The organism is Novosphingobium rhizosphaerae, from assembly GCF_050920675.1.
Taxonomy (GTDB): Bacteria; Pseudomonadota; Alphaproteobacteria; order Sphingomonadales; family Sphingomonadaceae; genus Novosphingobium; species Novosphingobium rhizosphaerae.
In genome coordinates, this window is record NZ_CP137861.1 from 3,831,131 (window position 1) to 3,888,801 (window position 57,671).

The following is a 57,671-nucleotide window of genomic DNA, read 5'->3' on the forward strand; positions in this document are numbered from 1 at the left end:
CGGCGAAGGCAAGCGCGTTGAAGGCGTGATCTTCGGCCGCGTGAAGGGTGGCTTCACCGTCGATCTCGACGGCGCCGTGGCCTTCCTGCCCGGTTCGCAGGTCGATATCCGCCCGGTGCGCGACGTGACCCCGCTGATGGACATGCCGCAGCCGTTCCAGATCCTCAAGATGGATCGCCGCCGTGGCAACATCGTGGTTTCGCGCCGCGCCGTTCTGGAAGAAACCCGCGCCGAACAGCGTTCGGGCCTGATCCAGAACCTCAAGGAAGGCCAGATCATCGACGGCGTCGTCAAGAACATCACCGATTACGGTGCGTTCGTTGACCTGGGCGGCATCGACGGCCTGCTCCATGTCACCGACATGAGCTACAAGCGCGTCAACCACCCGAGCGAAGTGATCGCCATCGGCGACACCGTGCGCGTCCAGATCATCCGCATCAACCAGGACACGCAGCGCATCTCGCTGGGCATGAAGCAGCTGGAAAGCGATCCGTGGGATGGCGTTGCCGCCAAGTACCCGGTTGGCGCCAAGCTGCGCGGCACCGTCACCAACATCACCGAATACGGCGCCTTCGTGGAGCTGGAACCGGGCATCGAAGGCCTGGTCCACGTTTCGGAAATGTCCTGGACCAAGAAGAACGTCCACCCCGGCAAGATCGTTTCGACGAGCCAGGAAGTCGACGTCATGGTTCTGGAAGTCGACAGCGACAAGCGCCGCATCAGCCTGGGCCTCAAGCAGGCGCAGCAGAACCCCTGGGAAGCTTTCGCCGAAAAGCACCCGGTCGGCTCGATCGTGGAAGGCGAAGTCAAGAACGCCACCGAATTCGGTCTGTTCATCGGCCTGGATGGCGACGTGGACGGCATGGTCCACATGTCCGACATCGCGTGGGGCATCTCGGGTGAAGACGCCCTCGCCCTTCACCGCAAGGGTGAGCAGGTCAAGGCCGTGGTCCTCGACGTGGACGTCGACAAGGAGCGCATCTCGCTCGGCATGAAGCAGCTCGAAAAGGGCGCTCCGGCCGCTGGCGGCGTTGCCACCTCGGGCTCGCTGCGTCGTGGCGAAGTCGTCACCGTCACTGTCCTCGAAGTCCGCGATGGCGGCCTCGAAGTGCAGGCTGGCGAAGACGGCGCGACCGGCTTCATCAAGCGTTCGGACCTGGGCCGCGATCGTGACGAACAGCGTCCCGACCGCTTCCAGGTGGGCCAGAAGATCGACGCCATGGTCACCGGCTTCGATCGTTCCAAGAAGCCCAACTTCTCGATCAAGGCCCGTCAGCTGGCCGAAGAAAAGGAAGCCGTGGAACAGTACGGTTCGTCGGACTCGGGCGCTTCGCTCGGCGACATCCTGGGCGAAGCTCTCAAGGCGCGCGGCTGATCCCGCAAGCCTCAGGGGTTTTGAGCGGGGGCCTGGCGCCCTCGCCGCCTGAGACAACACGAAAAGGCCCGCTCGGCATCTGCCGGGCGGGCTTTTTCGTGGCCGTCGCAATCGCTCCAGAACGGCGAAAACTTTTGAAACATGGGATTTGACGGTCTTCCGGCGCGCTCTATCCTGCCGCCGTCACGCAAGAATTCCCAGGGGCAGGACTTGATCACCACCTACGGCACCGCCGGCAACGATACCATCACCGGCACCAATCCCGCGCCCAAGGATTTCTATGACGGGTCGGACGACATTGATGCCGGCGCTGGCGATGACATCTTGCGCGGCCTCGGCGGCAATGACTATCTGCACCCGGGGACCGGCAACGACCTGGTCGATGGCGGCAGCGGCGACGACTGGCTGTTTGCCACCTGGGAATCCGGTTTTGCCTATGCCGGCACGGTCCAGACCTGGATCGGCGGAACGGGATCGGATCTGCTCTGGGCAAACCTGGGCACAGCAACCCAGCCCTTTTCGCTCGATCTCTCGCTTACCACGGCGCAAGCCACTGGGGTGTTCGGAAACTTCATCGTGTCCGAGGTGGAAGGGGTAGCCGTTTCCGGCACGGTCGGCACTTTGCGCGGCTCTGCGGGCAACGACTGGCTCCAGGCGACAGCGATCATGACGGGTGGATTGATTGCCGGAGGCGCCGGCAACGATATCATCGTACTCAGTTCCAGCACGCCTGCCGTGCCCGTCGGCCCTTTCACGCTCGATGGCGGCACCGGCTCAGACTGGCTGGTCGTGGGCATCCAGGGATGGACCACCGGCAAGAACGGCACCACGTTCTCGCTCGTTCCCTCCACCGCAGCCAACGCGATGACGCTTACCAGCATCGAAAATCTGGCAGGCGGCTATGGCGACGACGTGCTGACCGGCAACGCGGGCGCCAATATCCTGGCGGGGGGTTATCGCAACGACGTTTTGCGCGGCGGCGATGGCAACGACACGCTCTATGGCGATGGCGCCTGGACCACCACGGGCAAGCGCACCTGGGTCGACACCGTCACGCTGAATTACGGCAATGACACGCTGGAAGGCGGCCTGGGCAACGATCGCCTGAACGGCGGCCTGGGGCTGGATACGGCCACCTATGTCCATGCCAGCGGTGCGGTCACGGTCGATCTTGGCCTTGGCACGGCAACCGGCGCCGATGGTAACGATACGCTGACGGCCATCGAAAACATCAATGGTTCCGCCTATGCGGATACGCTGATCGGCGATGCAGGGGATAACCTTATCAACGGCATGGGCGGCGCCGATCGCATGATCGGTGGCGCGGGCAACGATACGTTCGTCATCGACAACAAGGGCGACCAGGTGACCGAGAACACCGGCGGCGGGATCGACACGATCAAGTCCAGCCTTTCGTGGACCGCCGGGGCCGACATCGAAAACGTGACGCTGACCGGCAGCGCCGCGATCAACGCCACCGGCAACGATCTGGACAACGTGCTGACCGGCAATGCCGCCACCAATGTGCTCACCGGGGGCCTGGGCAACGATACCTATGTGATCCAGGGGCTGGATGACGTGATCGTGGAAACCGCCGATGCCGGCGTGGACACGGTGCGCGTCACCTTCGACTATACCCTGGGCGACACCCTCGAGAACCTGACGATGGATGCCGGCGGCCACCGCGCCACCGGCAATGCCCTGGCCAATGTGCTGACCGGCAGCAGCGGCGCCGACTTGCTCGATGGCGCAGGCGGGGCCGATACGATGATCGGCGGGCAAGGCAACGATATCTACTATATCGACAACGTGGGGGACACGGTTGTCGAAGAGTACACCTACAACAGTGGCACGGACACGGTCTACAGCACCGCGTCATTGGGCAAGATTGCCAATGTCGAAATCATCTACCTGCTGGGGGATGCAATTACCGCCACCGCGACATTCGACACGACCATCTACGGCAACGACAAGAACAACGTGATTACCTATTTCAACGCCAGCAGGATCTATGGCGGAAAGGGTGACGACGTCTATTACAATGTCAACGGGGTGAACGATGGTACCAAGTATGGCATCTTCGAAAACGCCGATGAAGGCACCGACACGGTCTATACCACCGCCTATACCTATATCCTGCCCGACAATATCGAAAACGGCGTGATCTCTGCGCCCACGCATGGCGGCGCGTTGACCGGCAATGCGCTCGACAACGTGCTGACCGGGGGCGATTTCTACGATACGCTGATCGCCAAGGGCGGGCACGATACGCTGATCGGCGGCCTGGGTGACGATTTCTATGTCATCGAGACGACCGGCCAGGTGATCATCGAAAAGGCTGGCGAGGGCAACGACCGCGTCTATGCCTCGCTGTCGTACACCCTGGGCGAAAACCTGGAAAATCTCTATCTGCGGGGAGACGCGGCCGAAGGCTATGGCAACAGCTTGGACAACCGCATCGAGGGGACAGCCAAGAACAACATCCTCGACGGCAAGAGCGGGGCCGACGTGATGGTCGGCTATGCCGGTGACGATACCTATTACGTTGATAACCTGGGCGATCAGGTGATCGAAGAGGCAGGTTCGGGCACCGACACGATCGTGACGTCGATCGACTACACGTTCGCGCGTGCCTCCAATGTCGAGAAGCTCATTCTGGCCGAAGGCTCTGCGGCGCGGCGCGCCATCGGCAGCGATGCCAACGAGACCATCACCGGCAACAGCGCGGACAATGACATCGACGGCCGCGGCGGGATCGACCGCATGGTCGGCGGCCTGGGCAACGACACCTATCACGTCAACACCGCGAACGACACGGTGGTTGAACTGGCGGACCAAGGCATCGACACGGTCCTCACGACGATCGACTACACGCTGGGCGCAACGCTGGAAAACCTGGCCGCCGACATCGGCGCCGGGACGCTGCGCCTCACCGGCAACGGGCTGGACAACATCGTGACGGGAGCCAGCGGGGACGACCTGCTGCGGGGCCTTGCCGGCAATGACCGGCTGGAAGGCGGCAATGGCAACGACTATCTGGACGGCGGCACGGGCAACGACACGCTGCTGGGCGGCGCCAATGCCGACACCCTAGTGGGCGGCGACGGCGCCGATACGCTCGATGGTGGCGCAGCCGCGGACAAGCTGGTGGGCGGCAATGGCGATGATAGCCTTGTCGGGGGCGATGGCGACGATAGCCTCGACGGTGGTGCGGACAACGATACGCTGGACGGTGGCATCGGCAACGACGTGTTGAGCGGCGGCGATGGAAGCGATCGCCTGCTGGGCGGCGACGGTGACGACAAGCTCGACGGCGGCACCGGTGCCGACACCATGATCGGCGGCAGCGGCTTCAACACGTTCATCGTCGACAATGCCGGCGATACGGTATCGGGCTCTGGCACGGTGCAGGCTTCCGTCAGCTTCGCACTGGCCGATAGCGACAATCTCACCCTCACCGGTTCGGCCGCGATCGACGGCACCGGCAACAGCCTGGCCAACGTGCTGACCGGAAACGGCGCCAACAACGTGCTGAACGGCATGGGTGGCGATGACACGCTGGACGGCGGGCGCGGGTTAGACACGCTGAACGGCGGCGAGGGCAACGATACCCTGCTGGGCGGCGCTGGCAATGACAGCCTGGATGGCGGCATCGGCAACGACCGGCTGGACGGCGGCACCGGCAGCGACGTCATGACCGGCGGGGCAGGCAACGACACGTTCATTTTCGATGGCAGCGGCGACAGCGCGATCGAACTGGCCAGTGGCGGCACCGATCGGGTGTTTTCCTCGGCCACGATCACCCTTGCCGCCAATATCGAAGTGGGCGCGCTTACCGGTGAAGCCGCCACCTCGCTTACCGGCAATGTCCTCAACAATGTCATGGGCGGCAATGCAGCGGCCAACACCCTGTCGGGCGGGGACGGCAACGATGTGCTGCTGGGCCGCGATGGCAACGACACCTTGCTGGGCGGCAATGGCGCCGACCAGCTGATCGGCGGATCGGGCAACGATACGCTGACTGGCGGCGCGGGCAGCGACAGGTTCGTGATCAGCCCGTTTCCAGAAGCAGGCATCGACCGGATCACCGATTTCGTCTCTGGCACCGACAAGATCGTGCTGCTCAATCCCGCACTGTCCGGCATGTTGACGGCCGATGCCTTCCGCCTCGGCACCGCCGCGCTCGATAGCAACGACGTGCTGATCTACGACCGGGGAAGCGGCAATCTCTATTTCGATGCCGACGCCAACGGCGCGGACGCTCCCATCCTGCTGGCCACGCTGGCACCCAACGCCGCCCTTGCCGTGACAGACATTGTCCTGCAGTCGTTCAGCGATTTTGCAGCCGAGAATGCCGCGACACAGGCGCTGTTGGTACTGTAACCTTGGCAGCGGCGCCATAACCTGCCTAAAGCGCGGGGATGAGCGTCACCCCTGCCCCGCATTTGCCGACGCACCAGCCGATTCCCGCGCGCGCGTTGCGACTGCGGGAAGCGACGCGCGATGTGCATGCCGCGCTCGATGCAGCGTTGATGGCACGGGAAAGCTTTGCCAGCCGCGAAGGCTATGCGCAGTTCCTGGCGATGCAGCTGGCGTTCCATCGCGCGGTTGCACCGCTTCATGCCGATCTGGCGTTGCAGGCCTTGTTGCCAGGCCTTGCCGCACGCGCGCGCCTGGCGCTGGTCGAGCAGGACATGGGCGACCTTGGCCTTGCCCTGCCCGCGCCTGACCCGCTGCCCGCCATTTCCGGCATGCCGCCTGCGCTGGGCTGGCTCTATGTGGCCGAAGGATCGAACCTGGGCGCGGCGGTGCTGCGCAAGCTGGTGGCGCGGATCGGCCTGTCCGACACGTTTGGCGCGCGGCACCTGGCGCCTGCCGCCGGAGGGCCGGCAGCACAGTGGCGCGCGTTTACCGATGCGCTCGATGCCATACCGCTGGATGCAGCGCAGGAAGCAAGCGCGGTGGCCGGCGCGCGCGATGCCTTTGCCCACGTGGCCCGGCTGGCGCGAATCGCCTGATCTGCCGCGTTGCCAGCGCAGGCAAGGCGGTTAACTGCCGTTTGCCGTCTTTTGCTTTGCAGCATTTGCGCTATGAGGGGCGCTGAGCGTGGGCCAGGAGCGAGGGCGATGATCGAGATACACCAGTTTCCCTGCCTGGCGGACAACTATGGCTATCTCGTGCACGATGGCGCCAGCGGCGAAACCGTGTGCATCGATACGCCCGATGCGACACGCTATCTGGGCGAGGCCGCCGCGCGCGGATGGCGCATCACGCAGATCTGGAACACGCACTGGCATGCCGATCATGCCGGCGGCAATGCGGCGATCAAGGACGCCACCGGCTGCACGATTACCGCCCCGGCTGGCGACGCAGCCAAGATTGCCGGCGTCGATCGCACCGTCGATCAAGGCGACACCGTGACCCTGGGCGAGCATGTGGCACAGGTTCTGGCCGTGGGCGGGCACACGCTGGGCCATGTGGCCTATCATCTGCCCGATGCCGGCGCCGCCTTTGTGGGCGATGCGCTGTTTGCGCTGGGCTGCGGCCGCATGTTCGAAGGCACCCCGGTGCAGTTCTGGACCAGCCTTTCCCGGCTGAAAGCGCTGCCGCCCGAAACGCTGGTCTATTGTGCGCACGAATATACCGCCAGCAACGCGCGCTTTGCCCTGCATGCCGATCCGGACAACGCCGCGCTGGCTGCCTATGCCGGCGAAGTGACGGCGCGCCGCGCCCAGGATCTACCCACCGTGCCCAGCCCGCTGGTGCGCGAACTGGCAACCAACCCTTTCCTGCGCGCCGATGATCCGGCGCTGCAATCCCGCTGGGGCGGCGGCGATGCCGTGGCCACCTTTGCCGCCCTGCGCGCGGCCAAGGACAGCTTCCGCTGACGGCTTCTGCGCGAAAGAGACCCTGATCCATGGCCGAAAAGCGCCTTTCCCGCGTAACCAGTTTCGACGTTGCCGAGGCAGCGGGGGTGAGCCAGTCCACCGTCAGCCGTGCCCTGGCCGGCGACCCGTCGATCAGCGCGCCCACGCGCCAGCGCGTGATGGAAGCCGCACGCAAGCTGAACTACCAAGTAGACGAGAACGCCGCGCGCCTGCGCCGGGGCAAGACCGGCACGCTGGCTGTGGTCATGGTCTGCCGGCCGGGGCAGGATCGCAAGGACCTGAACCCGTTCTACTATGCCCTGCTTGGCAGCACCTGCGCCGCCGCCTCGGCGCGCGGCTTTGAAGTCCTGGTGGCATTCCAGGACAGCCCGGAGAACTTCTGGGGCCATTACCAGGAACGCCGCAAGGCCGACGGCATGATCGTGATCGGCACCAGCGAGAACACCGCCGCCTGGGACTATTTCGGCAGCCTGCCCCAAGGCAGCCACTGGGTGTGCTGGGGCGCGACGCAGGATGATTTCCCCTGGGTGCGCAGCGACAACCACGCCGGCGCCACGCTCGCCACACGGCACATGCTGGTGCGCGGCTATCGCAACATCGTGTGCCTGGGATCGGAAACCTCGCCCCAGCGGCAGTTCAAGGAACGCTATGACGGCTATGCCGCCGCGATGGAAAGCGCGGGACTTGAACCCGTGCTCCAGCGCATCGAGCGCGGCCTGCCGCGCGAGGAACAGGGCCGCCGCGCCGCCGTGGCGCTGATCGACAGCGGCCGCCCGTTCGACGCGATCTTCGGCGTCAGCGACGAGATCGCGCTGGGCGCGCTCAAGGAATTCGGTGCGCGCGGGCTGGTGGTGCCCGACCAGATCGGCGTGGTCGGCTTTGACGGCGTGCGCGCCGGCGCCTGGTCCACCCCGCCGCTCACCACGGTGGAATCCGATTTCGAAGTGGCCGGGTCGTTGCTGGTCGATCGCCTGCTCGCGATGATCTCGGGCGAGGCAGCCACGGCGCGGCGCGTGCCTGTGCGCCTTGTCGTGCGCGGTTCCACCCGGCCCTGACGATGGACCAGGCGGCGCTGGACCGGATCGACCTCAAGATCGTCGAAGAACTGCGTGTCGACGGGCGGCTGAGTATCAACGAACTGGCCCGCCGCGTGGGATTGAGCAAGACGCCGTGCCAGGCGCGGCTCAAGCGCCTGATCGCCGATGGCGTGATCCGCGGCTTTCGCGCCGTGGTCGATCCGCAAAAACTCGGCCTGGCGCATATCGCGTTCACCCAGGTCAAGCTGTCGGACACGCGCGAAAAGGCGCTCGATGCATTCCGCCGCGCCGTCCTCCAGGTGGAGGAAGTGGAGGAATGCCACATGATCGCCAGCAATTTCGACTACCTGCTGAAAATCCGCACGGCCGATATCCTGGCCTATCGCCGGGTGCTGGGCGAGCGGATTTCCAGCCTGCCCAACGTGGCCAGCACATCGACCTATGTGGCGATGGAAACGATCATCGAGCACGGGGCCTGATCAGGCCAGCACAGCTTCTTCCTTGCTTTCGGCGCGCGTCACCGGACGCCGGGCCAGGGCCACCACCACAGCCACGGCCAGGCCGATGACCGCCTGGCCGGCAAAGTTGGGCACGAAGCTGCCCATGGTATCGTGCAGGTGCCCGCCGATGCTGGGGCCGATCGCGGCCGAAGTGGAAACCACGGTCATGATCGAATAGAGTTCCAGCGCCGCGCGCCCGCCGAACCAGCCGCGCAGCAGCAAGGCCGTGCCCACGGTGGAAACGCCGATGCCGATGCCGAACGTGACCGCGAAAAAGCCCAGTGCCATGGAGCCGAGCGGCAGGATCAGCGCCAGCGAGGAAAATGCCGATCCCACCAGTGCGACCACGGTCAGCGCGCGCGCATCCACCCGCTGTCCGGCAAAGCCGGCAAGCGCCGCCGCCACCGCCGCCACGAAGGCGGCGGCGGAAATGAAGCCCGTGGCGACGCCGGGCGCCACGGCATGTTCCAGCATGTGCTGATAGGCAAAACTGTGCACCGTGGTGTTGATCAACAGGCACGCGGTATAGGCCAGAACCACGATCCAGAACTGCCATGAGGCCAGCGCGGCGCGGGCGGTCCAGCCCTGGGGCGGTGGCGCGGCTTCGTCTGCCGGGCCATGCACCACGCCCACGCGGCGTTCGTAACCCCTGCACACCGCCGCCGCGAACAGGCCCAGCACCAGCGCGCCAGCGGCGCAGCACAGCCAATAGAGCCGCCAACTGCCGGTGGCTGAATGGATCGCAAAGAATGTCAGCGGCCCGGCCACGGCGCCGACGTTGCCGGCCGTGAAATAGAGGCCGATCGCGGTCGATCGCTTGCCGTCAAAGGCATTGCCGATGGCATCGACAGCGGCAATCGACCCGCAAAAACAGAAGCCCAGCCCCAGCAGCAGCGTGGCGAGCAGGTACATCGCCACGCCCTGCATCCAGGCCAGCGCGGCAAACCCCGCGATCAGTTGTGCCATGCCGATCAGCAGCGTCACCGCCACGCCATGGCGCCGGATCACCGCGGCGGGCAGCATCGAGGCTGCCCCGCAGGCGATGCCCAGCACGGTAAAGCCCATGCCGGCCTGGGCCCAGGTGAAATGGAGATCGGCCACGATCATCGGCAGGACCTGGCCCAGCGAATTGAACGTGGAGGCCATCAACAGGAAATAGAGCGCGGAAAACGCGCCCAGAATGACGATGCGCATCGGCTTGGTGCCCTTGCCCGGCTGGGATCTGTGCCCCGACATGGTCAAGCCACCGGCCAGACGCAAGGGATCGTCATGCCCGCCCGCGCGATAAGGGTTGGGGCAACCTGTTCCACCTGGGCATAGAGTGCCTCTTCATCCACGGTCGTCATCCGATAATTGTCCACCAGGCGCTGTCCATCCACCCACACGCTGTGCACGCCGCGCCCATCGGCCGACCAGACCAACTGGTTGATCACGTTGAGCAGCGGCGTCCATTCGGGGCGATTGCGATCGTGTGCCACGAAATCGGCCTTTATTCCCGGCACCAGCGCGCCCACCGTGCCGGCAAGGCCGGCAGCGGCCGCGCCGTTGAGCGTGGCGCATTCCAGCACTTCGTGCGCCGGGAACAGGTTGCCATCGCGCCGCGCATCCTTGAACAGGCCGGCGAGCAGGTACATCGCGCGCATCAGATCGGCGATGTTTCCGTTGTTGTTGCCATCGGTGCCCAGCTGGATCGGCACGCCGGCCGCGTGCATTTCCGGAAACTTGCCCTGGCTGGTCACGCCATAGCCGCCCTTCATCGCGGTGAGCGGGCAATGCGTCACGCGCATGCCGCTTTGCGCCACGGCGGCCACTTCGGCGTCATCAAGATGGATCATGTGGGTAAGCGACAGGTGATCGCCCAGCACGCCCAGGTCTGCCAGATGCAGCAGGGCCCGCTTGCCGGCGGTGGCGAGGTAATAATCGGGATCGGCCGGGTCTGCGCTCATGTGCGCGGTGATACCCAGCCCCTTGTCCCGCACCAGCGCGGTCGCGGCGCGCCACAGATCGTCCGTTGCGGTGTTGTGGCCCACCAGGCAGCCCCAGGCGGCCAGGCGCCCGCTGGCCGAAACCGGCCAGCGATCGAACTGCGCTTCCAGCTTGGCGATCGCTTCGCGCGTAAGCGCGGCCTGGTCGTCGCCAGGGGCAAAGGCACGGTCCTGGACCCACTGGCCCAGCCGGCCGCGAATGCCCACCGCGTCCACCGCTTCCATCACGGCCGGCAGATCGAGGATCGTGCCCGCTTCCACGAACGTGGTCACCCCGTTCTTGAGCATTTCGACGCTGCACAGCGTGGCGGCAAGCTGCTCCTCGGCCGGGGTCTGCGCCAGGTAGGTGGGGATCAGCCAATCGAACACATTGGTGCGCCAATCCGTGTCATCGGGCACATAGCCGCGCGTGATCGGCTCGCCGGTGATGTGCACGTGGCAATTGACCAGGCCCGGCGTCAGCACGAAACGGCTGCCGTCGATCACCTGCCGCGCGGCAACCTGCGCCATCACATCGGCCGTGGGGCCAACCGCCACGATGCGGTCCCCCGCCACGGCCAGCGCGCCATCGCGCCAGATCTGGCGGCTGGTGTCCATGGTGACGATCCACGCATTGCGGATCACGAAATCGGCGGCAATTGGGGCAGATGCGCTCATGCGGTCCCCCATGCGCTCCACGCCTCCACCACGGCGGCGCTGGTGGTCAGCAGCGAACAGTGCTGCATCAGCGCCTTGAGGGAATGAACATGCAGGTCCTGCTCGGCCGCGGCGCAGGCATCGGACACCACGAACGTGTGGTAGTTGTGATGAAACGCATCACGGGTGGTGGAATCGACGCAGCAATCGGTGGTCAGCCCGGTCATCACCAGCGTGTCGATGTTGCGGGCGCGCAATTGCATGTCGAGGTCGGTGCCGTGGAAGCTGGAATAGGCCAGCTTGGCAATCTCGATATCGCCCGGCTGCGGGGCCACGCGCCAATAGTCTTCGCCCCCGCTGCCGATGCGGCAGATCGCCTCACCGCCCGGGGAACCGCGCCGCACCATCCAGGTCTTCAGCGCCTGGCTGTCGCTTTGCGGCCGCGTCATCACCCGCATGAAAGCTACGGTCACCCCGGCGGCGCGCGCGGCGGCGATCAGATCCTCGATACGGTCCACGGCCTTGTCGGACTCTGTCATGTCCGCGCCATAGCCGGCAACCACACCATGGGGCGCGGCAAAGTCCACCTGCACGTCCACCACCACCAGCGCGGTGCGTTCAGGCGCAATCATCGGCCCCGGCTTGGCCACGTGGGGCAAGGCGGTGGCCGGATCGATCATGGTGTGCGCCGCGCCTTCAGACTTAGGCTCAGACATGGGCCGCCTCCTTGATCTTGCCGGGAAAGCGCGCACGCAGCACGGGCAGGATTTTTTCGGCAAAAACCGGCAGCATGGTAAGGTAATCGGGGAAGATCACCATCAGCCCGTCGAGCGCGGTCTTTTCAAAGATCTCGGTCAACTGTGCCAGCACGGTTTCGGGCGAACCGGCCACGTGCGGCGCCATCAGCGCCGATCGCGCCTTGCGGGTGAAATCGTTCTCCTTGCCGATCTCGCCGTCCAGCATGCCATAGGCGCGCATCATGCCCCACAGCGTTTCCTCGTCCAGCCCGTCGCGATAGCTCTGCACCATCGCCTCGGCTTCCGCGTCCGTTTCGCCGATAACCAGGATCATCATCGAATAGGTGCGAATGGCGTGGCCCAGTTCCAGCGCACCGGCCTTGGCCTTGTGCGTGTTGGCAATCAGTTCTTCCAGGTTGTTGCCCGCCAGGAACAGCGCGTCCATGTGCTCGGCGGTAAAGCGCACGCCGGCTTTCGACGTGCCGGCGCAGACCAGGAACGGGCGCTGCTGCGGCTTGGGCCACGATGTGCAATCGTCCAGCGTGAAATACTTGCCCTGCGACGAAACACGGTCCTCGGTCCACAGGCGCTTGATCGCCTCGATCCACTCCGTCGCCAGGACATAGCGCTCGTCATGGTCCACGCCTTCGGGCCAAGCCCCCATCTGCGCGAATTCGCCGCGATAGGCGCCCGTCACCACGTTGAGCCCGGCGCGACCATGGCTGATCTGATCGAGCGTGGCGATCATCTTGGCGGCCACCGCAGGGTTCTGCAGCAGGGTGTGGATCGTCGCCCACACTTTCACGCGGGAAGTCGCCTGGGCCAGGCCGGCCATCATCAGGGGGCTGTCGAGCGAGGATTCCCAGTGCTGGATTTCCCCGCCGTATCCCTTGAACTTGGCCATGGCCATGATGAAGTCCAGCCCCAGTTCGTCGGCCAGCTTCGCCACCTTGAGGTTGTATTCATAAGAGCCATCGAGCCGGGGCGAATTCTTGGAAATGATCCAGCCGCCATTGGCCATGGGCATGAAGATGCCGATGTCGCGCCCGCCGCTGTCGGAAGGAAGGCCGAAATGCGCAACCGTGGGGAGGGTATCGGGCGTAACGGGGTCGGTCATGGCGGGTCCGTGATCTGGCAGTGTTGAGAACAGGTGTGGCTTGGGTTGGGATCGCAGGCAAGCTAGGGCGCCTTGGCCAACGCTTCTTGTCACCACGCGCACCAAGGTTTGTGCAGAGCGAGCGCTGCACCCATTGTGCACAAATCCATGCGCGCCACGCCAAGACGGGCTGCCGCGGCCCGCCTAGCCTGAGGGTGTACTGGATAAGGAACGCATGCGCATGGCAAACTGGTTCATCACTGGCGTCGGTTCGGGCCTGGGGCTGGCCCTCGCCCAGGCGGCCCTGGCACGCGGCGATGCCGTCGTCGGCACGGTGCGCGCCCAGGCCGATGCAGAGATGTTCGCAGCGCTCGCCCCCGGCCGCGCCCATGTGATGAAGCTGGACGTGACCGACGAAGCCGCCGTGCAGGTGGTGGTGCGCACCGCGCAAGGGCTCGTCGGGCCGCTCGACTATGTGGTCAACAACGCCGGGCGCGGCTTTACCGGCGCGGTGGAGGAAACCGCACTTGATGATGCGCGCGCGCTGTTCGACGTGAACCTGTTCGGCCCGATGGCCGTGATCAAGGCGGCCCTGCCGGCCATGCGCGCGCGCCGCGCCGGGCATATCGTCAACATCACCTCGGTGTCGGGCCTCGCCGCCTGGCACGGCACGGCGATCTATGGCGCCACCAAGTTTGCGCTGGAATGCCTGGGGCGCACCCTGGCCCAGGAAGTGGCGCCGCTCGGCATCAAGGTGACGAACGTGGCGCCCGGCGGCCTGCGCACGGCCTTTTCGGCAGAGCGGCTGCCCGGCGCGGAACCCACCATTGCCGACTATGCCGGCACCGCGCACATGGCGCGCAAGATCCTGCAGGAAAAGCATGGGTCGGAACCCGGCTGCCCTGCCCTGGCCGCCCAGGCGATCCTGGCCGCGCTCGACGAACCCGAACCGCCGCTGGTGCTGCTGCTGGGCGAAGACGCGCTGCACTATGCCGAACACGAACTGGGCGCGCTGGCCGGGCAATTCGATCGCTGGCAGGGCTACACCCTGGCGATCGCGGCGACAGAGGCTGAAGCCGCCCAATAGGGCGGCGCCCCCGCACTACCAAGGCCTCAGCTGGTGAAAAGAGCCTTGCGGATCACGGCGTGCACGCCCCAGTTGCCGTTGGCCACCTGGCTGATCCCGAAATCCACGCCGACCGAAAGCAGCGAGATCGCCTCGTCCTCGGTCAGGTCGCGGATGGTCATGAGGAAACGGCGCGCCTTGCGGAACGCGTCGCGCATCGCCGCATCGATGGACGAGCGCTTGTAGACCTCGCTCTGCGCCTTCGTGCCCAGATCGCGCAGGTAATCGGGATTGGAAAAACCCAGGATCACATATTCGGTGGGCGTCTCGATCATCGGATAATCCAGCTCGCGCACATGCGCTGGCGCGCCCTTGGCCTTGTGCAGGATCACCTGGATCACGGCGGTCATCGAGCATTCGATGGCCGTGCCACATAGTTCGCCATCGCCCTGGCTGGCATGGGGATCGCCCAGCGAAAGCAGGCCGCCGGGCACCGCAACCGGCAGGAACACGCTGGCGCCCGGCCCCAGCCGCCAATTGTCGATATTGCCGCCGAAATTGGCCGGTGGCACCGAATCGACCAGATCGGCATGGGCCGGCGCCATCGCCACCACGCCGAAATGCGGCCGAACCGGGATTTCGATATCGCGCAGGACGTTGAAATTCTTCTCGATCGTTTCCGGGTCAACCGGCACGCCGGGGTAATCGTACATCGGGTGGATCACGCCCGATGGATCGGTCTGCGGGGTCCAGCGATAGTTGTAGACCGCATGGGCCAGCGGCAGGCCGGCGCCCTTTTCGATCTCGTAAATGGTGATCACTTCGCGCGGCTTCGGCTCCGTGATTAGTTCGGCATAGTGAAATCCCCAATAGGCCGCCACGTTGCTGCCGAACGCGCGGCCCACAAAGCGCGGGTTGCGGCTGGGGCGCGGGTCGATGTCGAGGATGCGCACTTGCACCACGTCGCCCGGTTCGGCCCCGGAAATGGCGATGGGGCCGGTGCAGATGTGCACGCCAAACCCTTCGCCCGGCCCGCGCCCGACGACCGAAGCATCGAGCGGCCCGGCGCCGCGCCGGTCGACCACTTTGCCCTCGGCCGTCCAGCGATAGATCGCCTCGGCCGCCGGATCGCCATGGATCATCCGCTCGGCATCGTCGTTGGCGTGGTGGGTGAGCGTTTCCACGGTCACGTAATCGCCCGAGCAGACTTCCAGCGCAGGCTTCAGGTGCTTGCTGAAATAGCCCCAGTGGATCGTATCGGGCCGCACCGGCAGCACGTGGTGGCGCACGCCGGGGGCAGCATCCACCTGCACGTCTTCCACCAGCCCATCGGCCTCCACCAAGGGATCGAGCGGCGCGGTGGACGGGGCTTCCTCGCGCTCTTCGGGCTTGGCATCCTTGAGCACGCTGGGCCGGCCGCGCCGGGGCGCTTCCGCGGTTTCTTCGGGCAGCGCGCCGACCTTGCGGTATTCGCGCGGGCTCATGCCATAGCGTTCGCGGAACGCGCGGCTGAAGCTGGCGCTGTCGTTGAAACCCCATTGATAGAGGATTTCGGAAATCGAGCGCTGCGCGTGCAAGGGGCTGCCAAGGTCGAGCCGGCAGCGTTCCAGCCGGCGGAACTTCACGAACTGGCTGAAGCTTTCGCCCGCGCTTTCGAACAGCTTTTGCAGGTAGCGGGGCGAAATGCGGTGTTCGGCGGCGATCTGGTGGATCGACAGGTTGGGATCGGACAGGCGCATCTCGATCGACTGGAACACCCGCTCCAGGATCGCGGCACGCGCGCCCGCCGCGCCGCCCAGTTCCTTGACCGGCGCCTTGTCGAGCAGCGTGGCGGCGATGAATTCGGGCAGCGCCAGTTCCACCGGGCGGATCTGGTCGTCAGAAACATCGACGATGGTATCGGCCACCGAGCGCAACAGCGCGGAAAGCATGCGGCCGATCGCCTCGTCGGCAATCAGGTTGCTGATCTGCGAAGGCAATGCGGAGCGTGAGCGCAGCGCGGGCAGCGCATGGGGCACTTTGACCAGCAGGAAACGATGCTCGCCATTGAGGTCGATCTGCGTGCGAGCAGAGCCGCCGCCATAGAGAATGTCGCCTTCGGACAGCTCGATCGCGGTGGTGCCCTGCACTGCCGCCAGCCGCCCTTCGAGCAGCAGCACCAGCCAGAAGCTGGGCGCATCCTGCGCCATGTCGATCGCCAGGCGCTGGCCATTGCCCGTCACGCGCACGAACTGGATGCCCTGGCCGCTGGTGAAGCTCACCAGCTCGCCATAGAGCTCCTCGGCGCTGGCCAGAACTTCGAGGCTGACGCGTTGCAGCGCAAAACGCCAGGCATCCTGGCGCTGCTCGCGCGGATAGGCATTGGTGGTAAAGCGCAACGGCTTGCCCCCTGAAACGCGAAACGCAACGCGAGACGCGGTGATCGACCCTGTTGGCGGCGCGGCTTATGATTACCGGCCTGGCAACCACCTTACGCCATCTGTGATGACACGCAATGCTGCGCCGCAAACAAGGTTGCCCCGCTTCGGGTCAGGTGCGAACCAGCTCGCCATGCGATGGCGACGAGCCCGACAGCCGTTCGTGCGTGGCACGATAGCGGTGCACCAACCACTTGTTGAACTGGCCCTGCGCGCCTTCCTGCCAGGAATAGCGGCCACGCGGGGCAAAGCGCGAACGCAGGCCCTGCTGCACCAGTTCATCCACGTGCAGATCCTGCGCGATGATGTGCCCCGAAGCGCGAATGTTCATGTCCAGCTTGTGATCGAAAGCGGGATCGGCCATCGCGCCGGGCGCGAACAGGAAGCCGGTGTCCATCTCCAGCGATTCCGGGCCGGTGGGCCGCAGGATCAGGTAGATCACCATGTCGCTCATCATCACCAGGCTGAGCGTGGGCGGGATATTGGCAAAGGTCATGCGCATGCGCGCTTCGTCGGAAAGGCCGGGGAACACCGGCAAGACCGCCTTTTGCGTGGCGTTGAAGCTCGCATCGGCATGCAAGGTGCCGTTGAAGCGCAGGAACCCGCCGTCGGCCGGATCGCTTTCGGGGAACACCGCCAGGCCCGATGGCACGAAATCGTGCAGCGGCCCGTGGTGCAGGCGGCTGGCGTGATAGCCATCGTTGTTGTTTTCGAACATGACCTTCCAGTTCCACGGCAGCGTGGGCGCCGGATCGGGGCGCGGCCCTTCGGCCCCGGCCAGGTCATAGCCGGCAATGGCCTCGGCCACGGCGGTCAGGCGCGGGGCCAACGGAGCGGCATCGGCATCGAAGTTGATGAAGATGAAGCCGTTCCACAGCTCCACCTTGAAGGTGGGCAGGCTGTATTGCGCCTTGTCGAAATTGCAGGTCTTGCTCATCGCCGGCGCGGCGACGAGCTTGCCATCGAGGTTGTAGCTCCAGTGGTGATAGGGGCACAGGAAGCCGCGCGCATTGCCATGCCCTTCGGCCACCAGCATGGCGCGGTGCTGGCACACCGCGGACATGGCACGGATTTCACCATCCAGGGTGCGCGATACCAGGATGGGTTCGCCGATCACGCGGGTGGAGAAATAGTCACCCGGCTTGGCCACCCAATCGGCGCGGCCCACGCAGAGCCATTCGTGGTTGTAGAGCGCTTCTTTCTCGAACTCATAGAATTCGGCGCTGGTATAGCACTCGGGCGGCAGGGTCTCCGCCTCGGCGAGGTCCGTGGCAGAACTCCCAAGCGAGTGGATGAAGCTGTCGGTAACGAGGGTCACGGGCGCAAACTCCTGAACAATTCGGGTCTTGGCGGGGTCTGTCGGCACCATAACGGCAGTGCCTGGCGTGGGTCTTGAGCAGGGCAGCACGAATTGTTGAAACTGTGCGGCAACTCGTGCTGCGCTGCAATATGGAATTCGGCGCTTATTCGCGGGTGAAATCGGCTGGCACTTGCGGATCGGGACCAGCCTTGCCCCACAGCAGGATTTCGTTGCCCCAGGGATCCTGGAACGCATGGTTATACCCGTTGAAGGTGGACCAATAGTGGTTGCGCCACAGGATCGTAGCGCCACGCTCTTCGGCCGCAGCCAGAATGCGATCGGCGCTGTCATCGTCGCTGATCAGGATCCAGATACGCGGCTTGCGGCCCTGCGTGGCAAGGGCGCGCGGTTCCACCCCTTCGGCCTGCGGATGCGGGCGGGCATTGGCAGCATCGAAAATGCCCAGGTGCAGGTTGCCGATCGCGCTGTCGCTGCCATCGGGATTCTTCAACTGTCCGCCCGGCACCATGCGATGATAGACGCCGGCAGGCTTCTCATCGTTCTGCCAGCCGAACACTTCGGCATAGAATCGCCCTGCCGCGGCGGGATCGTCGCTGGGCATGTCGACAAAGATCAAGGTATTGGGCATCGGCGCGCCTTTCATGGGCCAATTGAACGATGCCGCCTTGTGGCGCGGGTAGGCCTTGCGCGGCTTGGACCTGCGCGCACCGATTGTTGACCCGGGCGTTCGGCGGGCCCGGTCATCAGGCCAAGTCATAGGGCGCGCGCAAACAAGACCGCAGCGCAGCATTGGCCCGAAAACGATGCCGTCCTGATACCCATCGAAACGAGGCACACGCATGAGTTTGGTCTGCAACCACGGCCATCGGCAGGCGGATACGGCGCCCGGCGCCCTGCACTATCTCAAAGCCACGCCCGAGACCGTGCACTGGGGCTATTTTTCGCCCGACATCAAACCGGCGCTCACGATTCGCAGTGGCGACCTGGTTCATGCCGAAGCCGTGACCCACCACGCGGGCGACGCGCCCGAGCTGATGTTCGACGAAGGGGTGGAGCGCATCTTCAAGGAGATCGACCCCACCACGCGCGCGCCCGGCGTTCATATCATGACCGGGCCGATCTTCGTGGAAGGGGCCGAGCCGGGCGACATGCTGGAAGTGCGCTATCTCCAGATGGTGCCGCGCAACAACTATGGCTCGAACCTGGCGGCCAACTGGGGCCACCTCTATCAGGAATTCGACGAGAAAGAGCGGGTGACGATCTACCAGCTCGATCCTACCACGCAGACCGCAAGCGCGCTTTATGCCTATGACTTTCCGGGCAAGTACCTGGTGCCCGGCACGATTACCAATTGCCCGGTGTGCGATCGCCAGCCTGCGCTCCCCGGCGTGACCATCCCGGCCCGCCCGCACCTGGGCACCGCCGGCGTGGCCCCGGCGGTGAACGAGCCGGTCAGCACCATTCCCCCCGGCCTGCACGGCGGCAACATCGACAACTGGCGCATCGGCGCGGGCGCCACGATGTATTACAAGTGCCAGGTCAAGGGTGGGCTGTTCTCGATCGGCGATCCGCACGTGAGCCAGGGCGATGGCGAGATTTCCGGCACGGCGATCGAAAGCTCGCTCAACTGCCTGTTCCAGATCATCCTGCGCAAGGACTTCGATTTCCCCTCGCCCCTGCTGGAAACGCCCAAGCACTGGATCGTCCATGGCTTTGGCGACGATCTGGACGCGGCGATGAAGAACGCCTCGCTCGACATGCTCCATCTGCTGGGCGAGCAAGTCGGCCTTTCGCGCAACGATGCCTATTCGCTGATGAGCGTGGCCGCCGATTTCGGCGTGACGCAAGTGGTGGACGGCACCCTGGGCGTGCACGCCCGCATCGACCGCGACATGTTCCCCGCCAAGGGCGTGGTCAAGGATCCCAAGTAAGCCCTGTAGAGGGTCGCAAGGAAGCGCCGGAGAGCCTTGGGCTTTCCGGCGCTTTTTGTATTTCGATTTGGCACGTGCAGTGCAGGCGCCCTTCAACAGGCTCAGGGCGAACGGAGGCGGGGGAATTTTCGTTGAATTCCGTTCGGGTGGCGCTTGTCGAAGCCCCCCGCTGCCGACCGCAGCGTCAGTGGTCCAGCAAGGCCAGCCCCGCATCCACCTCTGCCCGCGTGGGCATGGAGGCAGCAGCGCCCAGGCGCTGGACGGAAAGGCCGGCGGCGAACACCGCCACGGCGAGCGATTGGGCCATGCTCTCGCCTTGCGCCAGCCGCGCGGCAAGTACGCCGCAGAAGGTGTCGCCCGCACCGGTCGTGTCCACCACCGGCACGGCGCGTGCGGGCAGGCGGACAGTGCCGCCCGGCCCTTCAGCAATAACACCAGCCCCACCCAGCGTGACGATGACCCATTGGCCCTCACGCGCCATCAGGCGCCGCGCCGCAGCGGCAAGGGCGGTATCGCCTTCTGGCACGGCTTCGCCCAGGAAAAACGCCAGTTCGGTTTCGTTGACCACCACGATATCGGCCAGCGGCAGGATCGCCCGCCCCTCGGCCAGCGCAGGCGCCGCGTTGTAAAGCGTGCGTGCGCCAACTTCGTGCGCAAGGGCCAGGAAGCGCGCCACGGCCGCGGTGGGCACTTCGGCCTGGGCCACGGCGATCGCTGCGCCGGCGGGAAAGACATCGGGCGCGGGCAGCGCCGCATTGGCGCCACCGACAATGACGATCTGGTTTTCGCCTTCATCGGAAACGAACACATGCGCCAGGCCCGTCGGGCCGGGCAGACGCGCGATGGCGCCAGTGCCCACGCCCGCCTGCGCCAGTGCAGCCAGCATGGCATCGCCGTGGGCATCATGGCCCACCGCGCCCAGCATCACGGTGGGCACGCCCTGGCGCGCCGCGGCGACGGCCTGGTTGGCGCCCTTGCCACCGGGCAACAGGTCATAGCTGGTGGCCGCGACGGTTTCCCCCGCCAGCGGCAGGCGCGGCACGCGCATCACCAGATCGCGGTTGATCGATCCGAAAACGACGACGGTCATCAGGCCAGCACCAGATCGCCCGGCGCCACGTCATCGGCCCGGCGCCCCTGCCCTTGGGCAAAGCGATCGGGGTGCGGCAGCAGGGCGAGCAGCACCATGCCGGCCGCCAGGGCGCCGACGATGGTGAGCGTTGCCCCGGCATAAGAGCCGGTGCGGTCAAAGCTCATGTCCATCAGCATCGGCGCCACGCCCTGGATGAAGGCCACCACGGCATAGAACGTGCCCACGATCGTGCCGAAGTGGCGCAGCCCGAAATAGCGCGACACGAAGTAAGAAAGCGCGGCATATTCCGCGCCCATGCCGATGCCGAGCAGCGCGCCGGCCAGGATGATTGCCAGGCTGCCCGTGTAGAATTGCAGCACGACCATGCCGATCATCGCGCTGGCATACATCGGCAGCAGCAGGCGCGGGGTGCGAAAGCGATCGAGCAACCCGCCGGTCACGACCTGCCATCCGGCCGTGACCAGGGCGAACACCGCCACCACGCCGGTTGCCTCTGCCAGGCCAACGCCATGGCCGGTCAGGATCGGCACCACGTGGGTGAACATCGCGGTCATCCCGCCAGCGCCGGCCGCCACGGCCAGCAGCATCAGCCAGAACGCGCTGGTGCGCATGGCCTGGCCCAGGCTCATGCCGCTGGCCAGCGGCGCCGCCGGCGCGCCTTGCACTGCCGGGGGCGCATCGCGCAGCCACAGCGCAATGAACGGCGCGGCCAGCGCCACGATCATCCCGATCGTGGCATAGCCCGCGCGCCAGCCATGGCTGGTCAGCACCAGCCCGGCCACGATCGGCATGATCGTGGCGCCCACGCCATTGCCCACGCCTGCCGTCACGCCCAGCATGAGCCCGCGCCGCGCATCGAACCAGTTGGACACCACCTTGCTGACCATGCCCGTGGCCGCCATCGTGCCGAACAGGCCCACCACGGCAAAGCGCCAGTAGAAGTCCAGCATCGTGCCGCTGGCGCGTGAAACCAGCAGGATACCTGCCGCCAAGCCCAGATTGCCCACCAGCAAGAGCCAGCGCGCGCCAAAGCGGTCCATCGCCCGGCCGATCAGGGGATAGCTGATCGCGCTGATCACCGAGATCAGCCCGAGCACGCCGGAAACCCCGGCGCGCGGCCAGCCGAAATCCTCGGCGATCGGCACCAGGAACACGCCGATCGTGGCGGAAATCGCCGCCGTCATGCACAGCGTGTTGGCAATGGTGGCGGCGATGGCAACCTGGGCGGCCTGACGGGCGTGGCTGGCGGACATGTGGCGCAACGAGTCCCTGAACTATGGATGGCAAGCGCATCAAACCCCACCCCCGCGCGCTTGCCAAGCGCGCAAGCCCGCCAGCAAGAACGAGGGCGCCAGCCATCAACTTGGCCCCCATGCGGAACGCGGTTTTCCAGGCACTTGGCCATGCTCCGCGCGCGCCATGCAAAATTGCTTGCGCGTGCCGTCAAGACAGCAGAGGCCTGCGCTTCTAGGCGGTGGGCGATGGTTTGATCATCGAGAACCGATCGTTGCGGCTTTGCATCCGTCACCCCGGATCAAGCCGGGGTGACGATGATGCGATAATGCCGATGCCCAAGGAGCCAAGCGACGTCATGCCCGATTCCGCAACCCGGATGCCCAGCCTGTTCATTCCCCATGGCGGTGGCCCGTGCTTTTTCATGGATTGGCGCGCGATGGGTGGCCCGGCCGATGCCTGGGACAAGACTGCCGCTTACCTGAAGGGCCTGATCGCCAGCCTGCCGGAAAGGCCCAAGGGCATCGTGGTCATTTCCGGGCATTGGGAGGAAGACGCCTTCACCGCCTCCACCGCCTCGGCGCCCGCCATGATCTATGACTACTACGGCTTCCCCCCGCACACTTACGAACTGCAATTCCCCGCGCCCGGCGCACCGGCACTGGCCGAGCGGATCGTGGAGCTGATCAAGGCCGAAGGGCTGCCCGCACGCACGGACGAACGCCGCGGGTTCGACCATGGCGTGTTCATTCCCTTCCTGCTCGTCACGCCCGAGGCCGATATTCCGGTGGTGCCGCTCTCGCTCAAGCGCGATCTCGATCCTGAAGAACACTTGCGCTGCGGCCGGGCGCTGGGCGCCCTGCGCGAGGAAGGCGTGCTGATCGTGGGTTCGGGGATGAGCTTCCACAATATGCGCGCGTTCTTCTCGCCCGCCGCCACGCAGCCTTCGGCCACGTTCGATGCCTGGCTGACCCAGGCCATCGAAGGCGAACCGCAGGCGCGCTGGCAGGCGCTGTCGCAATGGGCCAGTGCGCCGGCCGGGCGGCAGAGCCATCCGCGCGAAGAGCATCTCATCCCGCTGATGGTGGCGGCAGGTGCCGCTGCCGATGCGCCGGGCAAGCGCGATTTCACCGACAACGTGATGATGGCCGACATTTCGGCCTTCCGCTTTGGCTGACGTGCTGTCGGTAGATACCCTGGTCACTGGCGCCATGTTGGTGACGATGGACGCGCGGCGCCGCGTGATCCGCGATGGCGCCGTGGCCATGGCGGAGGGACGGATCGTGGCCGTGGGGCCAAGCGCGGACGTGGCCGCCAAGGTGGCCCCGCGCGAGGTGATCGACGCGCACGGGTTCGTGGCCACGCCCGGCTTCGTCAACGCCCATGTGCACCTGACCGAAACGCTGCTGCGCAATTTCCTGCCCGAGGCGCTGCCGTTCGACGAAGGGCTGAACCAGTGGGTGATCCCGCTCTATCAGGGTCATACGCCGGAAGAGCAGGCGATTGCCGCGCGGCTGGCGGTGCTGGCCATGCTCAAGACCGGCACCACCACGTTCCTGGAGGCAGGCACGCTGATCGCGTTCGACGCGGTAGCGCAGGCGCTGGAGGGCACCGGCATCCGTGGCCGCATCGGGCGCTGGTGCATGGACCGCGCCTTTGCCCCCGGAGACGACCAGGCCACGCTCACCCGCGCGGCGCTCGATGCGTTCGAGACGGACCTGGCCGCCTGGCCCGACGATGGGCGGCTGATCGCCGCCTGGCCGCTGCTGGTCGGGCACATGACCAACACGGGCGAACTGTGGCAGGCCGCCACCGCCATCGCGCGCGAGCGCGGCTTGCGTATTGCGGCGCACATGGCACCCGCCGTGGGCGACCCGGAGTGGTACCTGGCCAACACCGGCAAGCGGCCGGTGCAATGGCTGGCAGACCTGGGCGTGCTGGGTGACCATCTATCGCTGGTGCACATGGTGCATGTGGACGCGAGCGAAGTGGCGTTGCTGGCGCAGAGCGGCACCCATGTGGTGCACTGCCCCGAAGCCTCGCTCAAGGGTGGCTACCAGGCCACCACGCGCGGGCTGTTTCCCGAAATGGCCGCAGCGGGCGTGAATATCGCGCTGGGCACCGATGGCGGCGACCGCCACGACCTGATACCTTCGGCGCGGCTGATGGCCGGATTGTGGAAGGACGCGCGCGGCGATACTGCGCTGTTCCCGGCCGAAAGCGCGCTGGAAATGCTCACCGTCAACGGCGCGCGCGCCATGGGGCTGCAAGGCCAGGTCGGCACGCTGAGCGTGGGCGCGCGGGCAGACCTGGTGCTGCACGATGCGCGCCGGCCCGAATGGGTGCCATTGCACAATCCCGCGCAGCAACTGGTGTGGTCGGCCGATGGGCGCGGCGTGCACAGCGTGTGGGTGGACGGCAAACGCCTGGTCGAGGCCGGGCGCTGCACCACCATCGATGAAGATCTCTTGCTGGCCCAGGCGCAGGATGCTGCGCAGGCCGTGGTTTCCCGCTCGGGCCTGCCGCTGCGCATGGCCTGGCCGCTTCTTTGAAGAAGGCAAATCTTGCGATGACCTATGAAACGATTTCGGTATCCCAACTGACCCCCGCGATCGGTGGCGAGGTTTCCGGCCTGGACCTGACCAAGCCGCTGAGCGAGGCGCAAGTGGCCGAATTGAAAGCCGCGATGGCCGATCGCCTGGTGCTGTTCTTCCGCGACCAGCCGCTTTCCCACGAAGACCATATCCGCCTGGCGCAATATTTCGGCGGCGTGCACATCGCGCCCAGCACCAAGCCCTGGCAGGTACCCGGCCACCCCGAAGTGACGATCATCCACGCCGACGAGAACAGCACGTTCGTGGCCGGCGAGGACTGGCATTCGGACATGAGCTGCGACGAAGCGCCGCCGATGGGCTCGATCCTCTATCTTCACACCATCCCCCCGGTGGGCGGCGATACCGTGTTTTCCAACATGTACGCCGCCTATGATGCGCTGTCTGACCGGATGAAGGCCTATCTCGAAGGCTTGACCGCCGTGCACGATGCCGTGGTCGGCTTTGGCGGAATCACGCCCGAAGGCATGAAGCTGCCGCGCCACAGCCACCCGGTGATCCGCACCCATCCCGTCACCGGCAAGAAGTGCATCTATGTGAACCGTGGCTTCACCACCCATATCGAGGGCATTCCCGCCATCGAGAGCCGCGCGATCCTGAGCTATCTCTACGAACACGTGCAGCACCCGATGTTCCAGTGCCGCTTCCGCTGGGCGCAGCATTCCATCGCGTTCTGGGACAATCGCTGCGCGCAGCATTCGGCGATCTGGGACTATTTCCCGCAAGTGCGCTCGGGCTATCGCGTGCAGATCCTGGGCGAAAAGCCCGAATGAACCAGGCCGCGCGCGCGTTCACCTGGCGTGAAGGCGCGGTGGCGGCGGCCGTGTCGCTGGCGCTGTTTGCCGGCCAGGGCATTGTCTTTGCCGGCATGGGGCTGGCGCTGTTTGCCAGCGGCCAGGCGCTGCAGCTTGGCCCGGCGGCGCTGGGCGCGGCCTTCACCATGGTGATCGTCGGCGCCAGCGTGGGGGCCACGCTGCCGGTGTGGCTGATGGCACGCATCGGCGGGCGGCTGACGATGACCGGCGGCGCGCTGGTCATGGCGGCGGGCCTCGCCCTTGCCGGGTTGGCCACCGGCCTTGGCCTGCTGCTGCCGGCCATGGCGCTGGTGGGCGCCGGGTTTTCGCTGCTCGCCAACACCCCCGCCTATACGATGATCGCGGGCTGGTCCGGCCCGCGCACCGAGCGCGTGCTGGGGCTTTACTTGATGACCGGCGCGCTGGGCAATGCCGCCGGGCCGGCCGTGGGGCAGGCGCTGATTGACGGCGGCATCGGCTATTGGCGCGGCACTTGCGCCATCGCGCTAACACTTGCCGCGCTGCTGTTCCTGGTCCTGCGCGATCCGCCAGAGTCTCATAGCCCCGATGCGCCGCGCACGGCTGGCTGGTGGCGCCCGCTGCTGAACGCGCGCTTTGCCGTGCTGGCCCTGGCCATGGTCCTGAGCCAGGCGGTGATCATGACCGCACTGAGCGTTGCGCCCGCGCATCTTACCCCCGCCCTTGGCTGGAGCGACGGCGCCGTGGCGCGCGTTCTGGCCGTGCAAGGGCTGCTCGGCGCACTCGGCACCGGCCTTGCCGGATTTGCCCTGCGCCATGTGCGGGCGGTCACGCTGCTCACCCTCGCCATGGTCGCCACCGCGCTGGGCATGGGCGCCCTGGCACAAGGCGGTGCGCCCATGGTCAACTGGGGCTTCGTCCCCCTCTTCGGAGTCGGTTCGGCGCTCGTCGCAATGGCGGTGACGGTGCTGCTGATGGACTGGTTCGGCCCCGAAACCGGCACGGCGGGCCTGGCCCTGTGCTGGACGCTCGCCGGCCTTGCCGCGCTGGGGCCGGGCCTGGCCGGGGTTCTGGCGCAATGGACCGGCAGCTATGCCGGGGCGCTTTGGCTGCTGGGTGGCGCATGCCTGCCAGTGGCGCTGGCGGCAGCTGCGCTGCGGCCCCGCCACCAGGTTATCCTGGCCCCGTCATCCCGGGCTTGACCCGGGATCCCGCTTTTCTGTTTGCTGCCGAGAAAGAAGCGGGACCCCGGATCAAGTCCGGGGTGACGATCATCTAATGGGGCACCGGCGCGTGCCTGTTTCCGACGCGACCCACGAAAAAGCCCGGCGGATCGCTCCGCCGGGCTGACTTGTTCGGCGCGTTTGCGTCAGGCGATCAGGCGGGGCACCGACATGCCGCGCACGTCGAAATGCGCATCGGGATGCTCGGCCGCGCCGTCGCGCGGGGCCGCGCGGTGCTGGACCACGCCATTCTTGCCAAAGCCTTCGACCACCGGGCGCGTGCCCTTGCTCGACAGCCACAGGCGCAGCAAGTGGCGCTTGCGTTGCGGTTCGGGCCAGTCCCAGAACGTGGTGCGGGCATGGAGCGCGGCATAGTTCGACAGCCACTGGATATCGCCGGGGCGGAAATCCATCTCGATCGCCATGCCTTCTTCATAGGTGATCTCGTCGAACAGGCGCAGCACCTCGATCTGGTCTTCGGTCAACTGCGGAACGCCGGGATATTCCTGCGCCGTCAGGATATAGAGCGAGCCGGCATACATGCTGAACACGCCCTGCTCCAGGCTGACGATCGGCGAAGTATAGGTATCGGCCGGCGCCTCGTGGTCCTGGCGGCGCCAGTCCCAGTGGAATGGTTCGAACAGCAAAGGCGCCAGGTCGGGCCGCCGACGCAGGATCTCGTTATAGATTTCCGCGCCCGAAACCAGGCACGAAAGCCCCCCTTCGCGCGCGCCGCGCAGGCACATCAGCGCGACGATATCGGAACTGTCCGAATGGTAGACCAGCTTGTCGCGCACCTTGGACGACAGCGCGGTGGGATCGTCCATCGTCTTGTCTGACGTGGCATAGACGTGATCGATCAGGTCGCCCATCTCGTTCTGGCGGATGGGATCGCCCATGTGCAAGCCAAGGACGTAATAGATCGCGCACGACAGGGCATCGGAATAGAGCTCTGCCCGCAGGCCCCGCACCAGCACGAAGCCGCGCCCGAAATCCACTTCCTGGCGCCATTCCTCGCAAGCCTGGGCCGTTTCCACCAGCGGATAGTCCTGCGCCTGTACCGTGCGCAGATCGGGGTTTTCGGCCATGAAGCGCGTGCCCAGCGCTTCCAGCTCGGCAATCTGCGCGGGCGAAAGTTCGTAGACCCAGTCCTGGCCGCGGGCGAGCTCGTCGCCGCGCCAGGCGGCACGGCTGGTCACCGGGGATAGCACGGGGGCGGAAGGCGTGATCACGGACAAGGCTATGTTCCTTTGCGTCTTGGCGGGCGTTTGCCTGGGCCGGACGTGGCATGATGCAGTGCGCCACGTCTTGTCCCTGCGCGCAAGAGATTTGGACAGCACCCGCAACCAGTAGGCAAGATTCCGGCATCCGTGGCGCACCGCATCGCAACATGGCGCTTGCTGCAATGCCGATCGGTCAACTATTCGTGCGTTGCCGCGCAAGACCGCGGACCGCATGTCCACCGATGCTGGCGCCACAAACATGCCTGCCACGATCAAGGCCAGGTTCAGGGAGAAAACACAGCCGAGGGGCTGCCTGAAAGCGATGAAAAGCATTTTTCGAGGGGGGAAACCCATGCGCCCGTCATCCGTCCTGCTCACTGCCACTGCATCGCTACTGGCGCTTGCCGCCACCTCTGCCCGCGCCGCCGAAGCCGCGCCCGAACCGGCTCCCGTGGCCGCACCCGAACTTGATGCCGATGGCAGCCCCATCGGCACCATCGTGGTCAACGGCGAAAAGCGCGAAGTGAACCTGCAATCGGCCCCGATTGCGATCAGCGCCGTTTCCGACGAGGCGCTGCGCCAGCGCAACGCCACGGAACTGGCCGATCTGAACGGCTTCGTTCCCGGCCTGACCGTGACCAAGAGCGAGGGCAACGAACGTGTCATCGCCATTCGCGGCGTTGGTTATGAAACCGCGCAGAATCCCAATTCGCAGCCCGGCGTCGCTTTCCACATCGACGGGGTCTATATCGCCCACGTCGTGGCCCTGAACCAGGATCTGCTCGATGTGGATCACGTGGAAGTGCTGCGCGGGCCGCAGGGCACCGTGTTCGGCCAGACGTCCACCGGCGGCGCCATCAACGTGATCACGCGCAAGCCGGTGCTGGGCCAGTATACCGGCGAAGCCCAGCTTTCCTATGGCAACTACAACTATGTGCGCGCCATGGGCACGCTCAACGTGCCGATTGCCGAGACGCTCGCCCTGCGCGGCACGGTGCAATACCTGCGCCACGATGGCTATGGCTATGCCGCGGGCGTGCCCGGTTATGCCAAGTATCCGCTGGACGATGCCAACAACATCGGCGGCCATGTCTCGCTGCTGTGGCAGCCCTCGCCCGACACCACCGTGACGCTTTCGGCGCAGTCGTTCGACGCCAGCCACAACGCCGCGCTGCAAAAGTGCCTGCTGTGCAGCACCGATCCGGCCGCCGGCAGCACCACCTACATCGCCGATCCCAGTTCCGACCCGCGCGTGGTGAACCAGGATTATGGCGGCAAGTACGTCACCAAGACGCGCATGGCCTACCTGTCGATCGCGCAGACGATCGATGACAAGGTCGTGCTCAAGTCGGTGACCGCCTACCAGTACCTCAACAAGAACCAGAGCGGCGACAACGACCGCTTCGTCTATGCCAACTATCACGACAACATCGTCAAGTGGCAGGACATGAGCAGCACCTGGACGCAGGAAGTCTCGGCCTCGTCCACGCCCAACAAGTCGGTCGAATGGGTGGTCGGCGGCTTCTACCTGCGCCAGCACGCCCTGCAGAACATCCTGGAATATACCACCGGCGGCTTTTCAACCGATCCCGCCACGGGCGAGGCGGTGTCGTTCCAGACCGACAGCCCCTATCAGCACACCTCGTGGGCCGGCTATGGCCAGGCAGTGATCCACGCCACCGACAAGCTGGATCTGATCGGCGGCGCGCGTTATAGCTGGGACAAGATTTCCGCCCAGCCGGTGCAGTATTTCGCCGTCGTGCCACCGCGCACCGCCACCAGCGACGCGGTGACCGGCAAGGTCAGCGTGCAATACCAGGTGACGCCCACCAACATGCTCTATGTCACCGGCTCCAAGGGCTACAAGCCCAGCGGCGTGACGTTCAGCGGCGATTCCATCTTTGTGAAGAGCACGTACCGCAAGGAAACCGTCTGGGCGGCCGAAGTGGGTTCGAAGAACGAATTCTTCGACAAGACGCTGCGCCTCAACGTCGCGGGCTATTACTACTGGTACAAGGATTTCCAGTTCACCGCCGAAGATCCGGTGCCCTTTGCCGGCGGCACCGCCAACATCCCGCGCGCGGAAACCTATGGCGTGGAATTCGAAACCACCTGGGCGCCGACCAAGCAATTGCGCTTCGACGGCAACCTGGCCCTGGCTGAAGGCAAGTTCCACGGCGATTACTACACGATCGACAAGCAGACCGCACAAGACATTCGCGCCACCACGTATGCGGCGCTGGGCTATCCCGCGGGCTGGTACTATGACTCGCGGGTGATTTCCGCCGTCATGGCGGCTTCGACCAACACCAACGGCAAGAAGATCCCCAAGCTGCCGGGCGTGCAGGGCAGCTTTGCCGCCACGTATACCGCCCCGGTGGGCCCGGGCGAACTCATGCTGCGCGGCGAAGTGGTCTATCGCGGCAAGTTCAACTCGCGCATCTTCAACGTGCCGCAGTTCGATACCGTGCCGGCCTATACCATCGGCAACGTGATGATCCAGTACAAGCCGGATGCTTCGCCTTTCACCTTCTCGGTGACCGGCACCAACATCACCGACAAGGCCGGGGTGAGCAACAAGTTCGCCGATCCTTATGGTTCTGGCACCACCAGCGTGGAATATATCCCGCCGCGCCAGGTCTTTGCCACGGTCGGCTACAAGTTCTGACTTCGACGCATGAAGTCCACCTTGCCGGCAGCGCGGATAATCCCCGCGCTGCCGTTTTTTTTTGCGTCTGCGTTTCCTGAACACGTCACCCCGGACTTGATCCGGGGTCCCGCTTTTCTTGACCCAAAGTGCGAGGCCGGAAGAAAGCGAGACCCCAGGTCAAGCCAGGGGTGACGAAGAAATTTATGCGCTGCGAGGTCTCAATCGATCAGGCGGTGCACTTCGGCCACAAAGGCCTTGGCCGCCTTGGCCACGTCTTCCACGCTGCGCCCGGCCTTGTAGAGCGCCGAACCCAGGCCGCCGCCGGCCGCGCCAGCCGCCATCCAGTCAGACAGGTTTTCCGGCGTCACGCCGCCCACGGCGAGCACCGGCACATGGCGCGGGATCACTGCCAGTTGCGCCTTGAGCACGGGTGGGCTGGCCGCTTCGGCGGGAAACAGCTTGAGGCCGTGGGCGCCCGCTTCCAGCGCGGCAAAGGCTTCGGTGGGCGTGGCATAGCCAGGCAGCGAAACCATGCCCAGTTCCACGCTGCGCGCGATCACCGCCGGGTTGACGTTGGGCGAAACCACCAGGGTGCCGCCAGCAGCGTGCACGGCTTCAACCTCGGCCACGGTCAGCACGGTGCCGGCACCCACCAGCACATCCTCGCCATAGCGATGGGCGATCTTGGCGATCGACACCAGCGGATCGGGAGAATTGAGCGGCACTTCGATCATCGAAAAGCCAGCTTGGACCAAGGCATCGGCCATGGCCTCGATCTCGTCGGGGCGAACCCCGCGCAAGATCGCCACCAGCGGGCAATGGCGCATGGCCCGGGCAAAGCTATCGGCGGCAGCGCGATCGGCAGCGGTATGGTCAACGGTCACGAACAAGGCTCCAGATCTGGGCGATGCCGGCAACGAACGCGGCATGGCTATCAACGAGGTGGGCGCGGCCGCCGCATTGCGCAATGGCCGCCGTATAAAGCGCGCCGAGCATCGGATCGGCCAACAGGTAAACGTCGCTATCCGGCCCCACGCCGGCGCCGCGCACATCGCTGCCGATCAGCAGGCCCGAAGCATGGGCGGCACTGTCTTCCACCGCGCGCAGGCCAAGCAGCGCACTGGCGCGCACGCCGAACAGCGCGGTAAGCAGCGCGCCATCGCCGCTGGCCGCCACCCCGGCGCGGAAGGCCGGGCCGTCGGCCACCGGGCCGGTGAGGAATTCGGCCAGCAGGCTGTGCTGCTTGAGCAGGGCGAACATCTCACCCGTCATGCTGGTGGCAAAGCTGGCGACGGCACCGCCTTCCATGCGCGCCCACTTGCAATGGGTGCCGGGCTGGCACAACAACGCATCGGGCGGGGCAAGGCCTGCGTGGACCGCGCCGAGCAGTTGCACTTCCTCGCCGCGCATCACGTCGCCGCGCGGGTCCGACAGGCCCGGCACGATCCAGGTGCGGGGCGCCACTTCGTACAAGGCGCCGGCAATCTGCGCCGCACCGGATGGGCACGAAAGATAAGGCACCAGTGCCCAGCCGCGCTGGGAGCCGACCATGCCGGCGGCAATCACCGGCAGGTCACCCAGTCGCGCGCGGATCGCGGCCACTTCGTCGGCAAAGGCGGCCGGCCCGCCATCGCGCCCCACGCCGAGCACGCCGCGATCGTCGCGGAAAGTGTCCAGCACGGAACCCGCCTGATCAACCAGATAGACGCGGCGATTGGTGGTGCCCCAGTCGATAGCAAGGAAACGGTCGTTCACGGTCAAATCACCACCAAAAGGCATAGAGAGCGACGAGAATCGCCAGGATTGCCAGCGCCGCCAGGTTAAAGCCGGTGCTGGTGCGGAACAGGGTGGCTTCCTTGCGGATACCGGCGCCTTGTTGCACCTGCGGGCGCGCGAGCGATACCCCCATGGCCAGCAGCAGCGAAATCACGAAGATGATCGCCATGCGGTTCATGAACGGCACCGCTTCGAGCGCGGCAATCCCGCCAAAGCGGAACACCAGGCTGAGCAGCACCGAGGCGACTGCCCCGGTCAGCGCGCCGGCCTCGGTCGCGCGCGGCCAGAACAGGCCGAGCAGGAAGATCACCGTGATCCCCGGCGTGACGAAGCCCGAAAACTCCTGGATATACTGGAACGCCTGGTCGAGCCCGCCCAGGAGCGGCCGCGCGGTGAGAATGGCGATCACCACGGCCACGGCGGCGGCGATGCGGCCCACGGTCACCAGCTTCTTCTCGCTCTGCTCTCCCTTGGCAAAGCGGGCATAGATATCGAGCGTGAAGATCGTGGCGATCGAATTGATCTTGCTGGCCGTGGACGCGATGATTGCGGCCACGAGCGCTGCAAAGACCAGGCCGAGCAGCCCCGGCGGCAGCAGGCGCATCATCGCGGGATAGGCCTGGTCCGGCTTGGCCAGATTGGGCGCGAGCAGCACGGCGGCAATGCCGGGCAGCACGATGATGATCGGCATGATCAACTTGAGGAAACCGGCAAAGACCATGCCGCGCTGCGCCTCGGGCAGGCTCTTGGCCGCCAGCGCGCGCTGGATGATGTACTGGTTGCAGCCCCAGTACGACAGGTTGGCAATCCACATGCCGCCGATGATCACCGACAGGCCCGGCAGGTCCTTGTAATGCGGATCGTCGGCCGACAGGATCATGTGGAAGTGATCGGGCGCTTGCGCCACCAGCGCCTTGAAGCCCGAGACGATGCCCGGCCCGTCGCCATAGAGCTGCCCGATCTGCCCCAGCGTGAGCCAGGCGATCACCAGCCCGCCCAGCACCAGCAGCGTGACCTGGACGATATCGGTCAGTGCCACGGCCTTGAGCCCGCCGCGCAGCTGATAAAGCAGCGCGAACACGCCCAGCCCGGCCAGCGCCAGGTCCTGGTTGACGCCGGCCACCTGCATCACCGCGATCGAGCCCAGCCAGACGATCGACGTCAGGTTGACGAAGACGTAGAGCACCAACCAGAACACCGCCATGACCGTGCGGATCGTGGGGCCAAAGCGCTGCTCCAGGAACTGCGGCATCGTGTAGATGCCGTTGGCCAGGAAGATCGGCAGGAAATACTTGGCCACCAGCAAAAGCGTGGCCGCCGCCATCCATTCATAGGACGCGATGGCCAGGCCAATGGCATAGCCCGACCCCGCCATGCCCACGATCTGCTCGGCCGAAATGTTGGCCGCGATCAGCGACGCGCCGATCGCCCACCACGGCAGCGACTTGGACGCCAGGAAATAGTCGGTGGTGTCGGTCTGGTGCCCGGCTTTTTCACGGCTGACCCACTGGGCCAGCGCAAAGATGAAGACGGCATAGGCCACCACCACCAAGGCATCGAGTGTCGATAGGCTCATTTCCCGCCCTCTCTTTGCGCGCGCGGGGCATTTGGTCTTGCCAATCGGCCCTCGCGTCTATTTATATGATTAAAAGAGCACCCCACAGCGAAGGGATCACCGTGGCATTTCAACCGCTCGAAGCGCGCGACGCGCTCGGCCGCAATCTCACTTATGGCCTGCTCGACCGCCTGGGCCTGCTGATCGTGGGCGGCGCCTTCAACGGTCGGTCGTTTCCCACCGAGGCGGAACTTTCCGAAACCCACGGTGTCAGCCGCTCGGTCACGCGCGAGGCCGTCAAGATGCTGACGGCCAAGGGTCTGGTCAGCGCCCGGCCGCGCCAGGGCACGATCATCCAGCCCGACAGCCAGTGGAACCTGTTCGATCCCGACGTGCTGCGCTGGATGCTGGAGCGGCGCTTCTCGATCGACCTCTTGCGCCATTTCGGCCAGTTGCGCGTGGCGATCGAACCGGCCGCCGCCGCGATGGCCGCGCGCGAGGCGAGCGAGGATGGCCTGGCCCTGATCCGCGCCGGCTTTGCCCGCATGCAGGCGGCCGACGCCGGCCATGATGACGTGCTGGAAGCCGACGTTGCCTTTCACGTGGCCATTCTCAAGGCCTCGGGCAATCCGTTCTTCGGGCAGTTTCGCGACGTGGTGTCGACCGCGCTGAAAACCTCGATCCGCTATACCAACCGCATCGTGGGGCGTAGTGCCGATCTCGACGCGCACGAAGCGGTGATGGACGCCATCCTGGCGCGCGACGACGCCACCGCGCAAACCCGCATGCGCGTGATCATCGAGGACGCACTCGATGCCATTCGCCGCAACGAGGAAGCCCTGGCCTGAAACGGCTGATCCTGACACGAAGTCAGCCGCCGAACCGCGGCGTGGGGCACCCGCGAAAGCCGGTGCCCACCACTTCGAACAGCGCGCCACCGGCCGGCTCGTCCACGCCATCGGCGGCCGATGTCACGAACAGGCGATCGAGATTGTCACCCGCAAACGCCAGGTTGGTGATCTGGCTGGCGGGCAGCGCCACGCGGTGGGTGCGCGTGCCATCGGCGGCAAAGCGGCTGATGCAGCCCGCGCCCCAATGCGCGATCCACAGCCCCCCATCGCTGTCAATCGTCATGCCATCGGGCGAACCCCAGCTTTCGGGAAATTCCAGGAACGTCTCGCGCGGGCCCAGCGAGCCATCGGCAGCATAGGCAAAGCGATAGACGCGGCCCAGCGCGCTGTCGGTGTGGTACAGCCAGCGCGCATCGGCCGAAAGCACCGGGCCATTGGCGATGCGATAGCCGCTGTCCACCTTGGTCCACGACAAGTCATGATCGAGGCGGTAGAAATTGCCGGTCGGCGTTTCGCCGTCCATGTTCATCGTGCCGGCCCAGATCCTGCCCTGTGGGCAGACCATGGCATCGTTCATGCGGTTGCGCGGCAGATCGGGTTCTGGCGCGCCGATCGGCACGCAGGAAAACGGATCGAGCGTGATCGTGGCAAAGCCGCTGCGCAGGCCGGCGATGAAGCCGGGGCCGCCCTCGCGCTCCAGCACCCAGCCGATCATGTCGGGCACGGGCCATTCGGCCACCAGCCCGCTGGCCAGGTCGAGCCGGTTGATGCGCTGGCCGATGATATCGACCCACAACAGCGCATGCTGGCGGGCCGACCACAGCACGCCTTCGCCCAGCAAGTCACGCCCGTGCATCGCACCCGGCCGCGCGACCTGGATCACCTGCGCGGCGGCGATATCGATCGTGGTATCAGTGGCTGTCACGGGGCACCCCATAGACTTGCGCCACCCGTTGAAACCGGACGGCATCCTCGATCACCGCGCCATCGGCGAACTGGCCGGTGATCTTGCGGCTCAGCGCCTGCCACGGCGTCTGGTCTTCGGGGAAGCGGAACGGCTCGGCCGCCAAGGCGGCGCGGCGCTCCGCCATTTCGGCGTCCGACACCAGCAGATCGACCGTGCGGGTGTTGAGATCCACGCGAATGCGGTCGCCATCGCGCAGCAGCGCCAGGCCACCGCCCACCGCCGCTTCCGGGCTGGCGTTGAGGATCGAGGGGCTGCCCGAGGTGCCCGACTGGCGTCCGTCGCCCAGGCACGGCAGCGCACCGACCCCGGCGCGGATCAGCGCGGCGGGCGGGCGCATGTTGACGACCTCGGCCCCGCCGGGATAGCCGATCGGCCCTGCCCCGCGGATCACCAGGATCGAACGCTCGTCGATGCCGAGCGCCGGATCGTCGATCCGCGCGTGATAGTCTTCCGGGCCGTCGAACACGAAGACCTTGCCTTCGAACGCCTCGGGGTCATCGGGGTTCGACAGGTAGCGCGCGCGGAACTGGTCGCTGATCACGCTCTTCTTCATCACGGCGGCGTCGAACAGGTTGCCGCCCAGCACGGTAAGGCCGGCTGCCGGCTTGAGCGGGCGGTCGAGCGGGCGGATCACCTCTTCATCGGCGATCGTCACGTGGGCGACATTCTCGGCCACGGTCTTGCCATTGGCGGTCAAGGCCGCACCATCGAGCAGGCCGGCGCGAGCGAGTTCGCCCATCACCGCAGGGACTCCGCCCGCGCGGAAATAGTCCTCGCCCAGGTATTCGCCCGAGGGCTGGAGATTGACGATCAGCGGAATGTCGGCGCCATGGCTTTCCCAATCGTCCAGCGTCAGGTCCACGCCCACGTGGCGGGCAATGGCATTGAGGTGGATCGGCGCATTGGTCGATCCGCCGATCGCCGAATTGACGCGAATGGCGTTGAGGAACGCGGACTTGGTGAGAATGTCGGACGGCTTGCGATCGGCGGCGACCATTTCCACGATCTGCTTGCCGGTGTAATAGGCGCATTCCTGCCGGTCGCGGTGCGGCGCCGGGATCGCGGCCGAACCGGGCAGGCTCATGCCCAGCGCTTCAGCCAGCGAATTCATCGTGGTGGCTGTGCCCATGGTGTTGCAATAGCCGGTGGACGGCGCAGAGCTGGCGACCAGTTCGATGAAGCCCTTGAAGTCGATCTCGCCCTTGGAGAGCATCTCGCGCGCTTTCCACACGATCGTGCCGCTGCCGGTGCGCTTGCCATCGTGCCAGCCGTTGAGCATCGGGCCCACCGACAGCGCGATCGCGGGAATGTTGACCGTGGCCGCCGCCATCAGCGCGGCCGGAGTGGTCTTGTCGCAACCGATGGTCAGCACCACGCCGTCGAGCGGATAGCCGAACAGCACTTCCACCAGGCCCAGGTAGGCGAGGTTGCGATCGAGCCCGGCGGTGGGCCGCTTGCCGGTTTCCTGGATGGGATGGAGCGGGAATTCGATGGGAATGCCGCCCGCCTCGCGAATGCCGTCGCGCACGCGGCTGGCCAGCACCAGATGATGGCGGTTGCACGGGGAAAGGTCGCTGCCGGTCTGGGCAATGCCGATGATCGGGCGATCGGACTGCAGTTCCTCGATCGTCAGGCCATAGTTGAGATAGCGTTCAAGGTAGAGCGCGGTCATGTCGGCCGATTCGGGATTGTTGAACCAGGCCCGCGAACGCAAGCCGCTACCGCCCGGGCCGCTCTGGTTTTTCGTGCTATCGTTGGCCACCGCTGCCATTCCTTCCTTTGCCTTCTTCCGGGCCAGAACGCCATTTTGCGTCGCCATCCCCGCCCATTGACCTCTCTAACCATATATATATGATAAATGTAAAGAGCGCGATGGCGTGCTTGTTTGAGGAGCCTGGAATGTCCCAACCTTCGATCCGCCTCGGCCTGGTGGGCCTGGGCAAGATCGCCTGCGACCAGCATCTTCCTGCCATCGCTGGAAATTCCCGGTTTGAACTGGTTGCCGTGGCCGATCCGACGCACCGTCTTGACGGCGTGCGCGGCTATGCCGGCCTGGCTGAAATGCTGGCGGGCGAAGCCGGTTCGCTCGATGCCGTGGCCCTGTGCACGCCGCCGGCGGTGCGCGTGTCCCTGGCACGCGAGGCGATCGCCGCCGGGCTCGATGTGCTGCTCGAAAAGCCCCCGGCCGCCGCCCCCACCCAGGCCGAAGCGCTGGCGCAACTGGCCACCCGCGCCGGGGTCACGCTTTATGCCGCGTGGCATTCGCGCGAGAGCGAAGCGGTGGAAGCCGCGCGGGCCTGGCTGGCCAACCGCAGCATCACCGCCGTGCACATCACCTGGCGCGAAGACGTGCGGCAATGGCATCCGGGGCAGGATTGGCTGCTGGCCAAGGGCGGGTTCGGCGTGTTCGATCCGGCGATCAACGCCTTTTCGATTCTCACCGAAATCCTGCCCTCGGGCATCTGCGTCGAAGGCGCCCAGCTGGAAATGCCGGCCAACCGGCAGTCACCCACCGATGCCCAGGTGCAGATGCGCTGCAGCACGGGCGCCCCGATCATCGCCGACCTGTCCATCCTGCACCCCGGCGACCAGCAGTGGGACATCGTGGTTCACACCGCCGACGGCGAACTGGTGCTCCGCCAGGGCGGGCATCGCCTGGAAATCGACGGCGCGCTGCGTCTGGAAGCATCGAACGACGAATATCCCCGCATCTATCGCCGCTTTGCCGATCTGATCGACCGCCGCGCCAGCAGTGCCGATGCCAGCCCGCTGGCGCTCGTGGCCGATGCCCTTTTGCTGGGCACGGTTACCACCGGCCCCGATTTCGAGTTCTGAACGATGACCATGCATCCCACCACCGATCGCCGCACTGCACTTGCCCTGGGCCTTGCCGGCTTGGCTGGCAGCGCCGCGCCCACCCTGGCCAACGCCGCAGCCGCTGCGGGCGCCCGTATGGCGGACAAGGCGCTACCCTCGCCCCGCCGGCAGGAGCGCTTGGCCGATGGCTGGCGCTTTGCCCTGGGCCACGCGGCCGACATGGCCAAGGATTTCGGCTTTGGCCGCTTCCAGCGCACCTATGCCAAGCCCGGCTTCGACGTGTCGCCCGCCGTCCAGCCCGATTTCGATGACAGCGCCTGGGCCATGGTGCGCGTGCCGCACGATTGGGCGGTGGAACTGCCTTATGCCCTGCCTGCGCAGCCGGTGGCCAAGGAGCAGGAAGACATGGCCGCCGGCCACGGCTTTCGCGCCATCGGCCGCGATTTTCCGCAGAACAGCGTGGGCTGGTATCGCCGCAAGCTGCCGGTGGGCGCGGCGGATAAGGGCCGCACGGTATGGCTGGAATTCGACGGCGTGTTCCGCGATTGCAAGGTCTTCGTGAACGGCTACGAAGCCGGCGGCAGCGCTTCGGGCTATGCCCCGTTCCGCGTCAACATCGCCGATTTCCTCGATTACGATGGCGGCCCCAACCAGTTGACCCTGCGCGTCGATGCCTCGCTGGGCGAAGGCTGGTTCTATGAAGGCGCCGGCATCTATCGCCATGTCGATCTGGTCAGCGCCGCGCCGCTCCATGTGCCGCAGTGGGGCACCTGCGTGCGCAGCACGGTGGACGGCAGCGGCGCCCGCGTGGCCATCACCACCACACTCGCCAATGCCGCCGAAGCGGCCGGCAGCGCGCAATTGCGCCATCGCGTCTTCGCCCCCGATGGCGCGCTGGTGGGCGAAATCGCCCCGCAAGCCGCCACCACGCTGGCTGCGGGCGCGCAAGCCACGGTGAATGCCGATCTGGCCCTGGCCGCCCCGCAACTGTGGTCACCGCAAACCCCCAAGCTCTACACCCTGGAAACCAGCGTGCTGGTCGATGGCCGGGAAGTGGACCGCACGATCACCCGCTTCGGCATCCGCACCCTGGCGTTCGACGGCACGCGCGGCTTTGCCGTCAATGGCCAGCCGGTGAAGCTCTTGGGCGTGTGCAACCACCAGGACCACGCCGGCGTCGGCACGGCGATTCCCGATGCCCTGCACGCCTGGCGCGTGGCGCAGACCCAGGGCATGGGCGCCAATGCCTGGCGCAGCGCGCACAACCCGCCATCGCAGGCGCTGCTCGACATCTGCGACGCCACGGGCATGATGATGGTGGCCGAAACCCGGCTCAACACCACCAACCCCGAAGCGCTCGACGAACTCGACCGCATGATCCTGTCCTCGCGCAACCACCCGTCGATCATCCTGTGGTCGGTGGGCAACGAGGAAGGCCACCAGGGCAGCGAGCGCGGCCGGCGCATTTCGGCCCAGCTCGTCGCGCGGTGCAAGCAGCTCGATCCCACGCGGCTGACCACCCAGGCGATGGACAAGGGCTGGGACGGCGGCGCCGCCGATGCCGTGGACGTGGTCGGCTTCAACTATCGCACCGACAAGATTCCGGCCTGGCGCCAGCGCCACCCCGGCAAGCCGGTGATCGGCACCGAAACCGCCAGCACCGTGGCCACGCGCGGCGCCTATGCCAACGATGCCGCCGCCCACGTGGTGCGCGCCTACGATACCGAGCATCCCTGGTGGGCCAGCACGGCGGAAGAATGGTGGCAGGTCGTCGCGGCCGAGCCGGGCATTGCCGGCGGCTTTATCTGGACCGGGTTCGACTATCGCGGCGAACCCACGCCCTTCCCGCAGATGCCCAGCGTTTCCAGCTATTTCGGGGCGATGGACTTGTGCGGGTTGCCCAAGGACAACTATTATTACTATCGCGCCTGGTGGCGGCGCAGCGAGCCGCTGGTCCACTTGCTTCCGCACTGGAACTGGACAGGGCGCGAAGGCCAGCCGATCGAGGTGTGGGTCCACGGCAATTGCGCGCACGTGGAACTGCTGCTCAATGGCAAGTCGCTGGGCCGCAAGGACATGCCCGAAAACGGCCACCTGGCCTGGCAAGTGCCTTACGCCCCCGGCACGCTGGAAGCGCGCGGATACAATGCTGGCAAGCTGGCCGCGCGCGATACCCGCGTCACCGCCGGCAAGCCCGCTGCGCTGCGCCTGGTAACCGAGCGCACGCGCCTGGCCGCCGATGGCAATGACGTGGCCGCCGTGCGGGTCGAAGTGACCGATGCCGCCGGCCATCTGGTGCCCACGGCAGACACCGCCCTCACCTTTGCCCTTTCCGGCGCCCTCACCAACGCGGCGCGGATCATCGGCCTGGGCAATGGCAATCCCACCTCCACCGAGCCCGATAAGGGCAACGCCCGCCGCGCGTTCAACGGCCTGGCGCAAGTGCTGGTGCAGAATGCCGGCGCAGCGGGTGGCGCGCGCCTGACCGCCAGCGCGCCGGGCTTGAAGCCCGCCAGCCTCGACCTCTATTTCCATGCCTGACGCCAAGGACACCCCGTTCATGAACCTTCTGCGCCGCGCGGCTTTCGCGCCCGCCCTGCTCATGGCCTCTTCCGCCATGGCCGCGCCCGATCCCACGCTCTACCTGGGCGCGGACTTGTCGTTCACCAACGAGATGGAAGCCTGCGGGGCGAAATTCCTCGACCATGGCAAGCCGGCCGATCCTTTCGTTCTGCTCAAGCAGCATGGCGGCAACGTGATGCGCGTGCGCCTGTGGAACGACCCCAAGTGGACGCAGTACAGCACCTATGCCGATGTGCTGAAAACGATCACCCGCGCCCATGCGGCGGGCCTCAACGTCCTACTCGATTTCCATTATTCCGATGACTGGGCCGATGGCGACAAGCAGCCTGCCCCGGCGGCCTGGGCCGGCCTTTCCACCGACGACCACGTCAAGGCGCTGCACGACTATACCCGCGCAATCCTCGACAAGCTCGCGGCGGCCGGCCAGCTGCCCGAAATGGTGCAGGTGGGCAACGAAACCAACGCTTCCGTGCAGGGCGGGGTCAAGGACCAGCCGATCGACTGGACGCGCAACGCCCGCATGCTCAATGCCGGGATCAGCGCCGTGCGCGAGGCGGCCAAGGCCCATGGCAAGCCGATCCAGGTCATGCTGCATATCGCCCAGCCCGAAAACGTGATCCCGTGGTTCGACGATGCCACGGCGGCGGGCGTGCTGGACTACGACGTGATCGGCATCAGCTATTATTCCAAGTGGTCGAAATACAATCTTTCGGGCCTGGGCAAAGTGATCGACGCCGCCCACCGCCGCTATGGCGCGCAAGTCTGGGTGGTGGAAACGGCCTATGCCTTTTCCGACGATCATGCCGATGACACCACCAACTTGTTGGGATCGGACAGCGCCATTCCCGGCTATCCGGTCAGCCCCAAGGGCCAGCTCAAGTATTTGGAAGACCTGACCCAGACTGTGGTCAACAATGGCGGCAACGGCGTGGTCTATTGGGCGCCGGACTGGGTTTCCACCCAGTGCAAGACGCGCTGGGGCACCGGATCGAGCTGGGAAAACGCCGCGATGTTCGACATCAAGCGCCACGAGGCGCTGCCGGCGTTCGACTGGTTGGGCAAGACGTACAAGCCGCAAGCCAAGCCTTGATCGTCACCCCGGACTTGTGCCGGGGTCCCGCTTTTTCGAACGGTCGCGCCAGGCCTGGCACCACCCCCAACCCCCTCCTTGCAAAGAGGAGGGGGCTTTTTCATGACCGCCCGTTTTCAAACGAACGGCGGCGCCCAAGCACCCCGCCCGCCCACAGCGCCGCCCAGATCAGCACCGGCTGCGCCAGCATGCGCGGGATGTGATAGCCAAGGCCCAGGCCATGATCGGGCCGCGCCAGGTCCATGATCATGTGGTTGATATTGGCCGGCCACACACACAGCGCATAAGCAGCCAGCCCCCATCCCGCCGCGCGGCGCAAGGCCGGGCTCAACCCCTGGACCAACGCCACGCTGCCGGCCAGTTCGGCAAGGCCGGTCAGCGCGATCACCAGCGGCGCGTGCGGCACCCACGCTGGCGTGATTTTCAGGAACGGCGCGGGAATGGCCAGATGAAGCACGCCGGCCGCGAAATAGAGCAGGCCGAGCAGGAGGCGCACGATGCGGCGGGTCATGCGCCCTTGTTGCATAGCCCCGCGCCACCGCCAAAGAAAAAGGGCGCCGCATCGCTGCAGCGCCCCTTGCAGTTTGGAGCCGACCCGGGGAGAGGATCGGGCCGGCCCCGTGATCCGGCAAGGATCAATAACGAACCGTGATGTCGGCCAGATAGCTGCGGCCATACTTTTCATAGCGCGCGATCTGGTTGGCGTCGTTGTTCCAATAGAACCGCGCCACCTGGTTGGTCAGGTTGTTGGCCTGCACGCGCACCGAGATGTTCTTGGTGATGGTATAGCCGATGCTGGCTCCCAGCGTGGTTTCGCTTTCCAGGCGGGTGAGCTTGGATGCGTCCCAGCCGTAGATCACCGTGAACGGGCTGTGGTGCTTGAGCGCCAGGCGCGCGTCGATGCCATGGTCGGAATACCACAGGTCAACCTCGCCAGTGAAATCGGCCAGGCCCACCGCCGGGAACGGATTGGTGCTGGGCGAAAGTTCCTTGAGGTCAGACTTCACGAAGGCAGCGTTGGCATAGATGCCGAACTTGTCGAGGCCGGGGATGAAGTAGAACGGCGTCTGCAACGTGGTTTCGATACCGGCGATATAGCCGCCCTTGCCGTTGGCCGGGCCGGTGATCAGGTAATCGGCACCGTTGATCGTCTGCGTGGTCTGGGCATAGCCGATGTTGGTATCGACATCCTTGTAATAGCCCGCAACCGCCAGCAGCGCATCCTTGTGGAAATACCATTCCACCGACAGGTCACCCTGCGTGGCCATGAACGGGCGCAAGTTGGGATTGCCGGCCGAACCGGTCAGCTGCGGCGGATAGACCGACAGGTTCTGGTTGGCCCGCAGTTCATCAAGCGGCGGACGCGAGATCACCCGCGCTGCGGCCACGCGCAGCTTGAGCATGTCGGTCAGCTCGAAGTTCAGGTTGATGCTGGGCAGCGCGCGGAAATAGTGGTTCTGCGCGTTCACCGGCGAAAGCACGGTCACGTTGGCCGTGCCGTCCCAGCTGGTGGAGGCAGACGTGCCCGTGCTGTGCGTCACCACGTCGACGAAACGCACGCCGACGTTGCCCGAAAAGCCATTGCCGGCCAGGTCGGCCATCACATAGCCTTCCATGTCGTCTTCGCGCACGCGCCAGCCCTTGGTGGGATCGTCGGCGCCGGGGGTATAGACCACCGCCTGGCTGGCGATGGTGTCGAAATCGCCCCAGACCATCGTCGGCACGGTGAAATTGCTCGTGTTGAAGGCGGTCAGGTCCGACGCGTTGAGCGTGACGTTGCCGCCACCCACGGTGGCGATGCTGCCGCTGCCATAGGCCAGGCTCTTGACGCGGTTGGAATAGCGCAGGCCCACGCCAATGCCCGAAAGCCATCCGCTGTTGACCGCGCGGCGGATGTCGATCTGCCCGGCGCCCAGGTCATCGTGCAGGCGCTGCGGCCCGTCATAGATGCCGGGGTAATAGCTCTGCACCGTCTGCGCGCTGGTATCGCCCACGTTGGCACCGCTGATCGAGACCGACGGCACCTGGCCCGCGCCAGTGGCAAAGGTGGTGGTGGAGGGATAGAATTCCGTCGCCACCGAGCGATAGAGGTTGTTGCGCTTGGCGCTGGAATAGGAAACGTCGGTCTTCACCGACCAGGTGCCGTCATCGTACTTGGCGTTGAGGCCCGAGACGAACAGGGTCTTGTCCTCGGTATACTTGCCGAAAACGTTGGTGACCGAGGAATAGTTGTTGAGCGTGGCGCCCGTCACGGTGTTGCCGGCGAGCGTGTAGTTCCCCTGCTGGTAGATATCGCCGGCCTGGCCGAAGTTGCCGCCCCAGTCGCCCCAGCCGTTGGAACGGCCGTACCACTGCTGCGCCTGGTTTTCGTCGATCTTGATGTTGGAATAGAGGCCGTCGAGCGTGATGTCCCAATAGGAACCCGGCTTCCACTGCAAGGCGGCCGTGGTGCTCCAGCGGGTTTCGGTCAGGCCCTTGACTTCGGCCTGCGCGCCCCAGGGGGTGTTGATCTTGTTGCCGCTGGCGTCGGTCGGCGGGCTGCCGGTGTCGACGGTGTTATAGCCCCAGCCCTGGAAGCTTTCGAAGCCGTTCTTCTGGCGCTGGTAGGTGCCACCGATCACCAGGCCGAGGTTGTCGGTCAGCTTGCCGACATATTGCGCGCTGCCGCGGGCGCCGAGGCCCGAATAGCCCGGAATGTCCTTGCCGCCATCGTTATAGATCGCGCCGCCGCGCACGGTGAAGGCGGGCCCATGGTAATCGAGCGGCTTGATCGTCTGGATGTCGATCGTGGCGGCCACGCCCCCGGCGATGAAGTCTGCGCTCTGTGCCTTGTAGACCGTCACGCCCGAGACGATTTCGGACGGGTAGATTTCCCAGCGCACGTTGCGGTCGGGTTCCGACGAAGCCACTTCGCGCCCGTTGATCAGGCCCAGCACCAGGCGCGGACCAAGGCCGCGCACCGCGGCCTGGCTGGCATTGCCGCGATCGCGCGTGGCGGTCACGCCCGGCAGGCGGCCCAGCGAATCCGCGATGGTCACATCGGGCAGGACGCCGATGTCCTTGGAACTGATGGTTTCGGCCACCACCGTGGTGGTGCGCTTGGCATTGAGCGCGTCGCGCAGCGAAGCGCGCAGCCCGGTGACGACGATCGCCTGGTCCGACGGGGCTTCATCAGCAGCCGATTGCGGCGCGGCGGCATTGTCGGCGGCTTGCGCGAAAGCAGCGTGAGAGCCCATGGCCAGCGCCAGGACACTGGTTGCACAAAGAACGCGACGGAAATCGAGATGCATGAAAAGCCCCTCCCGGAAAACAGTGAAGTCTTATTTATACGATAAATAGGATTCGTATGCGCCAGGTGTCAAGCCATGTCGCGCAAGGCGGCAGACGTGGCGGGGCAAACACCGCCAGGTGTTGCCCGGTGGCAACAGCAGGCAAGTGTCAGGAACGTTGCGAAATCAAGGGTGTGGCAGCATCAACCGCCGCGCAGCAGTTGCACGCCCCAATCGCGCTCGAACAAGTAGAGCAGCACGCGCGCCGCCTGCCCGCGCGGGGAATCCAGCCCGCCATCGCGCTCCATCAACAGCCGCGCGTCATCGTGGGCAATCGGCAGCAGGTTGGCGATCTGTTCGAAATCGGCGACACGAAACGGCGTATCGCCCGATTGGCGCGTGCCGAGCAATTCGCCGCCGCCGCGCAGACGCAAGTCTTCCTCGGCCAGCAGGAACCCGTCCTGCGTCTCGCGCATCAGGGCCAGCCGTTCGCGGCCCACTTTGCTCACCATGTCGCCGCGCAGCAGCAGGCAGGTGGACTTCTGGCTGCCCCGCCCCACGCGCCCGCGCAACTGGTGCAACTGCGCCAGGCCAAAGCGCTCGGCCTGCTCGATCACCATCAGCGTCGCATTGGGCACGTCTACCCCCACTTCGATCACCGTGGTCGCCACCAGCAGGCTCGCTTGCCCGCTGGCGAAGCGCTCCATCGCCGCGTCCTTGGCTTCGGGCCGCATCTGGCCGTGGACCATCACCACACGCTCGCCAAAGCGTTCGGCCAGCATGGCGTGGCGCGCTTCTGCGGCGGCCAGGTCCTCGTTCTCCGCCTCGCGCACCATCGGGCAAACCCAATAGGCCTGGTGCCCGGCGGCGATGTGCCGGCCGATCCCGTCGATCACGTCGGGCAAGCGCTCCTGCGCCACCACGCGCGTGTCGATCGCCTGGCGGCCGGGTGGCATTTCGTCGAGCCGCGAGACTTCCATCTCGCCATATTGCGCCAGGGTCAGCGTGCGCGGAATCGGGGTGGCGGTCATCGCCAGGCAGTGCGGCGTGGCGCGCGCTTTCTTGGTCAGCATCAGGCGCTGCCCCACGCCAAAGCGGTGCTGCTCGTCGATCACCGCCAGCGCCAGGTTGCGATAGCCCACGCTGTCCTGGAAAATCGCATGGGTGCCCACCAGAATGTCGATTTCGCCATCCAGCAGGTTCATCAACAGCGCCTCGCGGGCGCGGCCCTTGTCGCGGCCGGTCAACAACGCGATGTTCACCCCGGTGCCGCGCGCCATCTTGGCCAGGGTATCGGCATGCTGGCGCGCCAGGATTTCGGTGGGTGCCAGCAACGCCGCCTGCCGCCTGCCTCCACCGCCACCAGCATGGCATGGAGCGCCACGGCGGTCTTGCCCGAACCCACGTCGCCCTGGAGCAGGCGCAACATGGGGGAGCCTTGCGCCATGTCGCCCTCGATCTCGGCAATGGCGCGGGTTTGCGCACCGGTCAGCGCGAAGGGCAGGTTCAGCTTCGCGCGCAAGTGCCCATCGCCTTTCAGCGGCTGGCCCACCCGGCTGCGGTTGGCCGCGCGCACCAGCATCAGCGCCAGCGCATTGGCAAACAGTTCGTCATAGGCCAGGCGATCCTTGGCGCGCTTGTCGGGTGCCTGGTGCGTCCGCGCCAGCGCCTCGTGCCAGGCGGGCCATTCCTCGCGCGCCAAGAGGCCTGGCTCGATCCATTCGGGCAGGCGCGGCGCCTGGGCGAGCGCCTGGTGCACCAGCGTGGCGATGCGGCCCTGGGTCAGGCCTTCGGACAAGGGATAGACCGCCTCGGTCATCTGGCCTTGCAGGCCTGCGCTGTCCTCGCTCACATGATCGGGGTGGACGATCTGCCAGGTCTGGCCGAACTGGTCGAGCCGCCCGGCCACCCAGCGCTTCTCGCCCACCGGCAGCGCCTTTTTGCCGGTGTAGGATGCCCGGCCGAAATAGGTGATCGACACGTGGTTGCCCACGCTGTCTTCGGCAATCACGCGGAACGGGCCACGCCCGGCCGGCTGGCGGTGCTCGCGCACGGTCAGGGCCACGATGATCTGCTCGCCCAGCGCCGCTTCATCCAGCGTCTGCACCGCGCGCCGCTGCACGAAGCGATCGGGCAAGTGATAGAGAAAGTCGCGCACCCGCGTCAGCCCCAGCTTGTCAAGCGGGCGGGCAAGGCCGGCGCCCACGCCTTTCAGGCTGGTGGCCTCGGCAAACAGGGGATTGAGCAAATCGGGGCGCATGGGGCTCCCATAATCACCATGGGGCCGTTGCGCCATGGGGCAAGCTGGCTTACCCGCAGCCCTTATGACCGAAACGACTGCGACTCCTGAATCCGGCCCGGACTTTGGCAAACTGGACGAAGCACGCCTGCGGCGCATGAAATTCCGCGCCTGGCATCGCGGCACGCGTGAGGCCGACTACATGATCGGCTGCTATTTCGACCGTTTCCACGGTGAATGGGGTGAAGCCGAAGCCGTCTGGTTCGAAACCCTGTTGGACGAGGAAGACGTCGACATCCTGGGCTGGGCCCTGGCACGCTGTCGGTGCCGGAGGAATATGCCGGCCCGCTGATGGACCGCATGCGCCAACTGGACTACGTGGAGATTCCACGCTGACGTGGCGCCTGCCGCCCTTCGACAGGCTCAGGGCGGACGGAACATTGTTGCAATGTTTCGTGTTTCCCCGTTCAGGCTGAGCTTGTCGAAGCCCCCGGCACCACCGCTTGAGTCCGTCCAGGAACAACAAAACAATCTCCGTTCGCCCTGAGCCTGTCGAAGGGCGCGCACGCAACGTCCGCCAAAAGAACCCAGCCATGCCCGACCTTTCCCGCATCCTTTCCGCCCGCAGCCCGCTGACGCTTGCCAGCGTGGCGCGCGGCGCGCAGCCGCTGGTCATGGCGGACCTCGCCCGTGCCGCTGCGGCGGCGAAGACGCAGGGCCGCTGCGTGTTCATCACGCCCGATGACACCGCCCTGCGTGCCCTGGTGGAAAGCGCGGCGTTCTTTGCGCCCGAACTGGACGTGATCGATTTCCCCGCGTGGGACTGCCTGCCGTTCGACCGCGCCTCCCCCGCCCTGTCGATCAGCGCGCGGCGGCTGGCGGCCCTGCAAAAGCTGCAGCACAAGCGCGACGGGCGGCCGCAACTGCTGGTCACCACGATCAACGCCGTGCTGCAACGCACGCTCACCCCGTTTCGCATCCGCGAATCCACCCGGCTGCTCACCCCCGGCGTGGAAATCGGCCGCGAAAGCCTGATCGCGCTGCTCCAGCGCCAGGGCTATTCGCGCACCGACACCGTGGTGGACGCAGGCGAATATGCCGTGCGCGGCTCGGTCTTCGATATCTTTCCCACCGGGCTCGATCACGGGCTGCGGCTCGATTTCTTCGGCGACGAGCTGGAAACGCTGCGCCTGTTCGATCCGGCCACGCAACGTTCGGTCCAGCCGGTGGAAACCCACCTGCTGCTGCCCGCCAGCGAGGCGCTGCTCGACGAAACCTCGATCAAGCGCTTCCGCAGCCGCTATCGCGAAATCTTCGGGGCCAACGCCACCGGCGACGCGCTTTATCAGGCGGTCAGCGAAGGCCGGCGCCTGGCCGGCATGGAACACTGGCTGCCGCTGTTCGAAGAGCGGATGGTCACGCTGTTCGATCACTTGGCCGAGGGCGACCTGGTGGTGCTCGACAGCGCCGCCGCCAAGGCCGCCGAGAGCCGGCTCGATGACATCGCCGATTACTATGCCGCGCGCACCGAAGCCTCGGCCCGCCAATCGGGCACCTATCGCCCGCTCAAGCCCGACGCGCTCTATCTCACGCGCGAAGAGCTCGATCGCGCCTTGGCCGGGTGGCCAGTGCATCGCGCCTCGATCTTTGCCGAGCCGGAAAGCGCCAGTGTCATCGACTTCGGCTTTTCCAGCTCGCGCGATTTCACGCCCGACCGCGCGCAAGGCGTCAATATCTATGAAGCCGCGGCCAAGCACCTGGCCGCGCTCGGCACGCGCGGTCTCAAGCCGATCGTCGCGGCCTATACCACCGGCTCGCGTTCACGCCTCGCCTCGCTGCTGGCCGAGGCGGGCAAGCAGGCACCGGCGCTGGCCGATACCTGGCAGGAAGCGCTGGGCCTGGCTGCCAGCGGCCGCCCGGTCGCCGTGGTCCTGCCGCTGGAACAGGGCTTTGCCAACGACACCTGGAACTGCTGACCGAGCAGGACATCCTGGGTGACCGCCTGGTGCGCCGCAAGAAGAAGCGCAAGGACGCCGACGCGTTCCTGGCCGAGCTGTCTGCGCTCACCCCTGGCGATCTGGTGGTCCACATGGACCATGGCATCGGCCGTTACGAGGGCCTCGAAGCGATCACCGTGGGCCAAAGCCCGCACGATTGCGTGCAGTTGACGTATGCCGGGGGCGACAAGCTCTACATTCCGGTCGAAAACCTCGACGTGCTTTCGCGCTATGGCGCCGAGAGCGAAAACGTCGCGCTCGACAAGCTGGGCGGCGAAGGCTGGCAGCGGCGCAAGGCGCGCATGCGCGAGCGCATCCTGGAAATGGCCGGGCAGCTGATGGCCACCGCCGCGCTGCGCGCCCTGCGCCAGGCCGATGTGCTCGCCGTCGATCCGGCCAGCTATGGCCCGTTCGTCGACCGCTTCCCCTGGGACGAGACCGAGGACCAGGAACGCGCCATCGACGATGTGCTGGGCGACATGGCCGAAGGCAAGCCGATGGACCGGCTGGTCTGTGGCGACGTCGGTTTCGGCAAGACCGAAGTGGCCCTGCGCGCGGCGTTCGTTTCGGCCATGGCCGGGCACCAGGTGGCGGTGATTGCCCCAACCACCCTGCTCGCGCGCCAGCACTACAGCAATTTCGTGGAGCGGTTCTCGGGCTTCCCCCTCCAGATCGGGCGCCTGTCGCGCCTCGTGCCGGCCAAGGAAGCCACGCAGACGCGGGCTGGCCTCGCCGATGGCACGGTGGACATTGTCGTGGGCACCCACGCGCTGCTTTCCAAATCGGTGGAATTCAAGCGGCTGGGCCTGGTCATCGTGGACGAGGAACAGCGCTTTGGCGTGACGCACAAGGAAAAGCTCAAGGAGCTTAAAACCGACGTCCACGTCCTCACGCTCACCGCCACGCCGATCCCGCGCACCTTGCAGATGGCCATGTCGGGCCTGCGCGAACTGTCCACGATCCAGACCCCGCCGGTCGATCGCCTCGCCGTGCGCACTTATGTGATGCCGTGGGACGATGTCACCATGCGCGAGGCCTTGATGCGCGAGCACCAGCGCGGCGGGCAGAGCTTCATCGTCGTGCCGCGCATTGCCGACATGGCCGAAGTGGAAGACTGGCTGCGCCTCAACGTGCCGGAAATCCGCTTCGTGACGGCGCATGGGCAGATGAGCCCGACCGAAGTGGAAGACCGCATGAGCGCCTTCTATGAAAAGCGCTATGAAGTGCTGCTGTCCACCACGATCGTGGAAAGCGGGATCGACATTCCCAGTGCCAACACCATCGTGCTCCACCGCGCCGATCGCTTTGGCCTGGCCCAGCTTTACCAGCTGCGTGGCCGCGTCGGCCGGGCAAGCTGCGCGCCTATGCCTATCTCACCTATCCGGAAAACCAGGCCCTGTCGGAAGTGGCGGAAAAACGCCTCAAGGTGCTGGGCGATCTCGATTCGCTGGGCGCCGGGTTCCAGCTGGCCAGCCATGACCTGGATCTGCGCGGCGCGGGCAATCTGCTGGGCGACGAGCAATCGGGCCATATCAAGGAAGTGGGCTTCGAGCTTTACCAGTCCATGCTGGAAGACGCGATCATGGCGGCCAAGGCCGGCGAGATCGGCATGGCGCGCGAGCGCGACGCATTGTCTCCACAGATCACGCTCGATGCGCCGATCATGATCCCCGAAGACTATGTGCCCGATCTGGCCGTGCGCATGGCGCTCTATCGCCGCATGAACGATGCCGAAGGCGCCGATGCGGTGGAAGCGCTGGCGGCCGAGATGATCGACCGCTTCGGCCCGCTGCCGCAACCCACGCAGAACCTCTTGCAGCTGATCGAGGTCAAGCGCCAGGCGATCGAGGCCCGCATTGCCAAGATCGACGTGGGGCCCAAGGGCGTGCTCGTGTCGTTCCACAACGACGATTTCCCCGATCCCATGGGCCTGGTCGCCTATGTCGAGCGGCTGAAAGGCACTGCCAAGCTGCGCCCCGACAACAAGCTGGTGATCCAGCGCGCCTGGGGCGATCCGCAAGGGCGCCTCAACGGGCTGGTGCAGCTGACCAAGGGCCTGTCCACCATCGCGCGGCGCGCCGGCAAGAAAGCCGCCTGATCGCCGGAGCGGTCAGGCCGGGCTCCCGGCCGCCATCCGCGCCATGGCGGCACCATCCATCGGCCCGGCACGCAGGAAGCCCTGGAACAAGTCCACGCCTTCTTCGGCCAGCACGGCGAGTTGCGCTTCGTTTTCAACCCCCTCCGCCACCACAGAGAGCGAGAGGGCGCGGGCCATGGCCACAATGGCCGCCAGGATCGCGCGGTCGCGCCCATCGCGCGCCACGTCGCGCACCAGCGAGCGATCGAGCTTGAGCGTGTCGAGCGGCAAGGCTTTCAACGTGCGGAAGTTGGAAAAGCCGGTACCGAAATCGTCGAGCGCCACGGCCACCCCGCGCGCGGCCAGGGTGCGCAATGCGTCCGCGCATGCCTCGAAATCGGCGATCAGGGTCTGCTCGGTGATTTCCACGGTCAGCCGATCGGGGCAAAGCCCGCAGCCTCGGCCCGCGCCAGCAACCCACCGGCAAAATCGGGCAAGGCAAAATCCTCGGCCGTGATGTTGAGCGACAGGCGCATGCCCGCTGGCCAATCGCGCGCGCCGGCAAGCGCCGTGCTGGCGATCGCTTGCGATAGCGGCGCCATCTGGTCGGCCCGTTCGGCCACCGCAAACAGGGTTTCCGCGCCGATCCGGCCCATGCCCGGATGCTCCCACCGCGCCAGCGCTTCGGCCCCGGCGAGCGCGCCATCGGCCACGCGGAACTGCGGCTGATAGAGCACGGCGATCTCGCCGCGGTGCAGCGCGCCGATCAGGTCTGCTTCAAGCCGCGCTGCGCTGCGCCCGCGAGCCGGATGGCTGCCATCGGCCCACAACAGCCGCCGCGCCCCGCCGCGCAGCAATTGCGCCAGCGCCTGGTCCAGCCGGTCGAGCAGCGCGCCGCCGCCCTCGCCCGATTGGCCGCGCAGCAGGGCAATGCGCGGCAAGAGGCGCACCACCTCGCCGCCGAGCGAAAGCGGCCGTGCCACGCTGCGCGCCAGGCCCTGGGCCAGCAATTGCCAGCGCTCGCGGCTTACCGGCCGGGCACTGGCAACCAGGAACTCCCCGCCGGAAACCCGCGCCACCAGGATGCCGCCCCGCGCGCTGTTGCAGATCGCCATGTCCTGCGCGGCGAAATGGGCAATGCGCCGCGCCACTTCGGCCAGCACGCGATCCCCGCCGCGATGGCCAAAGGCCAGGTTCACCGCCTGAAAGCGATTGAGGCCGATCAGCATGGCCTGGACGAACCCGCCCCGGCCCGCCTGATCGAGCCAGGCGCGCGCCGCGCCGGCATCGGGCAGGCCGGTCAGCCCGTCGCGCCCGCCATTTGCCTCACGCGCAGGGTCGGTCGGAACGCGCCCGTCGGGCACAATGGGCTGATCGGGCGGCCGGGCGTGGTCATTGTCGCCCCGCCCTAGCAGAGCGCATCGGGCGTTGTCTGCCCTGCGACATACCTCAGACATTTTCGCATTGCGCCATAATGGGTCGCCCCATATCACGCCCCCAGTTCGCCGCAGGTCCTTGCGGCAGGGGATGCATGATGACGGCAACGATCGGATCGCCAAGCGGCGCAAGCTACGAACGGCTCGCCCTGCTTGCTTCGCCCACCGACCGCGCGCAAGAGGCCGCCGCCGCGCTGGCCAAGGCCCACGCCTGGGTGCCGTTCGACGAGGCGGAAGCCGTGGTCGTGCTGGGCGGCGATGGCTATATGCTGCAAGTCCTGCACCAGATGCTCGATGCCGATCGCGTGGTCCCGGCCTATGGCCTGAACCTGGGCACCGTGGGTTTCCTGATGAACCGCCAGAAAAGCAGCCGCGCGCTGGAAGAGCGCGTGGCCCGCGCCCGCCCCGTGGCGATCAGCCCGCTGCGCATGGACGCGGTGACCAGCGATGGCGAAACGCAAAGCTGCTATGCCATCAACGAAGTTTCGCTGCTGCGCGAAACCCGCCAGACCGCCAAGCTGGAAGTGACCGTCAACGGCAAGGTGCGCATCCCCGAGCTTTCGTGCGATGGCGTGCTGGTGGCAACGCCCGCGGGATCGACCGCCTACAACCTTTCGGCCAATGGCCCGATCCTGCCGCTCGGCGCCAATATCCTGGCGCTTACCCCGATCAGCCCGTTCCGCCCGCGGCGCTGGCGCGGCGCGATCCTGCCCGACACGGCCGAAATGGTGTTCCGCGTGCTCGAATCGGTCAAGCGCCCGGTGCTGGTCGTGGCCGACCAGAAGGAAGTGCGCGAAGTGAGCGAAGTGCGCGTGCGCGCCTGGCGCGACCACCAGCTGACTTTGCTGTTCGACCGCGGCCGCAGCCTGGACGAGCGGATTTTCGCCGAACAATTCATGAGTTGAGGGCGTGAAGATTTGGCCTGGGGCGGGCTGCGAACGGCCGCCTTCTGCGTTTCCGGTCCTCACGTACATGAAAGTACGCTGCGGTCCGGTTCTCGAAGACAGCCATTCTCGCTCCACCCCAGGCCAAATCTCCGCACGCCCTGCTGCGGCGGCAGGTTCGGCACTCCGCGCTGTGGAAAAATTTGCCCCGCGCCGGCTTGCCATGGCCGAAATGAGTGCTATTAGCGCGCACCTGACCCGGGCAACCGGGCCTGTTCCCTGATAGCTCAGCGGTAGAGCTCTCGACTGTTAATCGAGCGGCCGTAGGTTCGAATCCTACTCAGGGAGCCATTTCCTTCTGTCCTTGCACAGAAGGACACATACCCCGGCCACGCCGGGCCTGTTCCCTGATAGCTCAGCGGTAGAGCTCTCGACTGTTAATCGAGCGGCCGTAGGTTCGAATCCTACTCAGGGAGCCACCCTCAACATCGTCAGCCCAGCAACCGTTCAGAACGTGCGGCGCAGGCCAAGTCCCACCGCGCTGCTTTGTCCCGCCACCTGGCCCAGGCTGCGCGTGGCAAAGGCATCGAGCCAGAGATGGCGCGAAAGGCCGATATTGGCGGCCACGCCCAATTCCACCCAGGTATCGGGCACCCGGCTTGCAACCAGGCCCACGCCCGGCCCCACGCTGCCGCCAGTGCCAACCCCGCCCGGCCCGGCACCCTCGCCCCCGCCAGCCACGCCGCCTTGCCCCATGGGCTGTAGCGATACCGCGGCATTGCTGGTCCACCGGCCAGAGACGAACGCCCCCACGCTGCGCTCGAACGGGCCCTTGATTGTGCGATCGAGGCGCAGATGCAATGCGCCCGACCACGCCGGCATGGCCTGCGTGGCGCCGTTGACGCCGGTGGCCAGGCGCGATTGCACGAAACCGGCCGAAAGCGTCGGGGTCAGCAACCATCCTTGGTGCAGCGCCAGGTTACGGCCCACCGAACCACTCAACCCGAACAATGTGGTGGTCGGCAGCGCGGCACGCACGCGTGCCAGGCCTGCTGGGCCAGTCACGCGGCCCTGACGCTGGCGCCCCAGTGTGCCCTGCAGTTCCACGATCCAGCCATCAAAAGTACCCCCGCCGGCCAGGCTGGCCACGCGATAGGTGCTGGGTGGATAGGGCGAAACCTGGGCCTGCGCGCTGCGATAGGCGGTGCCCGCCAGCCGCACATAGCCTTGGCCCAGCCGCCGGGTCAGCCCGGCCTGGGCAAACGGCGCCGCCACGCCGCCATCGGGGCGCGTGACGCCGCCAGACAGTGCCACCATCCACTGGTCCAACCCCGCGTTCGCCCCGGCAGCGGCGGGCGCTGCCGCTTGCGCCGTGTTCTCGTCAGCCCGCGCCGCGCCGGCTCCCAGCGCTTGCGCACAGCCGCAGGCCGCGATCAGAAAGGCCGCGCGCCTCATGCTGCCAGGCGCGCGCTTTCACCAAACAGGCGCGGCACGCGCACTTGCGTGACAAAGCCTTCCGCACTCTGGGCAAAGCGGATCTCGCCACCATGGGCGCGGGCGATGGAACGGCACACCGCCAGGCCAAGCCCGCTGCCCGGCTTGCCCGAACGGCGCGCCGCCTCGCTGCGATAGAACGGCTCGAACACGTGCTCGCGGTCCTCCTCGGGAATGCCCGGGCCAGCGTCGACGATCTCGGCCACGACCTCGTCTTCTTCCGCCCGCACTCTCACCTTGGCGCTTTGCCCGTACTTGATCGCGTTTTCCAGCAAGTTGTCGAGCAGGCGTCGGATTTGCACCGGGTCCACTTCCACGGCCAGGGGCGCGGCCGGTTCTGCCGAAACGGCGCCGCCCACCAGCCGGGCATCTTCCACGCTGGCCGCCACCAGTTGCCCCAGATCGACCACGCGGCGCGGCCCGGGGGTAGAAGCATCGCGGATGAAGGCGATGACCTGGCTGATCATCGCTTCCATCTCCATCACTTCCTTGAGCAGGCCCTCCCGCTGGTCATCGGGCACGTTTTCCAGGCGAAAGCGCAACCGCGTCAGCGGGGTGCGCAGATCGTGGCTGATCGCCCCCACCATCGCGGTGCGATCATCCACGAAGGCACGCAAGCGGTTGCGCATCTGGTTGAAGGCATGGGCCGCGCGACCGATCTCGGCCGGGCCGGACAGCGGCAGGATCGTGGCCGCCGGATCGCGGCCCAGTGTTTCGGCGGCGTGGGCAAAGCCTTCCAGCGGGCGCACGATCCGCTGGGCAAAGAGCCAGGCCAGCGGGCTGACGATCGCCAAGGACAACAGGAACCACAGCGCCACCTGCCGCTGCCAGCGGTTGGGAAAGGGTTCCGCCCGCGGCGCAACCACCGTCCAGCGACCATCGGCGCCGCGCACGCCGGCCACGAAATCCCCTTCGATGAACGGCGGCGTGGTCAGCGCGAGCCAGCCACCCTGCCCCGGCTGGCGAAACGGAATCGGTTGCGGCCGCGCGGCCGTGGCGGCGGTCGAAGGCCTGGCAGCCGGCTTGGGCTGGTCCACGGGCGGCGCGATGGCGCCCGACCCCGTTGGCGTGGCCGGGCCGGGCGCCGGTTCGGGCACGCTGGCCACGGTGTTGGCGCTGGCCGGTTCGGCCGGACGCACGGCCGGTGCGCGTGGGCGGACGGGGGCGCCGCCAATCCCGGGAGGCACTTGCGGCACCGGCGCGGGAATGAGCAGCGGGGCCGGCATGCCGGTGGGCAAGGCAATCGGCGCGCTGTTGACGGCAGTGGCCGGCGCGGGGCCGACCGGGGGCGCCGCCGGGGTCCGGGCGCCACTCGATGGTGCCGGGGCCGATGCTGTCGGCGCCCGGCCACCCGGCATGCCGGCAGCGGGGCCCTTGGGCATCCCGCCGCCGGGAAATCCGCCGCCCGGCATGCCACCTTGCGGGCCGCCCGGAAAGCCTCCGCCAGGAGGGCCACCGCCGCCAGGCATGCCCTGGGCGCGGGCCGTGCCCACCATCCAGCCGAGCGGCCCGTTGTCCTGGCGGGCCAGTGCAGCCGGGCGCGCGGCAGGGACGGCGATCCCGCCCACCGGCAACTGCGTATAGAATGCCAGCACCACATCCTCGCCACGGCGGTGCAGCCGCGTGGCCAGGGCATCGCGCGCGGCCGGCGCCACCAGCCAGCCGGCACCGCCGATATCGGGCGGGCCGGCCAGTTGCGCGCGTTCGAGCCGGGTGGAAAGCGCCGCGCCAGACAGGCCCTGCGCCACTTCGTCGATCGACCAGCGCGATTGCGGGCTGGGCGGGAAAAGCACGGTCAGCCCCAGCGTGACCGCCTGCGCCGCCACCAGCGCGCAGACCA

At 66.4% G+C, this 57,671-nt stretch carries 37 protein-coding genes, 2 tRNA genes and 4 pseudogenes (2 of these 43 running past the window's edge); 22 read left to right on the top strand and 21 right to left on the bottom strand.

Going from position 1 to position 57,671, the window contains the following annotated elements:
• The 6 genes from rpsA to R9J51_RS17325 all read left to right on the top strand — a co-directional run.
• A protein-coding gene (gene rpsA, locus R9J51_RS17300) for a 30S ribosomal protein S1 (protein WP_168557623.1) crosses the window boundary here: on the top strand, positions 1–1,375 show its 3' portion. Its footprint begins 326 nt before the window's first position; 1,375 of the gene's 1,701 nt are visible here — the last part of the coding sequence; the start codon falls outside the window, past its left edge; the stop codon is at positions 1,373–1,375.
• Positions 1,376–1,585: 210 nt separating this feature from the next.
• On the top strand, positions 1,586–5,758 hold the full coding sequence (locus R9J51_RS17305; RefSeq protein ID WP_179505229.1) for a calcium-binding protein: 4,173 nt from the start codon (positions 1,586–1,588) through the stop codon (positions 5,756–5,758).
• Between the two features lie 38 nt (positions 5,759–5,796).
• Positions 5,797–6,393 (top strand): biliverdin-producing heme oxygenase, encoded by a 597-nt coding sequence (locus R9J51_RS17310; protein WP_179505230.1) that lies wholly within the window; start codon positions 5,797–5,799, stop codon positions 6,391–6,393.
• A gap of 108 nt (positions 6,394–6,501) precedes the next feature.
• Positions 6,502–7,263: a hydroxyacylglutathione hydrolase gene (gloB, locus tag R9J51_RS17315; RefSeq protein ID WP_179505231.1), complete on the top strand. Its 762-nt coding sequence runs from the start codon at positions 6,502–6,504 to the stop codon at positions 7,261–7,263.
• A gap of 29 nt (positions 7,264–7,292) precedes the next feature.
• Complete coding sequence (locus tag R9J51_RS17320; RefSeq protein WP_168557619.1) at positions 7,293–8,318, top strand: LacI family DNA-binding transcriptional regulator; 1,026 nt, start codon at positions 7,293–7,295, stop codon at positions 8,316–8,318.
• A 2-nt stretch (positions 8,319–8,320) separates the two neighbouring features.
• Positions 8,321–8,779 carry an Lrp/AsnC family transcriptional regulator gene (locus R9J51_RS17325; protein ID WP_168557618.1) on the top strand — a complete coding sequence of 153 codons (459 nt, stop codon included), beginning with the start codon at positions 8,321–8,323 and terminating at the stop codon, positions 8,777–8,779.
• On the opposite strand, the gene R9J51_RS17330 is transcribed toward R9J51_RS17325, so the two are convergent.
• From R9J51_RS17330 to R9J51_RS17345, 4 genes are read right to left on the bottom strand one after another with little or no spacing between them, the layout of a single operon-like run.
• Entirely contained in the window at positions 8,780–9,994 is a 1,215-nt protein-coding gene (locus tag R9J51_RS17330) for an MFS transporter (RefSeq protein WP_218847384.1), read from the bottom strand.
• 44 nt (positions 9,995–10,038) lie between these two features.
• The gene (locus R9J51_RS17335; protein ID WP_179505233.1) at positions 10,039–11,442 is read right to left on the bottom strand and encodes an amidohydrolase family protein; all 1,404 of its coding nucleotides are present in this window, start codon (positions 11,440–11,442) and stop codon (positions 10,039–10,041) included.
• Positions 11,439–12,137, bottom strand: a complete 699-nt coding sequence (locus tag R9J51_RS17340) for a cysteine hydrolase family protein (protein ID WP_432787616.1) — start codon at positions 12,135–12,137, stop codon at positions 11,439–11,441. The genes R9J51_RS17335 and R9J51_RS17340 overlap by 4 nt, the downstream gene beginning before the upstream one ends.
• Positions 12,130–13,275: an LLM class flavin-dependent oxidoreductase gene (locus R9J51_RS17345; protein ID WP_179505234.1), complete on the bottom strand. Its 1,146-nt coding sequence runs from the start codon at positions 13,273–13,275 to the stop codon at positions 12,130–12,132. Before R9J51_RS17345 ends, R9J51_RS17340 begins: the two co-directional genes overlap by 8 nt.
• A 220-nt stretch (positions 13,276–13,495) precedes the next feature.
• Between R9J51_RS17345 and R9J51_RS17350 the strand changes: the two genes are divergently transcribed.
• A complete protein-coding gene (locus R9J51_RS17350) occupies positions 13,496–14,341 on the top strand; it encodes an oxidoreductase (protein WP_168557613.1) in 846 nt (281 codons plus the stop codon).
• 26 nt (positions 14,342–14,367) lie between these two features.
• On the opposite strand, the gene R9J51_RS17355 is transcribed toward R9J51_RS17350, so the two are convergent.
• The 3 genes from R9J51_RS17355 to R9J51_RS17365 all read right to left on the bottom strand — a co-directional run bounded on the left by R9J51_RS17355 (position 14,368) and on the right by R9J51_RS17365 (position 18,686).
• Positions 14,368–16,698 carry an acetamidase/formamidase family protein gene (locus R9J51_RS17355; protein ID WP_179505235.1) on the bottom strand — a complete coding sequence of 777 codons (2,331 nt, stop codon included), beginning with the start codon at positions 16,696–16,698 and terminating at the stop codon, positions 14,368–14,370.
• 151 nt (positions 16,699–16,849) lie between these two features.
• On the bottom strand, positions 16,850–18,055 hold the full coding sequence (locus tag R9J51_RS17360) for an aromatic ring-hydroxylating oxygenase subunit alpha (protein ID WP_432787617.1): 1,206 nt from the start codon (positions 18,053–18,055) through the stop codon (positions 16,850–16,852).
• Positions 18,056–18,200: 145 nt separating this feature from the next.
• Complete coding sequence (locus R9J51_RS17365) at positions 18,201–18,686, bottom strand: VOC family protein (RefSeq protein ID WP_179505237.1); 486 nt, start codon at positions 18,684–18,686, stop codon at positions 18,201–18,203.
• 211 nt (positions 18,687–18,897) lie between these two features.
• Here R9J51_RS17365 and R9J51_RS17370 point away from each other — a divergent pair, with 211 nt between their 5' ends.
• Positions 18,898–19,989: an acetamidase/formamidase family protein gene (locus R9J51_RS17370; protein ID WP_169476392.1), complete on the top strand. Its 1,092-nt coding sequence runs from the start codon at positions 18,898–18,900 to the stop codon at positions 19,987–19,989.
• A 184-nt stretch (positions 19,990–20,173) separates the two neighbouring features.
• Here R9J51_RS17370 and R9J51_RS17375 read toward each other — a convergent pair whose 3' ends face one another.
• Positions 20,174–21,079: a ribokinase gene (locus R9J51_RS17375; protein WP_432787620.1), complete on the bottom strand. Its 906-nt coding sequence runs from the start codon at positions 21,077–21,079 to the stop codon at positions 20,174–20,176.
• The gene (locus R9J51_RS17380; protein ID WP_179505238.1) at positions 21,079–22,335 is read right to left on the bottom strand and encodes an MFS transporter; all 1,257 of its coding nucleotides are present in this window, start codon (positions 22,333–22,335) and stop codon (positions 21,079–21,081) included. Before R9J51_RS17380 ends, R9J51_RS17375 begins: the two co-directional genes overlap by 1 nt.
• 338 nt (positions 22,336–22,673) lie before the next feature.
• On the opposite strand from R9J51_RS17380, the gene R9J51_RS17385 reads away from it, so the two are divergent.
• From R9J51_RS17385 to R9J51_RS17400, 4 genes are read left to right on the top strand one after another with little or no spacing between them, the layout of a single operon-like run.
• Positions 22,674–23,492, top strand: a complete 819-nt coding sequence (locus tag R9J51_RS17385) for a DODA-type extradiol aromatic ring-opening family dioxygenase (protein WP_432787622.1) — start codon at positions 22,674–22,676, stop codon at positions 23,490–23,492.
• A gap of 1 nt (position 23,493) precedes the next feature.
• Complete coding sequence (locus R9J51_RS17390; RefSeq protein WP_432788006.1) at positions 23,494–24,867, top strand: amidohydrolase family protein; 1,374 nt, start codon at positions 23,494–23,496, stop codon at positions 24,865–24,867.
• Positions 24,868–24,884: 17 nt separating this feature from the next.
• Positions 24,885–25,700 carry a TauD/TfdA family dioxygenase gene (locus R9J51_RS17395; RefSeq protein WP_179505239.1) on the top strand — a complete coding sequence of 272 codons (816 nt, stop codon included), beginning with the start codon at positions 24,885–24,887 and terminating at the stop codon, positions 25,698–25,700.
• Entirely contained in the window at positions 25,697–26,902 is a 1,206-nt protein-coding gene (locus tag R9J51_RS17400; RefSeq protein ID WP_179505240.1) for an MFS transporter, read from the top strand. Before R9J51_RS17395 ends, R9J51_RS17400 begins: the two co-directional genes overlap by 4 nt.
• Before the next feature lie 167 nt (positions 26,903–27,069).
• Here R9J51_RS17400 and R9J51_RS17405 read toward each other — a convergent pair whose 3' ends face one another.
• Positions 27,070–28,161, bottom strand: coding sequence for a TauD/TfdA family dioxygenase (locus R9J51_RS17405; RefSeq protein WP_168557605.1), 1,092 nt, complete (start codon positions 28,159–28,161; stop codon positions 27,070–27,072).
• A gap of 337 nt (positions 28,162–28,498) precedes the next feature.
• Between R9J51_RS17405 and R9J51_RS17410 the strand changes: the two genes are divergently transcribed.
• Complete coding sequence (locus R9J51_RS17410; protein ID WP_179505241.1) at positions 28,499–30,814, top strand: TonB-dependent receptor; 2,316 nt, start codon at positions 28,499–28,501, stop codon at positions 30,812–30,814.
• Between the two features lie 200 nt (positions 30,815–31,014).
• Here the strand turns inward: R9J51_RS17410 and R9J51_RS17415 are convergent, their stop codons facing one another.
• The 3 genes from R9J51_RS17415 to R9J51_RS17425 are packed head-to-tail and all read right to left on the bottom strand — an operon-like array spanning position 31,015 to position 34,148.
• Complete coding sequence (locus R9J51_RS17415) at positions 31,015–31,623, bottom strand: 2-dehydro-3-deoxy-6-phosphogalactonate aldolase (protein WP_179506537.1); 609 nt, start codon at positions 31,621–31,623, stop codon at positions 31,015–31,017.
• A gap of 46 nt (positions 31,624–31,669) precedes the next feature.
• The gene (locus R9J51_RS17420) at positions 31,670–32,575 is read right to left on the bottom strand and encodes a 2-dehydro-3-deoxygalactonokinase (protein WP_179505242.1); all 906 of its coding nucleotides are present in this window, start codon (positions 32,573–32,575) and stop codon (positions 31,670–31,672) included.
• Positions 32,559–34,148 (bottom strand): sodium/sugar symporter, encoded by a 1,590-nt coding sequence (locus tag R9J51_RS17425; protein WP_168557602.1) that lies wholly within the window; start codon positions 34,146–34,148, stop codon positions 32,559–32,561. The genes R9J51_RS17420 and R9J51_RS17425 overlap by 17 nt, the downstream gene beginning before the upstream one ends.
• A 65-nt stretch (positions 34,149–34,213) precedes the next feature.
• On the opposite strand from R9J51_RS17425, the gene R9J51_RS17430 reads away from it, so the two are divergent.
• On the top strand, positions 34,214–34,975 hold the full coding sequence (locus R9J51_RS17430) for an FCD domain-containing protein (protein ID WP_179505243.1): 762 nt from the start codon (positions 34,214–34,216) through the stop codon (positions 34,973–34,975).
• Between the two features lie 22 nt (positions 34,976–34,997).
• Here the strand turns inward: R9J51_RS17430 and R9J51_RS17435 are convergent, their stop codons facing one another.
• Both R9J51_RS17435 and R9J51_RS17440 read right to left on the bottom strand, forming a co-directional pair.
• Positions 34,998–35,903 carry an SMP-30/gluconolactonase/LRE family protein gene (locus R9J51_RS17435; protein WP_432787625.1) on the bottom strand — a complete coding sequence of 302 codons (906 nt, stop codon included), beginning with the start codon at positions 35,901–35,903 and terminating at the stop codon, positions 34,998–35,000.
• Complete coding sequence (locus R9J51_RS17440; protein ID WP_432787627.1) at positions 35,890–37,707, bottom strand: IlvD/Edd family dehydratase; 1,818 nt, start codon at positions 37,705–37,707, stop codon at positions 35,890–35,892. The genes R9J51_RS17435 and R9J51_RS17440 overlap by 14 nt, the downstream gene beginning before the upstream one ends.
• Positions 37,708–37,844: 137 nt before the next feature.
• On the opposite strand from R9J51_RS17440, the gene R9J51_RS17445 reads away from it, so the two are divergent.
• Genes R9J51_RS17445 through R9J51_RS17455 form a run of 3 tightly spaced genes read left to right on the top strand, consistent with a single transcriptional unit; the run spans position 37,845 to position 42,435 of the window.
• The gene (locus tag R9J51_RS17445) at positions 37,845–38,780 is read left to right on the top strand and encodes a Gfo/Idh/MocA family protein (protein WP_179505245.1); all 936 of its coding nucleotides are present in this window, start codon (positions 37,845–37,847) and stop codon (positions 38,778–38,780) included.
• Between the two features lie 3 nt (positions 38,781–38,783).
• On the top strand, positions 38,784–41,303 hold the full coding sequence (galA, locus tag R9J51_RS17450) for a beta-galactosidase GalA (protein ID WP_432787628.1): 2,520 nt from the start codon (positions 38,784–38,786) through the stop codon (positions 41,301–41,303).
• 19 nt (positions 41,304–41,322) lie between these two features.
• The gene (locus R9J51_RS17455) at positions 41,323–42,435 is read left to right on the top strand and encodes a glycosyl hydrolase 53 family protein (RefSeq protein WP_179505246.1); all 1,113 of its coding nucleotides are present in this window, start codon (positions 41,323–41,325) and stop codon (positions 42,433–42,435) included.
• A 100-nt stretch (positions 42,436–42,535) separates the two neighbouring features.
• Here R9J51_RS17455 and R9J51_RS17460 read toward each other — a convergent pair whose 3' ends face one another.
• The 3 genes and pseudogenes from R9J51_RS17460 to recG form a co-directional block, all read right to left on the bottom strand.
• Positions 42,536–42,946, bottom strand: a complete 411-nt coding sequence (locus tag R9J51_RS17460; protein ID WP_179505247.1) for a hypothetical protein — start codon at positions 42,944–42,946, stop codon at positions 42,536–42,538.
• A gap of 124 nt (positions 42,947–43,070) precedes the next feature.
• Positions 43,071–45,671, bottom strand: a complete 2,601-nt coding sequence (locus R9J51_RS17465) for a TonB-dependent receptor (protein WP_218843505.1) — start codon at positions 45,669–45,671, stop codon at positions 43,071–43,073.
• A 236-nt stretch (positions 45,672–45,907) separates the two neighbouring features.
• A pseudogene (gene recG, locus R9J51_RS17470) lies at positions 45,908–47,964 on the bottom strand (ATP-dependent DNA helicase RecG).
• Positions 47,965–48,028: 64 nt separating this feature from the next.
• Here recG and R9J51_RS17475 point away from each other — a divergent pair.
• Positions 48,029–48,339, top strand: a pseudogene (locus R9J51_RS17475) (succinate dehydrogenase assembly factor 2).
• Positions 48,340–48,536: 197 nt separating this feature from the next.
• Positions 48,537–52,038 (top strand): annotated as a pseudogene (gene mfd, locus R9J51_RS17480) (transcription-repair coupling factor).
• 12 nt (positions 52,039–52,050) lie between these two features.
• Here the strand turns inward: mfd and R9J51_RS17485 are convergent.
• Positions 52,051–53,474, bottom strand: a pseudogene (locus R9J51_RS17485) (EAL domain-containing protein).
• Between the two features lie 74 nt (positions 53,475–53,548).
• Between R9J51_RS17485 and R9J51_RS17490 the strand changes: the two are divergent.
• The 3 genes from R9J51_RS17490 to R9J51_RS17500 all read left to right on the top strand — a co-directional run bounded on the left by R9J51_RS17490 (position 53,549) and on the right by R9J51_RS17500 (position 54,816).
• A complete protein-coding gene (locus R9J51_RS17490; protein ID WP_246866300.1) occupies positions 53,549–54,358 on the top strand; it encodes an NAD kinase in 810 nt (269 codons plus the stop codon).
• A gap of 255 nt (positions 54,359–54,613) precedes the next feature.
• Positions 54,614–54,688 (top strand) — tRNA-Asn (locus R9J51_RS17495).
• A 53-nt stretch (positions 54,689–54,741) separates the two neighbouring features.
• Positions 54,742–54,816: transfer RNA gene (locus tag R9J51_RS17500), tRNA-Asn, on the top strand.
• A gap of 28 nt (positions 54,817–54,844) precedes the next feature.
• On the opposite strand, the gene R9J51_RS17505 is transcribed toward R9J51_RS17500, so the two are convergent.
• Together R9J51_RS17505 and R9J51_RS17510 are read right to left on the bottom strand one after the other, a co-directional pair.
• Complete coding sequence (locus R9J51_RS17505; RefSeq protein ID WP_179505250.1) at positions 54,845–55,792, bottom strand: hypothetical protein; 948 nt, start codon at positions 55,790–55,792, stop codon at positions 54,845–54,847.
• Positions 55,789–57,671: the 3' portion of an ATP-binding protein gene (locus R9J51_RS17510; protein ID WP_432787629.1), read on the bottom strand. The gene runs 76 nt beyond the window's last position; the window shows 1,883 of its 1,959 coding nt (coding positions 77–1,959); its start codon lies off the right edge, out of view; its stop codon occupies positions 55,789–55,791. Before R9J51_RS17510 ends, R9J51_RS17505 begins: the two co-directional genes overlap by 4 nt.

Coding starts and splice junctions, on each gene's coding strand:
- R9J51_RS17380 (WP_179505238.1), bottom strand. CDS start 22,335: ATGTCCGCCAGCCACGCCCGTCAGGCCGCCCAGGTTGCCATCGCCGCC.
- R9J51_RS17395 (WP_179505239.1), top strand. CDS start 24,885: ATGACCTATGAAACGATTTCGGTATCCCAACTGACCCCCGCGATCGGT.
- R9J51_RS17320 (WP_168557619.1), top strand. CDS start 7,293: ATGGCCGAAAAGCGCCTTTCCCGCGTAACCAGTTTCGACGTTGCCGAG.
- R9J51_RS17455 (WP_179505246.1), top strand. CDS start 41,323: ATGAACCTTCTGCGCCGCGCGGCTTTCGCGCCCGCCCTGCTCATGGCC.
- R9J51_RS17420 (WP_179505242.1), bottom strand. CDS start 32,575: ATGCCTTTTGGTGGTGATTTGACCGTGAACGACCGTTTCCTTGCTATC.
- R9J51_RS17310 (WP_179505230.1), top strand. CDS start 5,797: ATGAGCGTCACCCCTGCCCCGCATTTGCCGACGCACCAGCCGATTCCC.
- R9J51_RS17330 (WP_218847384.1), bottom strand. CDS start 9,994: ATGCGCATCGTCATTCTGGGCGCGTTTTCCGCGCTCTATTTCCTGTTG.
- R9J51_RS17425 (WP_168557602.1), bottom strand. CDS start 34,148: ATGAGCCTATCGACACTCGATGCCTTGGTGGTGGTGGCCTATGCCGTC.
- R9J51_RS17415 (WP_179506537.1), bottom strand. CDS start 31,623: ATGCGCCATTGCCCGCTGGTGGCGATCTTGCGCGGGGTTCGCCCCGAC.
- R9J51_RS17490 (WP_246866300.1), top strand. CDS start 53,549: ATGATGACGGCAACGATCGGATCGCCAAGCGGCGCAAGCTACGAACGG.
- R9J51_RS17345 (WP_179505234.1), bottom strand. CDS start 13,275: ATGACCGACCCCGTTACGCCCGATACCCTCCCCACGGTTGCGCATTTC.
- galA (WP_432787628.1), top strand. CDS start 38,784: ATGACCATGCATCCCACCACCGATCGCCGCACTGCACTTGCCCTGGGC.
- R9J51_RS17460 (WP_179505247.1), bottom strand. CDS start 42,946: ATGACCCGCCGCATCGTGCGCCTCCTGCTCGGCCTGCTCTATTTCGCG.
- R9J51_RS17350 (WP_168557613.1), top strand. CDS start 13,496: ATGGCAAACTGGTTCATCACTGGCGTCGGTTCGGGCCTGGGGCTGGCC.
- R9J51_RS17505 (WP_179505250.1), bottom strand. CDS start 55,792: ATGAGGCGCGCGGCCTTTCTGATCGCGGCCTGCGGCTGTGCGCAAGCG.
- R9J51_RS17430 (WP_179505243.1), top strand. CDS start 34,214: ATGATTAAAAGAGCACCCCACAGCGAAGGGATCACCGTGGCATTTCAA.
- R9J51_RS17385 (WP_432787622.1), top strand. CDS start 22,674: ATGCCCGATTCCGCAACCCGGATGCCCAGCCTGTTCATTCCCCATGGC.
- R9J51_RS17445 (WP_179505245.1), top strand. CDS start 37,845: ATGTCCCAACCTTCGATCCGCCTCGGCCTGGTGGGCCTGGGCAAGATC.
- R9J51_RS17340 (WP_432787616.1), bottom strand. CDS start 12,137: ATGTCTGAGCCTAAGTCTGAAGGCGCGGCGCACACCATGATCGATCCG.
- R9J51_RS17370 (WP_169476392.1), top strand. CDS start 18,898: ATGAGTTTGGTCTGCAACCACGGCCATCGGCAGGCGGATACGGCGCCC.
- gloB (WP_179505231.1), top strand. CDS start 6,502: ATGATCGAGATACACCAGTTTCCCTGCCTGGCGGACAACTATGGCTAT.
- R9J51_RS17410 (WP_179505241.1), top strand. CDS start 28,499: ATGCGCCCGTCATCCGTCCTGCTCACTGCCACTGCATCGCTACTGGCG.
- R9J51_RS17365 (WP_179505237.1), bottom strand. CDS start 18,686: ATGCCCAATACCTTGATCTTTGTCGACATGCCCAGCGACGATCCCGCC.
- R9J51_RS17375 (WP_432787620.1), bottom strand. CDS start 21,079: ATGACCGTCGTCGTTTTCGGATCGATCAACCGCGATCTGGTGATGCGC.
- R9J51_RS17335 (WP_179505233.1), bottom strand. CDS start 11,442: ATGAGCGCATCTGCCCCAATTGCCGCCGATTTCGTGATCCGCAATGCG.
- R9J51_RS17400 (WP_179505240.1), top strand. CDS start 25,697: ATGAACCAGGCCGCGCGCGCGTTCACCTGGCGTGAAGGCGCGGTGGCG.
- R9J51_RS17325 (WP_168557618.1), top strand. CDS start 8,321: ATGGACCAGGCGGCGCTGGACCGGATCGACCTCAAGATCGTCGAAGAA.
- R9J51_RS17465 (WP_218843505.1), bottom strand. CDS start 45,671: ATGGGCTCTCACGCTGCTTTCGCGCAAGCCGCCGACAATGCCGCCGCG.